This window comes from Vibrio sp. RE86 (assembly GCF_013114545.1).
Classification (GTDB): Bacteria; Pseudomonadota; Gammaproteobacteria; order Enterobacterales; family Vibrionaceae; genus Vibrio.
This window is the reverse complement of the sequence record NZ_VTXI01000016.1, coordinates 1-57,671: the sequence shown is the minus strand read 5'-3', so window position 1 is coordinate 57,671 and position 57,671 is coordinate 1. Positions and strand designations below refer to the sequence as shown.

Here is a 57,671-nt window from a genome sequence, read left to right as displayed (position 1 = left end):
ATGACCAGACCTTCAAACATATCTGTTGCGATAGGGCCATCCGCTGATCCTGGATTAACGAATGTCGGATCCATTGATGACGGTTCTGCGCCGTTACCACGGACAAAGTGCTGATCTTTAGCAAGAGTTGTATCGGTTGGTACTTGAGCGGCAATGGCAGAAGCACTGAGTACGCTAGAGATAATAAGCGCGAGTGAAGCTTGTTTCATTCTTGTATTTCCTATACGACGATGACCATACCTTGGTCAAAAATAGAATCCCCGACACTGTACGGGGATTTCTATAATAATCGTTAATTTAATCAGAATGCAATCAGCTAAGTTTAAGCACCTTCATTTTTTAACTCTTTTGTTTCGCCTCTAGCTGTTCAATCACATAGCTCGGTGCAATTTTCCCTAGTTCCTCTAAGCATTGCTGAGATTTAGGATGATCATAGCGAACATAGATATCGCAAACGGCGTAGAGTTGTTCTGGTGCGCCTGAGATCAAATACGCTTTTTCAAACGATTGAGTCGATTTATCGATATCCAATGACTCTTGAAGTACACCGTTTAAGTACCAGTAGTAGCTGTTGTTTTGCGCCATATTCGCTGCTGTTTCGATTTCATTCGCCGCAACTTTATGTTTCTCTAATCGCACCAAGGCTAATGATTTTGAATAGTGGAGCTCTGCGCTGTTTGGGATTTGTTCAATCGCTTCATCCAGTGTCTCAATCGCTTTAGCATCCATGTTTTGAGCACGATAGTTATCGGCTAAGCTCAACCAAGCCACGTCATTATTAGGCTCATTGGTTAACACGTCTTGATACAGCGTGTCCGCTTTGCCCCACTCTTTATGCCAACGGTAGACATCCGCAAGCAACAGCTTGGAATCGCTGTCCTGCTTTTCCTTTAAATGCGCTTTTAGTTCGGCAACCGGCGCTTCAAGTTGTTCTTTCTGCTCTTGACTGACATTGCCGTAATCACGCACCAAGTTAGTCGCGGCAGTAATACGAACCATGGCATCGCTGTCAGACAACAACGGTGACACCATACGCCAACGGTGTTCAATCCCATAAGGCTCAGCGCCTACCGCGGCGGCTTGTCGTATAATGGGATCACTATCTTGTAGTCCCCTTGCTACCGCTACCAATGCGTTCTGACTTGGGTAGTGTGACAACGCCTTTAACGCGGCTGCACGTTCCTCTACTGGCAACCGAACGTCCTGAGCGTGATAAGCCAATTGGTTGGGCTGTATGTTGGGAGCGTGTGTCTCAGTAGAGGCAATTTGCTCAGGCTTGAGCTGCTGATCTGGCTGAATTTCTGCGGTTGCGATATTTGGTACACTCAGTAATGTTCCAAGCACCAAAGTTAAAGTTGTACGATTTAGGTGTTTCATGTTGTCCCCTATTGATTCGTCATAGAGCGTTGTTTAACCAAATCCAATGCGATTCGATCGCTAAATCGTCCATGAGCGACAGGGTTTCTTGTAGCGCGCAAAATGTAAGCAATACTCTTATCCACATGAGAGAAGAACTTCTTCCACCCTGCACAAAGGTAGTTCAAGCCCGGCTCACCTTGTTGAGTCCGAATAAATCGGTTTTTAGGGCACTCACCAAAGCAAGCGAATTTGTATTCACACTCTTGGCACTGCGCAGTCAGACTTTTCGACTTCGCGAATCCAAACTTTTGTTGCTCACTGCCGTAGGCCATATCATCCAGTTTTTGATGGTGAATATTGCCAATTTTGTATTCTGGATAGACATAATGGTCACAGGTAAAGACGTCACCATTGGGTTCCATCGCCAAGCCTTTCCCACACACCTCGCCAAGGGTACATAATGGGTTTTTACGCCCCATCCAAGCCTCAACGCTTGCTTCAAAATATTGAACAAATACACGGCCGAGGTCATGCTTAATCCACTCATCAAACACGGCTATTAGGAAGTTGCCCCAAGCTTGATCGGACACGCACCAAGACTCCATAATCGAATCTTTATGGCCGGGGATCAGTCTTTTATCACCTTGTTTTAATTGCTCGGTAGGCTGCCAAGTTTGAGGCGCTGTTTCGCGAAACGTCTTTTGCTCCACAATCGGAATGAATTGCATTTGTGGCGACTTAACGACATCTCTTAAAAATCGGTAGACCTCTAACGGGTTCTGGCTGGTCAAATTATTCACACAAGTTAAAGTCGCGAACTTCACTTGATGCTTATGAAGAAGATCCACCGCATTCATCACTTGTTTAAAGGTGCCTCGACCGGCGCGATTTGTACGATAAGCGTTATGGAGTAACTCTGGGCCGTCGATACTCAGCCCAACTAAGAAATTGTTTTGATTTAAAAACTGACACCACTCATCATTCAATAGCGTGCCGTTTGTCTGCAGGTCGTTAGAGATGGTGACGTTTTTAGGTTGATATTTCTTTTGGAACTCGACGACTTTCTGAAAGTATTCAAGCCCAAGCATAGTCGGCTCACCGCCCTGCCAAGAAAAAATAATTTCTGGGGTATTCTGCCCCTCAATGTACTGTTTGATATACGTCTCTAACGTCTGTTCATCCATTTTCGGAGAGCAGCCTTTTTTGTACTCAAGCAAGTCCTGTTTGCTCAGATAGTAGCAATATTTGCAGTCTATATTGCATACCGCACCAATTGGTTTCGCCATTACATGCAAACGCTTAGACGCTTTACCTTGAAACTGAGGACCTTGAGTAATAAGCATGATTCACCTTGAGGTTTATTCGACCCACTCAGTTTACTCATGCCTAAACGCTGGTTCATGTTATACCCGTTATAACCAATTTTCATGCGCTTAATTGCTACATTTATAGCTCCTAAATTGAGCGAGTCTATCCCTATGTCTATGCCGATCAAACCACTCTCTATATCTCTATTAAGCGCTGCTGTATTAATGGGCTGCACAGCGACGCCTCCTCACCCTTTAGCGGAAAAGATTAACCAAGATATGGTATGGGTTGATGGTGGTACTTTCACCATGGGTTCGGATGCGCTCTCTGCAAAAAAAGCAGAACAACCAGCACGTGAAGTGACTGTCGATGGGTTTTATATCTCTAAGTTTGAAGTAACCCAAGAGATCTTTGAGCAAGTTATGGGAAGCTCGATGAGCTACTTCAAAGGTGACCAAATTCCAGTCAACAACCTCAGTTGGCAGCAAGCAAACTACTTTATAGAACAGCTCAATGAAATGACCGGTGAAGAGTATCGTTTACCGACAGAAGCTGAATGGGAGTTTGCTGCAAAAGGCGGTAACCAGAGCCAAGGCTTTACTTATGCTGGTTCTAACAACATTGAAGATGTCGCTTGGTATGCAGGCAATGCCAACAACAAAGCGCAGCCTGTCGGCTTAAAACTACCCAATGAACTTGGCCTTTACGATATGACGGGTAACGTCGGTGAGTTTGTTATTGATGCATTTGATGACACCTACTATCGCTACGGAGAACGCAGCAACCCCAACAATGCGCAAGAGACAGATATCGGCCTAGCGCATAAATCAGTACGCGGTGGCAGCTTTGCCTATGCCGCTGAAGAGTCAGAGAATTTCCGTCGTGATTTTGCAAGCCAATCTATAATTATGTCTGATATGGGGCTTCGCTTAGTCAAAGACTAATTCAGGCTTGAATCACCACTCAATACAATAATAAGGATCACTATGAAGTCAGTATGGTTAATGGGCGCAGCTGCGCTCTTGGTTTCTACCTCTCAAGGCGTTTATGCCCAGCAGACACCACCTAAACTCGTACTGCAGTTGACCGTTGATGGGTTACGTGCAGACCTTCTTCAGCGCTATAAGCATAATTTTGGTGACGGTGGATTCCGTTATCTTATGGATGAGGGTAGCAACTTCACCAACGCTCATTATCAACACGGCAACACCGAAACGATTGTAGGCCATGTGTCACTTGCTACCGGCGCACCTCCCGCTGTTCATGGTATGGTCGGAAACGTATGGTATGACCGTACATTAGAGCGCCTCGTCTACAATGTTGAAGACGCCGATTATCATATGCTTTCTTCTGGCGCCGGTGTCGATAAATCAACCGAAATCGATCCTACACAGAAAACTGCCCAGCAAGATGGCCGCTCTCCATCCCCTATTCTCTCAACCACTTTTAGTGATGAACTGGCTGTCGCTTCAAACGGCGCGTCAAAGATCTTTTCGGTTTCAGTGAAAGATCGAGGTGCTATTTCTCTAGCAGGCCACTCAGGAAAGGCGTTCTGGTTTTCAAAAGCACAAGGCGAGTTCACCACCAGCAATTATTACTATGATGAGTTCCCTAATTGGGTGATGCGCTGGAATGAGAAAAAGCTCACAGAGAATTATTCGGGCAAGCGCTGGGAGTTATCCCTTCCACGTGAAGAGTACACGTTGAAAGAACTGGACGATAAACACAAAGTCGATTTGGCAGGCTTCGCACGGACTTTCCCTCACCCTTACGGTCCGTCAAGCTTCAAATATTTTTCAACCATGTTAACGCTCAGCCCCGCAGGTGACGAGCTAACGGGTGATTTTGCCAAAACCTTAATGCTGCAAGAAAAACTTGGGACCAGCGACTTTACTGACTACCTAGCTGTCAGCTTTTCCTCCAATGATTATGTCGTCCACATGTACGGCCCAGACAGCCTAGAAACTGAAGATAACTTGATCCGATTAGACAGAACCATCGCTAAACTACTTGAAAGCGTCGACCAAAATGTTGGACTTGAAAACACGCTAATCGTCCTGTCGGCGGACCATGGGGTACCAGAGGCCTCACCCATTGCTAACCGCCTCGGCTTAAGAAGCGCCAACTACTTCAACGTCGATAAATTACTTTCCGACAAAGTGTTAGAACGCTTAAATAAAGAGTTCGGATTGGGCAAAGAAGCGGTGCGACTCTACGCGCAACCCTACTTGTATCTCGACCACGATGTGATTGCGAAAGCTGGCGTGAAGTTAAGTGCTGTACAGAGTGTATTGGCAGATGAAGTATCAAAAATAAAAGGCGTAGCGTACGCAGTGACAAGCGACGATGTTAAAAACAACCGCCTTCCAGATACTCGCGTTATGGAGTTAGTTAAGAACAACTATCACCCTCAACGCTCTGGCGATATTTATCTGGTCTTTACACCGCGTTCGTACGTTAATGACATGGATGGACTGACGATTGCCTCCACACATGGGTCTCCATGGCGTTACGACACGCATGTCCCAGTCATTTTTGCTGGACACACTATCGAGAGCAACACCATTAGCCGTGAGATCACCCCTTACGATATTGCCCCAACGCTATCTAATCTGTTGGGCATAACTCAACCAAGTGGTGCCACCGGACAAGTCCTTGCTGAAGTGACCAATCCTTCATAGATTGCAGCTAGCTAGTTGACCTACCTACAAAATCTATAACGAAGCTATTAGCGATTTTAGCAAGCAAGAATGACCAGATATTTATTTAGGTTGGTATTACAATCACCGAAAGTTAATTTAAATTGAGCGCTTTAATGGCCGTATTAAACTGCTTTCTAAGCCATTTATGTCCACTTTCATTGGTACGGCTAGGGTGCCAGATTGCGGCAAGATGATGAATTTCATCCGCAAATGGCAGCGGAATCCCTTTGATGTTGTACATTTTAGAGAAGTTACGAATCGTTGAATCAGGGAGCATACCGATAAACTCGCTGTCATTGATCACTGGCAGCATTTCCATCGCCCCTGACGCTCGATACACTATCTGTCTTTTCTCTAGTTCTGAAATATCCTCTGAGCTCAATAGACTCGCACGACTTTGCCAACGAGAGACCACAACATGTTTTTCACTGGTGAACTGTTCAACGGTTATCTCATCTTTTATACGAGGGTGATTTGCACTCAGTACAACCATCAGCTTTTCCGAGTACAAACGTTCAAATTTCAGCGTTGTACGCGCCTTTGGCTCCATATCGACAATCAGATCATAGCGTTGTAAACGTAAGTCACTTTCATAGTCCTCGGTAAACAGTGGATGAACTTCGAGGGCAATGTTTGGTGCTTGCTGAGCGATGATTTCCATCACTTTCGGCAACAGTTCATAACTCGCGACTGACACGCAGGCGATAGAGAAAATTCGATTTGAGACTTTAGGATCAAACTCGCGTGATGCGGTTAACGTTGAGGTGTAATTTTTTAATGCCGCCGCGAGCGCTGGGTAAATATCCATTGCAAAGCTGGTCGGTTCTACGCCTGATGGAGTTCGATGAAACAGTGGCTCATCATAAATATCACGCAGACGCGCTAACGCTTTACTCACCGCAGGTTGGCTAATATCTAACCTCGCCGCCGCTTTAGAGAGGTTTTGCTCTTCATAAATCGCCACAAAAATAGGGATCAGATTGAGCTCAGTACTTTTCATAAGACTCCAAACAAAAAAGTTAGCCGTGATGTTTCGCGCAGGCACTCTTACATCTTAGCTAACTCTTTCTTTTATTGAGCAAATTTTCGGTAAAATCTGAAGCAGATCACCCACTCAACTTCGTTTAGAGCGTGATTTAAACTTCTCTAGGTCTGGTAATGCTTTAAGTAATCGAATTCGCTGTCTTTGCTCGCCAAGATTTCTCAATCGCTTAAATAGTCTCAGGCTAATTGAAACCTTTTCTTTCCCCATCTGAACTGATTCGCTATCTCGCTGCCAACTCTTGCTGTCAGACACCTTGCTCAGTTCAAGCTGCTCAGTTCGCATTCGTAATTGCTTATACAGACTTAAACGTACATGGTTCCACTCACCTGCTTTAATATGCTGACGCAATAACCACCACTCTGGTTTCGGATGTGTTTGATAGTATCGTCTCAAATACAGAGCTAAACCAATCGCGATGACAAGCGTTGCAACAACGAATAGGATCCATTGCAAATATGCGTTTAAAAACGAACTGAATGTATGCTTCACATGGTAGGTTTTGCCTTCTAACGTCATGGTAACCAGTTTATTGTTTTCACTGTCCCACCAATACACATCAACGGGCGGGAATGAGATGTCTCCCCCTTGTTGCAGCACATACACGCTCTCTTCTATTCGAGTAGATTGGTAGTTCCCTCTGCTTTGTGTATCACTAAGTCGATTTGGGTGTGGGTAGCTTTGATATACAACTGTGGATTCATCACTGATCAAATCAGGTAGCAAAACAGATAGGCTATCTTGCGCCGTTAATGTCACTTTGCGTGTAATCGCATCGCCGACTCTAAGCTCCTTGTTTGATGCAGACCAGTCTTGCTTCAACGTCGCATCACTTGCCGCAAACCACGCGATTTCATCCGTTATCTTTCCAGACGGCAACCTTGCGGAAAACTTTAAGGCATCGGTATATAGATTACCCGAGACCTTGGAGCCGTCCGGTGCCGACACCTCTACAGCAACAGAGATGGGTGGAATCACATATTGACCTGATGCTTGCGGATACAAAGTAATTTCCCAGCGTTGCTTAGACCATGTCACCCCGTTTATTCTTTCGGTGTAGTTGGTCGCAAGCTGATTACGCTGCTTGGCAATCAAGTTGGGTACTTCTATTGCGCCGATACGTGTGCCACCTGTAAACCATCGAGGCGTTGATACCTCAATGTATAAGATCACCTGTTCATTGACGCTAAACGGTTTTTGCTTCTGTTGCTCACCCTCTTGTTTGTGCTCAATCCAAGCGGTTAGAGCAACGTCTTTACTCCTTTCAAGCTCAGTGATGGTCGCTGAAAACGAGCAGGACGATATAGATAATAGGATTAAGCCCAGCACCAGTTGAACTCTGTAGAGCAGCTTCTTATTCATGGTTGCTCCTTAGCCGAAGTTTGGCTTTGCTCTCGCAGTTGAATTTGGAACTTGGCCCGTAAGAAGTATTTAGGGTCAGCCTCGACACGTCGTAACCATTTGTCGGCCAGTTCTTCACTGCCGAGTATCTCGTTGGCATTAAGCTTCTCTTTCAACATTAATCCAGCCACAGTTTCTTCTTCGGCACCATCCGCTGTTCTTGGTTTATCCTCATCAAGCTCGAACGACTCTTCTGGGCCGTCTGTTGTACCTGCTTGGCTTTCACTCACGCGGTTAATCTCATCAACAATACCTGTTAATACCTTTAAGTTATGTTCAACGTCTGCTCTTAGCTCTTGATCTAAATTTGGCTCTTCCAACAGAGAAGCAAGCAAATCACGAGCAGCAAGGTATTCTCTCTGGCGTGCTAAAGCGCTGGCAGCGTTATAGAGCCCGTAAGAATTCTCCATTTGTAAAAAGGCACCGTGAGCCAACTTATACTCTGTCGCATAGTAGTAGGCGGTTCCTTTTCTTAAAGGATCTTGAAAATGCTTGGCTGCTTTCAAGTACTCTTGCTGATTAAACCAACGCTGACCTTGCTGGTCAGGTGTTAACCATAAGTCCCACCACCACTGTGCTGCGGTATCTTGCCAAGTCACTTCTTCTGCCACTTGCTCAGTTGCCGCTTTTGAATAGACGGGCTCTGCTATTGCACTGTTTGGGGTAAGCGTACCTAACCCAACCACCAAAATGACTGACCATTGAACTAACCAACCTTTTCGGAACCAGAGCATCATGATGATCGCAATGGGAAACAGCAGCGCATACCCCATATCTTTCCAGGGCATCGAAGACTCCCCATTCAACTGCATGTTCCGTTCAACCAAATTGCTCAGCTTAACGACGTCACCATTATCGACACTGACTTCAACTAAACGCCCTCCCGTTTTACTCGCCAGCTCTTTCAGTGATGCGATACCAACAGGGTTATTACTTTTCACATCACTATTGCCTGCGGCAAGGATCAACAACTGATAAGGGCTTTGAGAGAAGAATGCACCATATTGTTCTATCGTGTTGGGCGTAACACCATCTGTCACTAGTAACACCGTGGCGCCAAGCTGATCTCCTAACTGGTTTTCGATGAGCGGCAGCGCAGTTTGAGCCGACTTGCCCTCAACAGGCATTATTTCTGGGGTAATCGCAGCTAAAAATGGATTGAAAACCTCATTGTCCTGCGTAACGGGCATTGCGATGTGCGCGGATCCAGCGAACACAATCAAGCCTGTTTTCCCATCTTTACGTAGCGCCAAGAGATCTCTTATTTTTTGCTTTGATCGTTCTAGCCGGCTTGGGGGCAAATCGGTCTGTAGCATAGAGTTACTATTGTCTAATACCACGAGCATCATCGCTTTATCTTCACCAAATGGCGAGGCTTGTCGCTGCCAAGTCGGCCCAGCACAGATGATGATTGCGATAAACACGATCACCATAAGAAGCTTAAGTGGCAACTGCTTCTTCCAGCCTTTCTCACCAATGGTTAACGCCTTCCTAAGGTGCTTGGGGAGTACATCTTTCCATTCTGGGCGGCTGTCGTGTCTGAATCGTAACCACAGTAAGAGCCCCATGGGCAATAATGCGAGTAACCATAACGGTCTAATAAAGTGAAACTGGCTCACGATCTGCTGTAAGTTAAGTGAATCAAACATCATTCACCTCTCTTTTTGATTGCTGTCTGCGTCGCTCCATACGAGTCAGCGTCGCCAAGCTAAATGCGGTCAAATAGATGATGACCACAAGAGCCATAAAGTAGTGATGGATAGATTGTTTAGGGCGATAGATAGAACTTTCATAGAGCTGAGGTTCAAGTTCACCAATCTGCTCATACGCAGCCTCTAGTTCTGCACGGTTAAGCGCTTCAAAAGACTCGCCACCCGATTCGCTTGCAATGCGATCAATCGTTGCCATATCTAACGCAACTTCTCCGACTGTTTTAGGGTCACCCATGGCAATGACGTGGATTCTAACGCCCTTCGCTTTCGCGACTTTCGCGGCATCAATTGGCTCAACAAAGCTGCCAGTGTCGTTCCCATCGGTAAGAACAATCGCTACTTTCTCTCGAGTCTCGTTAGTCGATGTGTTAGCCACACTTTGATCAAACACCTTGATAGCAAGTCCCATTGCATCGCCTAAATGGGTGCTTTGTCCCGCCATCGCCACATCTGTTTGGTTGAGCAGTTCAAGCCACACATTCTGGTCAGCAGTAAACGGGGTTTGCACAAAAGCGGCATCACCAAAAAGAATCAATCCTAGACGGTCACCTTTACGAGTCTTTACGAATTCGCCCAATACCTCTTTCGCCGCATCCAGTCGACTAATCTTAGTGCCAGTCGATGATGTAAAATCTTGTTCTGCCATTGATCCAGAGAGATCAACCATAACCATAACGTCTCGCCCGAGGCTTTCTCTCACTTGAGGTTCACCCAACATGGTCGGTTTTGCGAGTGCACAAACAACGAGAAACCAAGCAATGACGAGACACGCTCTCTGCCACCAGCTTGGCGACAACTGACTTGCGCCATGCGAAGGCTCTTCACCCAACGATTCTACGATTTGCTTAAAAAAAGGCACTTTAATCGCAATCTGTTTAGTGCGATATGCGGGCAAGACGAAATAGAGAATCAGTGGCACTGGTATTAACAGAAACCATAGTGGCTGTTCAAACTCAAAACTCGCAGCAAGAAACTCAACCATGGCGATTATCCTCACAACTAGAATGGGTCTTAAGCCAAGTCACCGCCCGCTCACAAATGACTTCTCGTTCTTCGCGTTTAAACTGAACCGCCGGATTAATCAAAGAGTCTATCCAACGCGATGAAACGTCATCGTTAAACAAAGGCCTTTCGAGGTGATTATCCAGAGCGACGATAACATTCTGCCCAAAGAGATTAGCGTTACCCGAATCGAGGTGAATCAACACCACTTTTAATACGGCGAACACATCATGGGGCAAGGAATCGCTCCCGTTATCAAGCTCATCAATGGCTTTAATCGCTTCTTGACGGTAACGATTATCCCACCAATTTCTGCAATAACGATATACAAGGTAGCCAACGAGAATAAGTAACAAGCCGCCAAAAATTTTCCAGCCGATTGTTTGTGGCATCCAACTGACACTGTCTGGCACAGTGACGTCATGCAACTCACGTAGAATATAGGTACTGGGTGGGGTATGTTCGACAGCCATTATCTCCCCCCTACTTGGCGTTGGAATTTTCCGATGTGACTGCCATCTGTTGAGAGCTCGATCGTCGGTAGCCCCTTCATCGACATCAGTTTCGCCAAAGACTGGCGTTTAGAGTCTTGTTTCTGTGCGAGGCCATCACTTGCGACTGAGAGCTTATGCGCACTGTCCAAATTCATCTGGTATGTACCATCACCAACAACCCAATTAGAGTTTGCAATCTCTGCCGGTAAAGTATGTTCAAAAGGGTCACTGACCATAACAGCCATTACATCGTTATGCTGTTGGAGCTGTTTTAATTGGTCAAGGTGATGCTCTGCGCAATCGTGCCAGTCGCTAATAAACACGAACGTCGCTTGCTTTAGCTTCATTCTTTTGATGAGTCCAAACCATTTATCAAACCCAACCTCGTCGGTATCTTGGCTTGAGACATTCAGTTTTTGATTCTCTGACGCTAGCCTTCTCAATTGGGCTAACAACAGGTTTTGGGAACGTTGTGGTTTACTGAACGACAGTTGACGCTGACCTGCGATGATAAATCCCACGCGATCGCCATCTTTCAATACCCGCCACGCACACATTGAAGCAATATCAGCCGCGACGACCGATTTCATCGTGCTGTCTGACGCAAAGAACATGCTACTACGCTGATCTACACAGATGATGACGTTTCGATCTTTCTCTTCGGTGTAGCTTCGAACATGAGGCTTGCCCGTGCGCATGGTCACTTTCCAATCCAGGTTTCGGATATCATCCCCTAGTTGATAGTGACGAAGCTCCTCGAAGTTAAGACCTCGTCCCCGAAACAGTGAGTTGTGCCGACCAGACAACACACTGCCTGCCCTTATGTGGGGTAACAGTGAGAAGGCTTCAGCTTGAGCTTGCAATCGAACGAGACGACTATAATCGCAATACAAACGATCATCGATAACTTGAGTTTTAGGCGCTAATGTTGGCTTAGCCATGTGAAAGCCTCCACTAACCGATTGGAACAAAGTCTAGTAGCTCTTCGACCACTCGTTGATGATTGACACCATCGGCAAGAGCATCGTAAGAAAGTGAAAATCTATGCCCTAAAACAGAAGGAAGCATGGCTCGTACATCATCAGGGGTTACATAGTCTCGGCCTTGCAGCCAAGCATAAGCGCGAGCGCACTTATCTAGGGAAATCGACGCTCTTGGGCTTGATCCGACTTCGATCCATTTAGAAAGATTAGACTCTGAATAACGCTCCGGCTTTCTTGTCGCCATGACCAGCGCAACAATATAATCCTCAACTAATTCAGATACATTCACCGTTGGGAGTTGTCTACGAGCCTCCAGTACTAGGTCTACTTCGATATGATCCGGTGTAATTTGCTCGCTTGACGTCTCACTGCCCAGCTCTTCACTTCGAACGAGTCTAATAATATCGCGTTCTGCATCATCTTCAGGGTAATCAACCGTCACCTTCATGATAAAGCGGTCCATTTGGGCCTCTGGCAATGGGTAAGTACCTTCCTGCTCGACAGGGTTTTGTGTCGCTAACACCATGAATAGATCAGGTAACACATGGGTTTTATCTCCGACCGTGATGGTGCCTTCAGCCATCGCCTCTAGCAAGGCGGCTTGCACTTTCGCAGGTGCTCGGTTGACCTCATCCGCCAGCACAATGCTGTTGAAGATTGGGCCTGGTTGAAAATTGAGTTGAGGTTTGCCTTCTAATTCCTGATATACCTCTGTACCTGTGACATCGGAAGGGAGGAGATCTGGAGTAAACTGGATTCGACCAAATGAGGTGTTTAATAAATTGGCGAGTGATTTTACCGAGCGAGTTTTTGCCGTTCCCGGAAGTCCTTCCAACAAGACATGTCCATTGGTCAGTAATCCGATAACTAACGCTCTGACAACATGACTTTGGCCGATGACACTTTGTTCAGTTTGCTCGATCAATCGGTTGATCGCTTGTTGTGCCTGATTCATAGGTAACCCTCAAATTCAATTTTGCTGCGTACATCCTACTCACAAGCTTCATAACTATTGGTTATACAAACAATAAGCTAACTCTTAATTAACGCCCTCAACTGCTTAATCACGTCTTGAGGGGCGACTTGGCTTAACTCATTCGTGCATTGCTCAAAAGCGAATGCCACACTCCCCTGATTAGCTTCACCCTGACTATAATTACGCGCTAATATTTCACAGCGAGCATACAAGTGTTGTGGGTTCGAGCTAATTTGGTAAGCTTTATTTAGCGCCTCACTTGCTGCCAATACATTGCTTTGCTCAAGCGATAACCCATAGACGTACCAATAGTGCGCATCGGTCTGTGCAAGCTCTGCGGCTTGTTTTAGATAACCCACCGCTTGTGATTGTTCCTGTATTCTCAACAAGGTTAACCCCGCGCTAAATGGTAATACCGCGGACTTAGGCTGGGCTTTAATCCCACTAAGTAGCGTTTCTAACGCTTTATCTTCGTTACCTTGAGAACGATAGAGATCCGCCAAATTGACATAGCTGTTTTCAAAGTAAGGCTCAATCTCGATAGCCCCTAAATACGCTTTTTCGGCCTTAGTTAACTCGCCTGTTGAGCGGTACACATTACCTAAGTTAGTACGACCAAATCCTCTGTCTGCATTGAAATTTTGTATCTCAATGTACTCGTTGAGCGCAGGAGTTATTTGCTCTCTTTGTAGCGGGTTCATCTCGCCCCAGTACGGTACTAATGCCCCTGCTGTTTCTGTGCGCACGCTTAACACTGAGTCGTTCAACAAAGGTTGAAGAATTTGCCAGCGGTCACCAAACGAGTATCCAGAAGAACCTTGTATTGCGCCTAGGCGAATCATTTCATTCTCATGTTTTACCGCCCGCGCCAAAGCAACAAGGGTATTTTGACCAGTATTGCCTGCCATGCGCTCTAACGCTGAAGCTCGAATGATGTTGCTTAAGCTAGAGTCCTGTGCCGAGTACGCCAACGCATCGGCCGCGCCTCTGTGACCTATATCATCAGCATAAAACGCAACCGAGAAGTGTTGCTGATTTCGGTATTTTGAGTTCGGGAACCATGTCGAGATCTGTTTATCTGCCCACTGGGCTGTTTGGTCTTCATGGCAGCTTGTACACACATTGGGCGTGTTGATGTGTTGACTCAAATCAGGACGAGGGACATGCCAGCTATGATCACGACGAGGATCGACCTGCATATAGGTAGTTTCAGGCATGTGGCAGGTCGTACATTGCGACGCTTCAGTTCCCGCTTTATGGAAAGTGTGCTTTTCTGGCGTGTATTCGGCTGCACTATGGCATTGGCTGCACACCGCCTCTTCGGCAATCTTCAACTCAGCAGTATGAGGATCGTGACAGTTGGTGCACGTGACGCCTTTTTCCGACATTGCAGACTGCAAGAAAGAGCCGTAAACGTAATTCTCGTCGTAAATTTGTCCGTCATGGTGATACAGTTCGGGTGAAACTAAACTCAATCTATATTTATCGAAGAAAGAACCTTTAACATGATCTTCCGTTTCATTGAGTTGAGTACGTCTACTATGGCACTGGGCGCAAGTCTGAAGTTGCTGTGTCGCTTTAATCGATTTAGGTTGCAGCGTAGAGTGCCCTTCTTGATACACCCACTCAGTCACCGCTTTCGATAAATCTCGATCAAAACCTAGATGGATAGGATCGAACCCTTGTTTACTGTTCGCTTGTTTTACGTGTTCACTCGCAGGTCCATGGCACGCTTCACAACCCACATTTATCTCTGACCACGTCGTAGAGTATTGATTCGTTGAGGCATCATAGTTTTTGTTTAGATTGGTCGAGTGGCAATCCGCACACATAAAGTTCCAATTTTGCCCGCTGTTCTGCCAGTAAAATTCATCAGTAGGGGTAAGATCTGGATACAGGTGAAACCACCGCTGTCCACCTTGCGTTTTCGGTCTTGAATCCCAAGCGTAAGGAATCAGCTGCACACGGCCATCTGCAAACTCCACCATGTATTGCTGCAAAGGTTCGAAGCCAAACGTGTAGCTAATCTTAAATTCTTCTAGCTGTCCCTTCGCGTTTTCGATCTCTACCCAAAATTCTTCGCCTTTCCGGAAAAAGCGATTCTCTTTGCCGTTATGAATAATGGTTTGATCATCGAACTTGGCTTGCACAGAATCATTTTCGGCATGCTTCATCGCCATATCATGATGCGAGCCTTTCCAAGCCTGATACGCTTCTTGGTGACAGTCTATGCATGCGTCACTTCCAACATAAGTGGCACTGTTTTCCACCGCCGAATATGACGAAACAGGAAAGAGATAAATACACAATAACAGTACGATTGTGTTTAGAACTTTTACGCCACCAGCCGACCAACTCATACCCACCCTTGTATTAACAATGCTTCCTAGCTCATAAAAAGATAGAGCGATTTTCCCTTTTATGACAAACATTTAGCTTTCAACTTAAGAAAATTGACGCCTAGATCAAATAAAGGGCTCCGAAGAGCCCTTGGTCGTTAAAATTGAATCTATTTATTAGGCGTTTCTTGAAGTTTTTCCATGACTTGATCCAACGAGAAACTCGCCGCTTTCTGCCTTGGTGGGAACTCTTTAAACGTTTCTAAGAATTTGCCCACATAGGCTTGAGCTGGAACAAACATGTATGCCCTGTCTAACATCCAATCGTAATAGGTATTCGATGTGACATCCGCTATTTCATACGGATCCATTCTCAAGTTAAACAACTTAGGTAGGCGCAAAGTAACAAACGGTTCAGCCCATATTTGCATAGTGCCTGTCACACGCTGCTCCATGAATACCGCTTTCCAATTGTTGTAGCGCAATGCGGCTAAGTCACCGTCATCAGTGAAGTAGAAAATCTCTTCACGCGGAGCTTGTTCCACCTCACCTGTTAGGTACGGTAAGAAGTTGTATCCGTCTAGGTGAACTTTGAACGTTTTATCACCCGCTTGGTGGCCTTTAAGCAGCTTCTCTTTGATTTGGTCATCTCCCGCTGCTGCAACAAACGTTGGCATCCAATCCATATGGTGCATGATCTCATTTGAGACGCTACCCGGTTCAATCTTACCTGGCCATCGGACCATAGCCGGAACACGGTAAGCCCCTTCCCAGTTAGTGTTCTTCTCACCACGGAATGGCGTTAAACCCGCGTCAGGCCACGTGTTCATATGTGGACCATTATCGGTTGAGTAGAACACAATGGTGTTGTCTTTGATGCCAAGATCGTCGACTTTCTTCAGCAGCGCACCAACATGGTTATCGTGCTCAACCATCGCATCAGCGTAGTAACTGATCCCCGTTGTGCCAAGCTGCTCACCTTTAACATGAGTGCGGAAGTGCATTCGAGTTGCATTCCACCAAACAAAGAATGGCTTGTCTGCTTTAACCGCCTTATCCATGAAGGCGAGTGCAGCATCAAGAGTCTCTTCGTCAACCGTCTCCATTCGTTTACGAGTTAGAGGCCCAGTATCTTCGATCTTTCCATCGGCATACGATTTAATCACGCCACGTGGACCGAACTTCTTACGAAACTCAGGATCTTGTGGATAGTCGATATTTTCAGGCTCTTCTTCGGCGTTCAGGTGATAAAGGTTTCCGAAGAACTCATCAAAACCGTGGGCGGTTGGCAGATGTTCATCCTTATCGCCTAAATGGTTTTTACCAAATTGCCCCGTTGCATAACCCATTGGTTTCAGCAGCTCTGCTATTGTGGCATCTTCTGCTTGAAGGCCAAGCTCAGCGCCGGGTAGACCTACCTTACTCAAACCCGTACGCAGAACACTTTGCCCTGTAATAAAGGTCGAACGGCCAGCCGTACATGACTGCTCACCGTAATAGTCGGTAAACATCATGCCCTCTTTTGCAATGCTATCGATGTTTGGTGTTTTATAACCTACTAGACCGAAGGTATAAGCACTGACGTTGGTCTGTCCTATGTCATCACCCCAGATAACTAGGATGTTGGGTTTTTCTGCTGCGATACTGCTACTTGTCGCGCCAACCATAGCTGCGGCAAGAATCGCTAACCGACGTTTTACGCCATATTTCGCTATCATATAAACCTCTTGAATGTTGATGTCCTTTTCACAAGCACTTATACGATAGTTCACGAAATTAGTTTGCGCATAATAGAACCATCTATTAATACATTAATCATCAATGGTTTATAACATTCTCATTTTTGCATCAATTACGGTTACATCCTCGTGATTTTGATCACGGTAAGCCCTCCTCCCCACAAACGTATTCTCCACAAATTTCCAAATATTTTCAGACACTTACTTCACCTTAATAACAATCGGTTATAACCACTATAAAAAGACGTAGCGTAAATAACGCTTTAAGGTATAGCCAACCGAGTGTGGTCAAGCACTTGTAATTTCAAACAACTATTGGAGTCGTTATGGCTAACCGTATAAGTAAATTGGCAGTCGGCGTCGGCATGCTAGCAAGCTCCGGAGCCGCGTTGGCAGCAGACCAACCAAATATCTTAGCTATCTTTGGTGATGATGTGGGCTACTGGAACATCAGCGCATACAACCAAGGCATGATGGGTTACGAAACACCAAACATCGATAGAATCGCGAATGAAGGTGCCCTCTTTACTGACCACTATGGACAACAATCTTGTACTGCAGGACGCGCTTCATTCATCACGGGGCAAGAACCATTTCGTACTGGCTTGCTAACGATTGGTATGCCCGGCTCCACTCACGGTATTCCAGACTGGGCACCAACAACGGCTGACCTGCTAAAAGAACAAGGCTATGTGACGGCTCAGTTTGGTAAGAACCACTTGGGTGACCAAGACCAACACTTACCAACGGCACACGGCTTCGACGAGTTCTTTGGTAACCTTTATCACTTAAATGCAGAAGAAGAGCCTGAAACCTACTACTACCCTAAAGACCCAGAGTTTCGTAAGAACTACGGCCCACGCGGTGTAATCAAATCATACGCTGACGGAAAAATCGAAGACACGGGTCCAATGACTCGTAAGCGTATGGAAACCGCAGACGAAGAATTCCTAGACGCTTCTCTCGCGTTTATGGAAAAAGCAGTAAAAGACGACAAACCGTTCTTTATCTGGCACAACACCACTCGTATGCACGTTTGGACACGTCTACAAGAGAAGTATCAAGGTAAGTCTGGCATCAGTATTTACGCTGACGGTATGTTAGAGCACGATGATCACGTTGGTATTCTACTCGACAAGCTTGATGACTTGGGTATCGCTGATAACACCATCGTTATCTACTCAACGGATAACGGCGCTGAAACAGTGTCTTGGCCAGATGGTGGTGCAACACCATTCCACGGTGAAAAAGGCACAACTTGGGAAGGCGGTATGCGCGTACCACAACTTGTTCGTTGGCCGGGAACAATTGATCCTGGCACTAAGATCAACGACATGATGGCACACCAAGACTGGCTACCAACACTATTGGCAGCTGCGGGTGTACCTGATGTGAAAGAGAAGCTTGCTGAAGGTTACAAAGCGAACGGTAAGGATTGGAAAGTTCATATCGACGGTTACAACTTCAAGCCATTCTTCGAAGGTAAGGAAGACAAAGGACCTCGTGAGTCTCTACTTTACTTCAGTGCGAACGGTGAGCTAAACGCGGTACGTTGGAATGACTGGAAACTTCACTTCGCTGTACTGGAAGGTAACATTACTGATGCGGTTCGTTTAGAGTCAAACTGGCCTCAAATCATTCACCTACGTGCTGACCCATTTGAGAAAGCACCGCACGAGTCAGGTATGTACCTACGCTGGATGGCAGATAACATGTGGCTATTCGTTCCTATCCAAGACGTACTAGGTGAGTTCTTTAAGACTCTGCCTGATTACCCAATGCAGCAAGGTCAAATCATGAACCCAGCAGCGATTAACTATCAGTCGCTTGGTCTTCAAGGCAAGATGCAGCAACTCGATCAACTGCAGAAACAGGTTCAGAATAAGCTGGCTCAATAGCCGAAAAGCACAAAAGACCAACTAATAGGTTAGAAAAACGAAGCCCTAGTTCATGACTAGGGCTTTCTTTTTATTTCGAGATTTACTTAGAGAGTTGCAGCAAGTCCCACTTAGTGCCGTAAAGATCTTTGAATACGACAACTGTGCCGTAGCTCTCTTCACGAGGCTCCTCACAAAACGCCACACCTTTCTCTTTCATGAGATTGTAATCTCGCCAGAAGTCGTCAGTTTGTAAGAATAAGAAAACGCGGCCACCTGTTTGATTACCAATAGCATCCACTTGCTCAGGTGTCGTTGCACGCGCGAGCAGTAAGTTAGTTCCATTTGAGTTTGGTGGCGAAACTTGCACCCAACGTTTTCCTTCGCCTAAATCGGTGTCTTCAACCAGTGTAAAACCCAGCTTTTCCGTGTAGAAAGCAACGGCTTCATCGTACTCTTTAACCACCAATGCAACGTTGCCAATCATCTGCTTTGTCATGTGTAATACCAATCGGGATAAATAAGTGATCATACAATTGTGCAGGAAAAATTGCTTAGAGCAAGGCATAGATTGCAGCTAGCTAGTTGACCTACCTACAAAATCTATAACGAAGCTATCAGCAATTTTAACCAGCAAGAATGACCAGATATTTATTTTGATTGGTATCTTCTCCAAATAAAAAAAATCCCCTCGCCGATTGGCTAAGGGGATTGTCGCATTAAATAGGTCTATTCGTCATCAAGCGGTATCAGCTTGGTATTTCCGCCATGTGCTTTCTCACGTCGACGCTGAACAAACGCATAGAAACCAGGGATGAGGAAGGTACCTGCTAATAGTACGCAGAGTAGACCACCAATCAGTGAAATACCGAGGGAGTTCTGGCTAACGTGCCCTGCTCCCGCTGCGAAGATTAATGGGAAGATACCCAGAATAAACGACCACGATGTCATGTTTACCGCGCGGAAACGTAACGTACCACCCTTAACCGCTGCGTCATCAATAGGGGCATCTTTATCTTCACGCTCAACTTTAGCGAATTCAACAATCAAGATTGCGTTCTTCGCGGCGAGCGCTATGAGCAGAACCAAACCGATTTGCGCATACAAGTTAAGCGGAGTGCCAGTGAGGTTTAGCGCAAGGAACGAACCCAACGTTGCCACCGGAACCACCAATATGATCGCGATAGGGATTGTCCAACTCTCGTACTGAGCAACCATGAACAAATAAATGAAGATCAATGCGAGTGCGAAAGCAAAGATCGCTTGGTTACCTGCCAATACTTCTTGGTAAGCCATGCCTGTCCATTCATACTGATATCCTTGCGGTAGAACCTCTGCGGCAACACGCTCCATGGCAGCAATTGCGTCACCACTTGAATAACCTGGTGCTGGCTGACCTTGAATCACCGCACTGCGGTACATGTTGTAACGCCACGCGACATCTGGTTCAAAGATCTGTTCGTGAGTCACCAATGTACTCAGTGGAATCATTTCACCGCTCGATGAACGAACATGGAAGCGTTGCAGATCATCCATGTTGCTTCGGTGCTCACTATCCGCTTGCATCGTTACGCGGAAGTTTTTACCAAACATCGTGAAATCATTCACGTACAAAGAACCTAAGTTACCTTGCAGTGTTTGGAAGATTTCAGACAGTGGAATACCCAGTTGCTGCGCTTTTTCACGATCAATGTCGACGTAGTAATGCGGTACATTGGCGCGGAACGTACTGAAAGTACGAGAAATTTCAGGCTGCTGGTTTGCTTTCTGAATCACATCATCCATGACCATTGCAAGGTCGCTACGACTGCGGCCTAACGTATCTTCGAGTACAAATTCGAAGCCAGACGCAGCGCCCATACCCGGTACAGCTGGTGGACCCATCGCAAACACAACCGCTTGTGGCAATTCCACCGCAGCACGGCCATTAATACGACGTGAAATATCTGATGCGGAATGATCGCCGTCTAACGCGTTACGCATATCCCAGTCGTGCAGTTTGATAAACAGTGACGCGCCGTTAGACGCTGATGCCCCTGTCATGAAGGCATAACCATTCACCAAAGTCACACCATCGACACCAGGTTCTTGCTCTACCATTTCAAGTAGCTGCTCTGCTACCTCTTCAGTACGAGACAAAGATGCTGCGTCTGGTAGCTGAACGTTAACTAACAAGATGCCTTTATCTTCTTGAGGTACAAACGCCGTCGACGTTGTCTTCGAGAAATAAGTAACGGCTGCCAAAGCGACAAAGAAGAAAGCGAAGAGTAGAACGCCCTTTTTCACAAGGAAGCTTGCTACTTGGCCGTACTTTGCAGTGACGCGATCTAAGCCACGGTTAAACGCTTGATACCAACGAGCGGTATTGCCCCCCCCCTGCTTCAAAACGAGAGAACAGAGAGCTGGTGATAGCGTCAGTGCGTTGATCGATGAAATCACAACCGCGATACAGATAGTCAGGGCGAACTGGCGATACATGATCCCCGTGATACCCGGAAGCATCGCTACAGGAATGAATACCGCTAACAGAACCAAGGTCGACGTGATGATTGGCCCAGTTACCTCTTTCATCGCAATCAGTGTCGCTTTACGAGGTGAGATGGTTGGGTCTTTCGCCATCGTGGTATCGACGTTCTCAATAACCAATATGGCATCATCCACCACGATACCGATCGCGAGAATCAAACCAAACAAGGTCACGGTATTGATCGTAAAGCCTGTCATCTGCATAACAGCAAACGTGCCGATCAAAGACACTGGAATAGCTACAACTGGAATCAATGTAGCGCGAGCACTACCCAAGAATAGATAGGTTACCGCGATAACAAGCAGTATCGCTTCAATCAGCGTCTTCACTACCCCTTTGATGGATTCGGCAACGAACACCGTTGTGTCGTAACTGGTTTCGTAAGCAACGCCTTCAGGGAAGTTATGGCTCAGCTTCTCAAGCATCGCCATGACCGCTTTACCACTCTCAAGCGCGTTAGCATCAGATTGAAGTGACAGCGTCACGATAGACGCATCTTGACCACGGTATTTACCGTTACCATCATAGAACTTTTTACCCAGTTCAACACGAGCAACGTCTTTTAGATACACCGTTGAACCATCTTGGCTAGCGCGCAGTACAACATTCTCAAATTCGTCAGCTGTTTCTAAGCGGCCTTTTGTCACCAAGTTAAACTGAACTTCTTGAGGATTGCTGTATGGCGCAGCACCAATTCGACCCGCAGCAACCTGAACGTTTTGCTCTGCTAAAGCTGCATAAACGTCAGTTGTCGTTAGGTTTAGGTTCGCCATTTTCTCTGGGTCTAACCAGACACGCATCGCGTACTCACCACCACCCAATACGTTAACTTCACTGATCCCGCTAACACGAGCCAGTTGGTCTTTAATATTGAGGTTTACATAGTTGATGAGGAACTGGTCATCATACTTACCGTTTGGTGAGTAGAAGTTGAGTACCATCAGTAAGTCAGGTGAACGTTTTTTCACCGTTACACCGACCATTCTCACTTCCTGAGGGAGCTTTGACTCAATCTGCGCAACACGGTTTTGGACGTTAACCTGTGCCATATCTGGATCGGTACCCACATCAAACGTCACGTTTAAGTTGTACGAACCATCATTTGCACTCTTTGAAGACATGTAGATCATATCTTCAACGCCATTAACTGAGGTCTCTATGGGGTCAGCGATTGCCTGTTCAACAACTTCAGCACTGGCACCCGTGTAGAATGCAGAAACGCTGACTGAAGGCGGGCTGATTTTTGGGTACTCTGCCACTGGCAAAATCGCAAGTGAAATTGCACCTGCCAGTGTCAGTATGATCGAAATAACCAGCGCAAACTTAGGACGCTGGATAAAGAAACGACTTAACATTTACACCTCTTTATTGAGCATCTGCTGATTGTTCAAAACGCACTGGCACACCATTACGAATACGCTGTAAGCCTTGAGTGATGACTTGTTCGTCCGCTTTTAAACCGCTTCTAACAATCACGCCGTTATCCAGTTGACGCCCAAGTTCAACATTACGTCTTTCCGCAACATTGCCTTCAGCTACGATCATCACAAAGTTACCTTCAAGATCGGTTTGAACAGCGCGACGCGGAATCACAATCACGTCTTGCGCTTGTTTTTCACGCAGTTCAACACGAATATGCTGACCAGGCAGTAATCGATACTCTGGGTTGTCTACGACAGCGCGCATCGCGATCGTACCGGTGTTCAAATCAATACGGTTACCAAGGAAGTCGAGCTTACCGATGTGATCGAACGCCTGACCATTTTCGAGCACTACTTGCACTTCTACCGCATCGGCTGAGCCTTCACCACCCACGCGATCCATACCAAGCTCTAAACGTTCTCGTTCACTGATACTAAAGCTGGTATGAACTGGGTCTAAGCTGACTAAGGTTGTCAAAATGCCTGACTGAGGAGAAACCAAATCACCCGTACTCACCTTGCTTTGAGCAATACGACCTGAGAATGGCGCCTTGATTTGGGTATAAGAGAGGTTTACTTCTGCTAAATGCGTTTGTGCTTTACCCGCTTCAACCTGAGCTTGAGCACCAAGCAATGCGGCGTTGAGGTTATCAAATTCAGACTGCGAAATACTGCCTTTAGGAAGGAGGTTTTTGCCACGTTCGAAGTCAAGTTGTGCTTTTTTTAGTTCTGCTTTTGCCTGTGCTAAAGAGGCTTTGGCACTTGCTAATTGCGCTTCGAACGACGAGGGTTCAATCGAGTATAACAGTTGGCCTTTCTCAACCATCTCGCCTTCTTCAAAATGGCGAGACTGCAGATAACCTGTTACTTGAGCGGTGATATTCGTATCTTCTACCGCTTCAACACGGCCAATATAGGATTTGCTTTGTTGGTGTGGTGTGAATTGAGCCTGTTCAGCAACGACGAGCTGGGCCGGCATCTGTGTCTGTCCCTGGGTGTTGTCGCCGCATCCTACGAGAAAAAGAGCACTACTAAGTGCCGTGAAGAGTAACGTTTTTTTCATGAATAGACCGTTAGATAAATAAAAAATGGGCTTATCTAAAGCTACCTAACGGTCTACAAGCAAATGTCCGAGGATTATCAGAACATATGCATTAAGTGTTTCAAGCTGTTACAAGTTCTGACTTTAAATGAGATTCCACTGATTGCAGTAAATCATCAGCCGATTTCCAAGTGTACACCAGCTCTGGCACCTGATTACCACACGGCGCATTCCAAAGGCGCTCTAGCGTACATTCACCACCTAAATGGTTGTAGAACTCGACTGCCTGCTTGTTCTCTTTCATCACTTCCAAATAAACGCCATTGTCCGGGAAGTATTGAGAAATCCACTTCGACATTTCGGACAACAGTTGCGCGCCAATACCGCGTCCACGATAGCTAGGGTCAACATGCAAAGCATCGATGATCGTCCCCTTTTCAAAGTCATGGTTGCCAAAAGCGCAGATAAAGCCGCACAGCAAACCGCCTTCTTCTATAAGGAGAACGTGTTGGTTGAAAGGAGGGTTGATCAGTCGAGTTTGCCAAATCGCAGAACGTTCATCGGTCACCTCGTTTTCTAAAAAATCTTTACCCAAGATTCCGTAATAAAACTTTTGCCAGCTCTGGGCATGCAATGAGGCGATACGCTCGTAGTCGCTATATTCAGCTACTTTTAATTCCATTTATAGTTCCTTATTACTTCCTGTAAGGATTGCTCACCCCTTCATACTATAAAACAATCAACTAAAAGCCAAACATTCTAGGGCAATAGTTGCACCATCTTTGTGCTTAGTTGCCTTACTTACCAATCTATTTATAATGCTTATACGCCATTCCATAAAATCAAGCGAAGCGATATGTCGATTTCTGAACAATATCTTTTGAAAGCCTTGCGCGAAACAATGAAGCAGCAAGATCTCAATTTCTCTCAGTTATCCCAGCGTTGCGGAGTACCCGTGAGCAGCTTGAAGCGTCAATTTCATAATCCGAGTTTGGGAATCGACAAAATTACGTTTTACGCCAATTTCCTAAACACTGACATTGTCGAAATTGCCCTACTTGCTAAGCGATTCCAGCATCAAGATGTGCGTAACATTTCTACTGAAAATAATGAAATCTTCAGCCAGCACCCCTATATTTTCGACTTTGCTTACATGCTGATTTCACTCAAAATGTCAGTAAGCGAGATTCAGAATAAACATGGATTGAGTGACGCTTCTATAACAATCTATCTTCGCGTACTTGAAATGATGGGATATATAGAGGTTATCGATCACCATGACATTAAAAAACTTCGCCATTCACGTTTCTATATTAAAGAAGGCTCTGCGCTAGACAAGTTGTTCGTTAAACGATTCAAAGAACACCAAGAGGCCTCACGCCCTAGGCCGAATATGTACCTTTCTCGCTATCGTTTGACCAATCAGCAAGTCGAGCAAGTTGAAACAAACCTGTATGATCAGATTAATACTCTGCACACTCAAAACATCGAAAATCAGCTAGCACCTGAACGCAACATCATGATGTCTGTTGCGGAAGGTAAAGTGATTACACTAGCTGATGAACTCCCAGAGATTGACGGAACACTGCTCCGCGAGGTTTCTGTTTTATCTAAATAGAAGGTCGCAGGTTAAGCGCGCCCCCTAAAATACTGACTATTGATTTAGGGCATCTGCTAATAGAAAGTAATACTAAAATCATGATCGCAATGACATTGATCGAGCCACCGTTACCGTTCAAACCAGTGGTCACTTGGGCTTGTTTTTGGATTCGATCATCAACCCCATCGTTGTTGAAATCACCGTTCTCATGTTGATCCAAGATACCGTCATTGTCTGAGTCAAGATCACGGCTATCGGGTATGCCATCGCCATCCGTATCAATGTCGCCTTCAACAGCATCAGGCACCTTGTCTCCGTCATCATCTGGGTCGGTAATATCTGGGTCCAAGTCACCATCAAGATCCGCTAACACATCGATGTATACGGCAGCCGTATTTGAATTCAATTGACCATCAAATGCCGAGAATGTGAAGAGATCTTGTCCGTGGAAATTTGCATTGGGCGTATACTTAAACGTCGAACCATCCCCCTCCAAAATGCCATATGTTGGCATAGCTTCAATGCTGTAGATCAAGCCATCACCATCCAGATCGACTGCATGTATAACGATGGTATTTCCATCACTGTCTTCAACAACTTTTACGCTTATGTCTGACGCAACGGGGGCACGATTATCAGATAAAACAGACACGGTAATATTTTGCTGTGAACTTCTATCTAAGCTATCCGTTACCGTCACGACTATTTGATAGTGGTTGTCTCCATCATTGTCTTGCGGGCTTGAGTAGCCTGGTGCGGTAACAAATGCTAGTTCACCAGAAGGGGTCAACAAAAATAGCGAGGCATCAATCCCCTCTATTCCATAGCGATAACTTGGCACGCCACCAGTTGCGTTAATCGTAGTAACAGCAGTGTTATCCTCGATCACCTCAACAGTTCGTTCAAAACCCTCTGTAAACGAAGGAGCTGTCGTATCGATAAGTTGACCGGCGATCTGTGCTGAGACTTTTTCTCCGATCACATAGGTATCGATGTATGCATTGTTGCCCAAGCTGTCATCAGAAAAGTCCCCCCATGTGTGGCGGTGGGGGCCGTCTTCCTCTGTAGAAAGTACCCCATTTGGTAGCGTCGAACTTCCACCAAGAAAGGTCGCATCATCCCAATACACTTGAGCACCTTGAACCGTGTCTGCGTCAACGGCTTTTAGAATGGTCAACCCGTTGCCAGAACCGCCACCACTTGTCTCAACATCACGTGCGACAAAGTGGTATTCACCAATTCTCAGCTCTACTTCAATATTGTACTGCCCTTGTGATAGATGATTACCTAGTGAATCTGTCCCGTCCCACTCTGCTCGAACTTCCGTATTTGCCGTCATGTCACCGGAAATGTACATATCATTGTCTGCGAAAAGACCATCACGGTTGGTGTCGATTTTGATTGCATAAGTGCCCGAGATATTTGGTCTAAAGGTGATCTCTCCCCTCTCTCCAAGCTCTGGATGAAAGCCAATTTGACCGTCAGTACCAACAAAAGTTGGCTCTCCACCAACCACAAACGAAGGAGGTTCGGTCGGTGTTGGATTTATGTCTGCTTCTATTGGATAGCTAAGATATACAGGGTACTCAGGAATAGGTACTCCTGTTCCTGATAGCTCTTTACTAAGCCCGGAGTCAGGCGAAGGCAACCCTACACTGTTGGCGACGATGTCATAGATATGACCGGAGAATTCGTTCAAGTCTAGGACCCAAACATAATTGGTATTTACGAACCCACCTGGTGCAACGGCATATAGACGTGTGGTCGTCGCCTGATCTTGTGTTGTTCCTTCTGTTACAAACGCCCAAGTATAAGAGAAAAGATTGCCACTGTTTCTGGTTGGATCAATGGAATCATGAGGGCTACTATTTACCGATATGTCCCAACGTTCAAATGTTCTGTTCCCAGCGACATCAACAAATCGAACCACATAGACACCGTCAGATGCGGCGGTATATTGCAATGCCGTTGGCGCCAACGAAGCCGTCATATCTGAGGCACAATCCACTGTTGCAACCGAAGAAGATAACGACGTCAACTTGTTCCACTGCGCATACATGCCATTAGAAGCGAGATAGGTGTCGAAGACCTCCACTTCCAAGTTAGCAACCTCAGCGTCACACGCATTGATGTGTATTGTCTCGCCAGATTTAGCATGTACATACAACACCGTATTTTGGTGCAAAGGTTGCCCAACCCCAGCCGCTGATATCCCCATCTGGTGACTACCCTCAGCAGATACCGAAAATGGTGTTACTAAAAGCAAGGTATTGGCTAAAAGCCCAATCAATCGTTTCATTTCAAATACTCTAATAAACCCTCTATTAGGCATTAATAACAGAAACGATACGCCGTACCGAGGATTGCAATACAAGAGCGCAAAAAGTGATACTCAAGGAATCAACTAATGGAAATGGTCGTTTTACGTGGTTTGGTCACTCAAAAAAGCAATTCTTATACCTTGTTACTAAAAAGGTCATTGAGGTCTCATAAATTGAGAGGAATCAGTTTGACTTACACGTGTGCGCTGATATTCTAGCGCACAATTGTTAGCTGAAAGGAATTCACCATGTCGAGTTCTAAGAAACCACCTTTGATCTGGTTAAATGTATTTATCTTTTTATCTTCATTCTTGATCGCGGCTATTCTCGTACCTTGGTATGGAATGACATCAGGATATGGCGCTGAGCATCTGATTTGGTTCTTAGTCGCATTTTCATTCTGTAACTTGTCGATTACCGCAGGTTACCACCGCCTATGGTCTCATAAAACTTATGAAGCGCACCCTGTACTTAGATTCATCTTCGCAATTGGTGGCGCGTTTGCTTTACAAAACAGTGCGCTTCACTGGAGTTCGGATCACCGTATTCACCACAAGCACGTAGACAACAACGATAAAGATCCATACTCAGCAAAACGCGGATTTTGGTTCTCTCACATTGGCTGGATGTTGCGTGAGTACAATGCCAACACCTACGATGACTACGCCAACTGTCGCGATCTACAAAAAGACAAAACCGTGATGTGGCAGCACAAATACTATGTACCACTCGCGCTTGCGACTAACTTTGGTATCCCTATTCTATTGGGCGTTATTCACGGTGATATCCTTGGTATGATTTTGGTCGTTGGTGCACTTCGTCTTGTACTAAGCCACCACTCGACGTTCTTTATTAATTCTCTTGCTCATATCTGGGGTTCTCAACCTTATACCGATAAAAACACGGCGCGCGATAACGCTGTGCTAGCAGTATTTACTTTTGGCGAGGGTTACCACAATTACCACCACATTTTTGAGAATGATTACCGTAATGGCATCTACTGGTGGCAATACGATCCGACTAAATGGTTGATTAAATCGTGCTCATGGCTTGGTTTAACACGCAAACTTCGAGTTACACCAAAGCTCAAAATTGAAAAAGCGATAGCGAAACAATCATTAGCAAAAGCTTCTCAAAAGGTCAGTGGCCTGCCAAACGCCAAACTGCTTAATGAGACGTTAAATAAAGAGTTTGATGCATTAGTTGGCAAGATGTCTGACTACTACGACCTGAAAAAACAACTTTTAGAGTCGAAGAAGGCGGATTTGGCACAGAAATATGAGCAATCTCTGCTTAAAGTGCGCTACCAACAAATGAAGCAAGAGTTGGCGGTTCAACGTAAAAGTTGGGATATGCTAGTCGCTCAATACGCATAAGCACGTAACTCGCCACCGCAATAATAAAGCCCTCACAATTGAGGGCTTTATTGATCTATTAGGTACGTAAACTCAATACAATCGATCGGCTTACCGTGAAGCTCCGCATAGTGCTCAACAAGTCTTACTTTGGTGAAACCATTGGCTGTTAATACCTTCTGAGAGGCACAGTTCCCTACTTCCGCATAAGCAAACAGTCGGCGAATTCCTTGAGATTTCAGAATCGACATCCCTCTCGCCAATGCGCGTTGTGCCACACCTTTTGACGTTGAAAGCTTGCCAACACGATAACCGACGTGCGCAGTCTTCTTGTTAAAATCTAGGTTAGTGAAGTTGAGCCTACCAATAATCACACTCTGATCATTTTTAATCAGCAACGGTAAAAGTTGACGGCACTTATAATCGAGAAGAAACTCTTGGATATGAGAGACAACACCTTCACTTGAGTAGAAGTTGTCGTCTCTTGGGGGAATAAATTGTTCAAACCAATCCCGGTTCTGTTGTTCAAAATCTAAAAGCTGCTGAGAATCTTTCAAGTCCAGCAGCTCCAGTTTGATATCAGTTAAATCCTTTTGACTGACCATCTGTTTACTCGTTAGCGCTTTTTACCGCGGTTAGCATGAATCTTCAGTTTAGCTTTCATTTTGCGTTTGTCTGAATTTCTGCCGCCACGCTTCGAAGTTCGCTCAGGGTCAATCTCTTCAATTAAGCTTGGTTCAAAGCCTTCAAGCCATTCTTGAGGGAGCTTGCTATCAAGGAGGCGCTCGATCGCTTCCAATAGGTACTCTTCATCACGGCTCATTAAAGAAACAGCAAAGCCCTCTTTACCCGCTCGACCTGTACGACCAATACGGTGTACATAATCTTCCGCTTTGTACGGCATATCAAAGTTAACAACTTGCTCAAGCTCTTGAATGTCTAGGCCACGCGCGGCAACATCGGTTGCAATAAGCGCACGAACTTTACCCGACTTAAAGTCATCCAACGCTTTTTGGCGTGCACCTTGGCTCTTATCACCATTAATTGAAGCGGCTTTGATGCCATCAAGTTTTAGCTCTTTTGCTAATGCGTCACTGCCCTGCTTAGTTTTGGTAAACACTAACACTTGTTGCCAGTTACGTGAGCCAATCAGGTACGCCAATAATTCTGCTTTGCGCTTCTTATCAACTGGATAAACCATCTGTTTAACCGTATCAGCCGTGCTGTTTGAAGGCGTTACTTGCACTTCTACCGGCTCTTCAAGCATTTTGTAAGCGATGTTTTTAATGCGCTTGTCGAACGTCGCTGAGAAGAATAGCGTCTGTCGCTCTTCGCTCATGCGTTTCAGAATACGTTTAATATCAGGCATAAAACCCATATCCAACATACGATCCGCTTCATCAAGCACTAGGAATTGCGTCTTGAGTAGATTGATGTTCTTACAAAATAGGTGGTCAAGTAGACGACCAGGGGTAGCAATCAAAATATCACAGCCTTGGTGAAGGTTGCGGGTTTGCACGTTCATGCTCGTACCACCGTAGGCTGTCACCACCTTTACTTCGGTGTCTTGCGCGTATTGCGACATGTTGTCAAACACCTGCTGCGCAAGCTCTCGTGTCGGTACAAGAACCAAGGCAAGAACATCATTGCTTTGAGGATCTCGGCTCGCGCCAGATTCAATCAGCTTGTGCAAAATCGGCAAACCAAAAGCGGCAGTTTTACCTGTACCAGTTTGCGCGCCTGCGAGAACGTCTTGTCCATCAAGAACATGTGGAATCGCCTGCTGTTGAACCTCAGTAGGATTGATCAGTCCTAACTTCGCGATAGACGATACTAGCGCCGTATTAAGACCAAGAGATGAAAATTCAACAGACATAGATATTCCCCAATAAAATTGAGCGGCGATTCTATCAGACGCAGATGGAGTGTTTAAGCTTTTGCTAACGCGCGATAGTGATTTTTCTTCTCAATGTACATTCTTTGGTCGGCTTGCATAAACAACTCGGACATTGGAGTATCGCTTGAACTTGCATAACCAACCGAGAAAGATACGTTCATATCGTATCCTTCCACTTTTCGATGAGCCTGTTCTCGTATAGCGTTCATGAGCTTGTCTGTTAGCTCACTCGCATCGGATTCAGTGAAACCGTAGCTCAAAACAGCAAACTCATCACCACCAATACGGTATAAAAACGACTGGCGACCCAATTGATGTTTGATAACCTCTGCACCCGCAACAATCAGGGCATCCCCCGCATCGTGGCCCAAATTATCATTGATCGGTTTAAGGCCATTCAAGTCAATAATATGGACAGATATTGCCTCAAGTTGATTCTTCTTGAGCTTAACTTGCATTACCAAGAAGTCTTCATCAAAGGCATGGCGATTTAGACATTGCGTTTGACTGTCTGTACGTAGACCCACTCTACTTTGAATCCATGACGCCAGTTGGCGGATGTATATATCAAAGATTATCGAATCCTCTCCTGAAAAGGTCGTTCCTTTGCGCAATGACACATAGCCGTATATGTCATTTTCAGAGTTTCTAACCATAATTGAAGCAGCCATCTCTTCTGACGACAAAGTAAAAGTGGGGAGAGTATGAGGAAACAAATTGGCAAGCTGGTCATTGATGACCGTCGACGCATCAAGAAACGATCCTTCATATTTTGTCGAGAAGAAATCCAGTACTTTAAGCAACTGTTGTTGTTGCTGCTCTTCTTTCAATAATGCACTTTGGAGGCGGAGAGTCTTCTCTTCGACTTGCTGTTCTAACGAGTTGTTAAGCTGTTCGAGCTTTTGATTCGCGACGCTGATTTGCTTGTTTGCGCTGCTTAGCTCTTGGTTTTTCTGGTTCAACTCTTCGGTGTGATGGTGAATGCTCTTCCATAGCGCTGACAACAGGTTGGCAATCCGATTGAATTCGCTAAAAACATGTCGGTTTTCTATTGGCGTCTGGTTTCGAAGATAGGCATCCATCGTGGACTCAATTTTCATTACCTGCTTCGAAAATAGTGAATGGAACCCAATAACAAGCACAAGAGTGACCAGTAAAGCAACGAGCAAAAATCGCAATAACGTGCTCTTCGATTCTTGAACTTCTTTCAACCTTTCATAGTTGGAGATCTCCTGCTTAAACCACAAGTTCATATCGGAGAATAGAAGCTCATCTGAGATAGTCAGTAACCTAACGATACCTTGGGTCGTTAGGTGCGTCGGCGCAGCACCATAAACAAAATCAACACTCTCACTTTCAAGCAAAAGTGGTTTCACCAATTTACTCAGCGAATCAAAGCTCACCAACACTAGCGCATAACCTTTCGGCGTGTAATCCGAACCTTCTAGCAGTTTATAAGGCAAGATAGGCGTAACAATCGCGATCCCTTGTTGCCCACCATCAGATAAGTGAGGCTCAAAGTACGCGGTATGAACAGATTGCCCCATCTGATAAGCCACTTTGTGCCGCTTGATCTCAGTGAGTAATAGGCTGTTTTCGAGGTGGTAAATGCTGCCGTTTGTTTCATAAAGCGGTTGCCAGTTTTCATCAATCAGATAGATCGACGACACAACCTCTGAAAGATTATTAAACTGGTCCATCATGTCCCAGACCACAGTAGAAAAGTAGATGTTACCTACTGCGCGCGTAATTGATCGATTTGAAGCGTACCAACGGCTTAGGTGTGTGATAAATGAAAGCTGTTGAGTTACTTGAGTTGCAATGGCTTCTGTCGTTGCGTCAATGGCTCTCTGTTGTTGCTCTATCTGGTTGGTCGAATGCTTATCAATCATCAGGGAACCAACGATATAAGCCGGCATTAAGCTGACAAAGATCAGCACAATAGTAATGGTACGCTTCAAGGAAATGTTCATTCAAATCCTCGCTCAATTCTGGTTTGATGTGTGTCTACAAACGACTCATAGAACTTGGCTAATTCTTCATCTGGCATACCTGAACGATAACGACTTTGCGCGCGCCCTAAGGCTTCCCAAACAACATTCATCTTGATGGTACTTGGCATCATAGTTGATTGTGTAAATGCGCGGTACAACGTTGAAAAGTCACTTGGCCCCGTCGCTAATAATCTTTGGTTTACGTTTTGGTAAGGCGAGATATACAACCCTTCTTGGCGCTGCTCGTTGTACTGCATAATGCCATCAACGATCGCCTTTAGTAGCTTCATTTTACCTTCAGACTTGGTTGCCTTCGGAGTGATGGCAAACACTTTCGCCCCACTAAACGATGTCATTACTTTCGATTGATACGTTGGTAGTGACTGAATCCCCAACGTACTACCCAACGCTAAAGATAATTCTTTGTATGCCCAGTCCCCATCAATTAAATAATCGACCTCACCATTAATAAACTTGTTCCTCGCACAAGCAATGCCACAGTTAGCAGGGATGGTATGCGTGCGTTCTAGCTCTTCGATAAAACGACTGATTTTTACCACCACTTCACCTGATAGATTGAGGTCATTCATACTGCTGTAATCAAACAAGGTATAAAATGCGGTAGAGAGATAAACGTTGTCGCTCGCGAAACTGATACTTGGTTTGCCTCTTTGTTTTGCGAGATCGATGAGCGCTTCCCAAGTCGGCGGCTCACTGCCATTGGAAGTGCGATGGTAAAGTACAAGATGGTTGCCGATGGCAAAAGGTATCGCTTTGACTTGGTTTTCTATCGTTACGGCCTCAAGCGCTAAAGGCTCAAACTGATGTTCACCATACCAAGTCTTAGGAATCGTATGAAAATTGACGTGCGGATTTAAACTCAAAAAATCAGAAGGCACCCAGATCGCATCGGGATAGTAAGAATCGGTTACATCCGCCACCAGCAACTCTGCACGCAGCGCATGAATATCGAAAGATCGAACTTCGATTCTATGGTGGGTCTTCGCTTCCACTTTTGCTTTTAAAGATAAAGCTAACTCATGCTCTAGCCCTGACCATATCTCTAACGTCGTAGAAAGAGAAAAGCCCGAGAAGCAAATCGAGCATATTGTGATGAACTTTACGAGAATAGTATGCATAACGTCCGTGGTAGGCAAAGGAGAGCTTAGTCGCCCTCCTTTCGATCGAATTAACTTATCAATATTTGAACTTTTGAACTTGAGTAACTAATTGATTGCCGAGCTGTAAAAGGTGGCTCGTCTCTCGGTCGAGAATCTCATTGTTCTTAGTAAGCTGAGTAGAACCCGATGAGAGCTTGTCCATATCGTCTCTGACCATTGAAGATATGGTCGACTGCTCTTCACACGCACTGGAAATCGTTACGATCATATCGTTCATTGCATCGATCTCTGAGTTAATCTGCTCAAGTGCATTACCTGTTTCAGCTGCAGAATCGATCGTTTGAGCAACCATCGCTTTACTCTCTTGCGTCGCACGGTAAGACGCTTCTGCCTGCATTTGTAGCTTCTGAATAATGTTCTCGATCTCTTCCGTAGAAGCATGTGTTTTACTTGCAAGCGCACGCACTTCATCGGCTACAACGGCAAAACCACGACCTGAATCACCCGCACGCGCTGCTTCAATAGCCGCATTGAGCGCCAGTAAATTAGTTTGCTCAGCAATCCCTTTGATCACATCCAGCACACTACCGATATTATCGCTGGCTTGTTTAAGGCTCGACACCTCGCTAGCAGTATGCTCTAGGTTACCCACCAAAGTCTCAATGCTACCGATGTTCGCGTTAACCGCTTGGTGGCTTTGTGACGCGACAAGACGAACATGCTCCGCTTTATGCACGGCGGATTCTGTGCTGCCTGCTATTTCCTGAGTCGCACGATCCAATTCTTGCATGCTGTGCACTGAATTATCAGTTAACTCAATTTGAGCTGACGTGTTTTGAATGGTTTGATCTTTGATCGATTGTACATTCCCAGACACCGTTTTAAGCTGATTTGCTGCGCCCGCCATATCTTGAACAATATCTTGCACTGTAGCGATAAAGGAATTGAAGCTTGTACCCAGTTGGCCGATTTCATCGCTGCTTTTCACATTGATTCGCGCCGTCAGATCGCCGCCGCCGCCCGCAATATCAGCCAGTGTAGAATTCACTTCACTCAGTGGCTTTAAAACCAGCTTTTGCAAAATAAAAAACACCGCCGCGGAAATTAGCACAACGAACAGAGCGATTGAGGAGATAGCCTGTCTCGTTGCTTGAGCAAGTTGCTGGTTACTTTCTGAATGTGAAAGCTCAATGATCACTTTACCAATCGCTTTTCCTTCCCACTCAATATCAACAGTCAATGACTCATCACTCTGTTGAGATTTGCTCATCTCAGCCAACTTTTTATTACGCTGATCAACCACAGTAATCGACGTAATATTTTTATCATCAGAAAATGAGTTAATGATCGCTTGGCTGACATCGGCATCGTAAACATACAGAGGCTCTTGCAGAATAACCGACATTTGCTTATTTAGGTTCGACTTGTACGCCAAAAAACCTGCTTCAACAGAGTTTTGCTTAGTCATGTAAAGAACTGTCGAGACTGTCGCACCAATCAGCAACATAATGACAATCAATACTCCGAGCGTTTTACTAGTAATACTTTTCATTAGTGAGTCTCTTGCGTGGTATCGAACCAATAGGTAGATGGGATGTTGTTTGTTGCTTCAGAAAGCTCTGGATTTCTCAAATCAAAGATCGTTCTTTTTTCAACTTTCGCTTGGCGCATTGCATCTGCAATTTCAGGCTCTGCGAAAAACAGAGATTGGAATGAGCCGTCTTGATACATGTCAGCAAAGACTTGAGTCATTTCTCTCGCCAGTTCTGGCTTGTTCTTCGCTGTAAAGAAAAACAGCGGCATGCGATAGCGTAAAATGACATGCTCATCGACCGTCAAGTTTAAATGGCTATAGGTTTGAACTTCTGGGTAGGGTTCGAAGAATCCACGCGGAAAGTAATCACAACGATCGCCTTCTAGCATGTAAAACAGGTTCGGGTATTTCAGGCTTTTCGCGACGTTAATGCCATTCGCTTCTAGAATCAGCGTATCTGACCAGGTTTTTCCTTGGCATGCAGTAAAGCGCTGCATTTCAGACAGGCTATCTACGTGATTGAAAATATCAGCTTTGTCGCGTTCAACGATCGGTAAGCGCATCCCTAGCAAGCCGCGATAGATAGGCACGTAGACTGGGCTTAATGACGTTTCAAGCTCTTTGGTTGTCCCCATCCAAACAACATCTAGGCTGCCTAACTCGACATCTGCCATCATTTTACTTTGTGCAGGGTCACCAGACGTACCATAAATGTGGTGTACTTGATCATAGTTGTCGCTTCGCTTTACAAATTCCTTTAACAAAGTGACGGTAAACTTGTCTTCCCCTACTTTTCCGGGAATGTTTAATGTTTGCGCGAACCCGCTTACGCTGACAACAGCAAGCGCAATAGCACCAATCAGCTTTCTCATTATTTAATCCATCAATAACAGCAAAACAAAACGCACATCATGCCATATGATGAAGGGATTTCAACTAATCTACGGTTCGCGAATTTCTATTAACCGAGAAAATATCATTTGGGCGGGCAATTTAGTTATCTTGTTCCAGTCAATTAATTGGATTAACGAAGGGGAAAATGGTTTTTTCAGAATGAAATGCTACTTTATAGACTTTGTGACTTTTTAGCAGACTCTAGTAATACTTTCGGGTAAAACTGCCCAAACAAGTCTTTAAGTTGTAAATAGTGCGTGTCGAGCGTTGTGAAACAAGATGCGAGAGGTGCCATTCTAGCGGAACGAAGAGCAATCCTTTCAAGAGCAAATTCAATATTGTCCATGTGTTGATAGGACACCAGCCACCCATCACGCCACATACTAGCCGAGACACGTTGATAGCGTTCTGGCAACTCGCCCCTATATTCATCCTGAGTAACTCGTGCCATATGACGAGAGAAACCATCCAAACTATCAGAATGGTACTGTTGCCAATTGACTGCTAAGCAGTGATCCCAAAACATATCTAACGCAATACCTGAGTATCTTCGAGTCTCTTTGGGAAATAGTGGTTTAATTTCAGCCATGATCTCATGACTATCAGTAAACGAGTCAACAAATCGATGCAGTTTGATACCATCTGAAATCGGTTTGGGATATTGAGAAGCCGGATCGCCTTTGACAAAGTCTCCAAGAAGGTTACCTAGCGGGCTAGATTGACAATGCTCAGCAATGTGAAGGTGGGCAAGATAGTTCAATAGATTGACCGTGTTAAATGCTCTCTGTCTATAAAAGCACAAAGCCAGCGCGTTTGCACTGGCTCTTTCTGGTCGCTACGCTTCAAGGTAGCCTTCTTTTATGAAGATTATTTAAAGATTTCTTCTGCGAGTTCTTCGATTGACTGTTCGTAGTCTGAAAGTTCGAAGCCAATTTCCATCGCGTCTAGAAGCTCTAGGCATTCTTCATTGATTATTTGGTCACTCATTCTGACCTCCTTTTTAAAAACAATATCAAGACCACACGGGTCTTACCCATACTATGTGGTTCTTGCCTTCCTTTTTAAACCACTTATATGACAGTTTTTTGAAAGCGCAAAGTAAAATCTGGCCGCGTTTTGAATTACATCTCATGTAATCGATTACTTACGCAAACCCATCGCGAGCATGTAAATATTACATTACACTAGTGGTAAATAATTCGTACATTTAGCTTGATCGGCAAGAGATAATGCTGAATAATCATCGAAAAAGCAGGTTAATACGCTAGGTATTCATAAATATTCTAGTTTTAAGGCCTAAACAGAACAATTAAACGTAAAGAATAATGTACAATGACTAAATCAAAGGTATTGGGTAGTACTTTGATCATAGCTGGCACAACCATTGGTGCAGGTATGTTAGCGCTACCACTCGCTTCCGCTGGTATTGGATTTACCACCTCTCTTATCATTATGGTCGCACTTTGGGCACTGATGGCGTATACCGCCCTGCTCATGGTCGAGATCCATCAACACGCTGAGCAAGACGCGACCTTGCATACGTTAGCCAAACAGTTTCTCGGTACAAAAGGGAAATGGCTCGCGAGCTTTGCAATGATGTTTCTATTCTACGCACTATGCGCAGCGTACATTGCTGGTGGCAGCGCGCAGTTTGCTGAACGTATCTCGGGCTTTACCGGATTAGAAGTTTCAGGCACAACGGCGACTCTGCTGTTTACCTTGATCGTTGCCTCCGTGGTGACAATTGGTACATCGACAGTTGATAAAGTTAACCGAGTTCTATTCTTGGTAAAGATTGTCGCTATGGCATTGGTACTCACCTTCTTAGCGCCTAACGTCACAGAGTCTTACCTATTGAGCATGCCTGTCGAGCAAGGACTTGTGATTGCCGCTATCCCTGTCATTTTTACCTCTTTCGGTTTTCACGGCAGTATTCCAGCCATTGTTAACTACCTAGATGGTGACACTCCATCACTACGCAAAGCGATACTCATCGGCTCTGCAATTCCGCTCGTTATCTATGTTTTTTGGCAGGTCGTTACTTTAGGGGTGGTTGAGCAATCGACACTACTCGACAACCAAGGACTAAGCGCATTAATTGGTACACTTGCTACCACTGTGCACAAAACAAGTTTGGGCCAAACCATCGGTGTGTTCGCCGATCTAGCACTTCTGACATCCTTTTTAGGTGTTAGCCTAGGATTGTTTGAGTTCTTAGGTGACACGTTGAAAAAACAGGGTAAGCAACATTCTCGTGCGCTCGTTGGTTTAGTCACCTTCTTACCGCCGATGGGCTTTGCTCTGTTCTACCCTCAAGGCTTCATCATGGCTCTTGGTTACGCAGCGATTGCGCTTGTCGTTCTCGCTATTTTCTTACCAATTATGATGGTTAAAAAAGCGAGACTAGAGGCAACGACGCCGCATTACCAAGTATTGGGTGGTAACCCTGCACTTATCGCCAGCAGCGTAATTGGCGTACTGATTGTCGGTGCGCAAATTCTTATCACAATCGGTATATTGCCGTCGCTAGGCTAAGGCTTAACTCAAACAACAAAACGGCGTCCATGCGACGCCGTTTTTGATCCTTTCTCCATACAAATGAATAAAAACTTAAAACGCTTTGCAATTTTTCCGAAGGTCATCCGTTCCTATTATTCAACAACGATAAACAATCGATGAGGTTGATATGAAAACGAAGTTTAAGTTTGCCTTCACTGCTATTGCAGCTCTTGCCGCACTTGCCTCTTTTGTTGGCAATGCAGATAGCGATATGAAAAAACACACAACTTCAAATGGATATGAAGTTGCAACACTGGCTGGTGGTTGCTTCTGGTGTACAGAATCCGATCTTGAGAAATTTCACGGAGTGATCGATGTCGTTTCTGGCTACTCAGGTGGTGACGTTGAAAACCCAACCTATAAGCAAGTTTCTTCAGGCAAAACAGGACACATCGAAGTCATTGAAGTGAAATACGATCCTAAAGCCGTCAGCTATGAGCAGATTCTCGATCAGTTTTTCCGTCACATTGACCCAACCGACGATCAAGGTTCGTTTGTTGACCGCGGTCGCCATTACCGCCCTGCTATTTTCTACCATAATGCGGAACAAAAGCAGGTTGCTGAGCAGTTCATCGCCGAAATTGATGATTTGGGTATCTTTAAGAAGCCACTTAAAACCGAGTTGATCGAGTTTGATACGTTTTGGGTTGCCGAAGATTATCACCAAGACTACTACAAACGAAATAAGGTTCGTTACAACTACTATCGTTATGCGTCTGGCCGTGACAAATACCTCGATAACATCTTCGGTGAGGACCGAGAGGAAAACCCAGTCACTCTTCGTCAGCTAATTGATGAGAAAAAAGCGGTTTCAAATATCAAAGCTTACGACAAACCATCTGATAAACAGATCAAAGCTAAACTATCTGACATTCAATATTATGTAACCCAAGAGGAAGGAACAGAGCGCGCATTTAACAACGAATACTGGGATAACAAACAAGAAGGTATTTATGTGGATATCGTTTCTGGCGAACCTTTGTTCTCGTCAACCGACAAATACAAATCAGGGACTGGTTGGCCAAGCTTTACCAAACCGATTAATGAAGGTTACATCGTCACAAAAACTGATTATCACTTGCTCTACCCTCGTACTGAAGTGAGAAGCCGTTTTGCTGATTCGCACCTAGGCCATGTATTTAAAGATGGTCCAGCGCCTACTGGTCTACGCTACTGCATGAACTCCGCAGCGATGCGATTCATTCCCGCAGAGGAATTAGAAAAAGAGGGTTACGGAGAATACCTACATCTGTTCGACAGTTAATCCATCCAAACGTCGATAGAAAAAAGGGCAATCCCACACAGGGTTGCCCTTTCTTTTTTAATCTCAGGAAACCAATTATCACGCCTTCTGAAGCTCTTCACTCTTGACTTCGTCTCCGAGTTTAAAATAGATCTTAGAAACAGTGATTTCTGCAACTAAAATGGTAAACACTACCGCAAAGAAGGCTACGACACCGTTCAAAGGGCCGCTAAAGTCGATATCGCTACCAAAGGCTAAGTTGATTGCTTCAAGCATAACGAACTTCGAACCGACAAGAATGACATAAGAAGACAGACCGCGCATGATCTTCGGAGCAAGACCTTCTTTCGCTTTAAAGTATTCAGCCAGCTTGTGCTCTGCTTTGATAGACAGTTTTAGCAGCAACTGAAGAAGAATCGCAGCAGCCAATGAGATACTGAACGAACTGATAGTGACGTAGCCCCAAAACTCGTTGTATAGATTCAACACCGTTAAATCGACAAGAACGGCCAATGTGTAACCAACAAACAAACGCTGTGGAGTATTAAAACCATATACTTTCTCTGAAGTGCTCATATTTTTACCCTTATAAACGCCGATTGTTTAGGCTGCGAATCATCAACAAGGGTTATATTAGGAGCATATCTGGTCCAATAATTGCCATTTCACGCCAATTTATAGAGTTCCTTTAAATAACCCGAGTCACTTCATATCACGTTGCGGTTTAATGTTGAGCCAACAAAACGGTAATTTGAATGAAACATTAAAGTCCGAAACCTTTTATACAATAATTTGCCTTGGCGTAAGAGCATAAGTGCTTATACTAATAACCACTTAATAAAATCAACCTACTACACACAAACATGGCTAAAGCGACCGCTCAAGAAGCAGCTCTAACTCGTCAGAAAATCATCGATACCGCTTTGTTAATTACTCTGGAACAAGGCTTCGATAAAGTCACATTGGGTAACATCGCGAAAGCTATCCCTATGTCTCGCTCTGGTATTAACACTCACTTTGCTAAGAAAGACGATATCGCTCGGGAGTTAGAGCCTATTTTGACCAAGATCCTTTATCAAACACTCGATTTTAATTCTTGCGAGGCGTTTTATCACTCCTGGATAAAAGCCTTGCACAATTCCGCAGAGTTTCGCTCTTCTATCAGCGTTCTTGGCCCAATCATTCCACCAGACAAAGGGTTTACTGGACTAATGGCGCTCATACAAGGAGAAGATAAACAAATGATCGAAGCGACGATCTATCGAGCGATTGGATATGCGGTTGTAAACCTGCCTCAATACATGGCTCAAGACTAGGGTCACGTACAAGGTTCAAATTCAAGCACGAACTCTTCGTTGACTGTTGGCGGTGTATATTCAATGTAACAATTGTCACGAGTGATAAAATTCGCTTCATCGACGTAGTCTGAGAATGTGAAAAATAAGTGATGGGCAACACCATTTCGGTTGCCCGCAATGACAAAATCATCCCCTATTCCCACCCCGTCCATTAGGTATCTAAACGTCGTTGGCATATTTGCAGGGTAACCATAGCTAAACAAACATAGGTCACACCATTGCTGAATTTCAGGGTGAGAGAAAGACCACACTGACGGTTCAGACTCTAGGTTTTCAATAGCCAGTTTGGTATGGCTGATGTCTAGCGCAGACACGACCGATGCTTCTAATCCACGTAAAGAGGCATTTCTAGCATCGTTGGATAGGTTCAAAAAACGTGGCACGGCCGTAATCGCAAGGATCGCCAATACAACCACCACAAGCGTTAGTTCGATAAGAGTAAAGCCTTTTTGATTCACAGTAACTCCTCAATCAGCGCTCCATTCTGCTCAAAACCATCCATGAGAATAATTAATTTATAAAGTACTTGGTGTTTTCATTATTGATAGATTACACTCCCAGCCACTTAAAGTGCAATGCCCTTTAAGTGGCTTTATGAAATTAATCCATCAGAGTAAGAAATCCATGACCAATTATGACCATCAAGATATCAGTGCTGATGCTATATCTGATCAAATCAAAATCGAGTTGTTAATGCATGGATTCGCATGGGCTCTGGGCGCTGCGACGCTTTTCTACGTGACCATCTCTTATTATTTACTAGAGGGTTCAGCCGAACCCAATAGGGTGCAACATTGGGCGATAGGACTCTCACTCATAGTAACCTCGGTATATGCTTTTGGTTACAGTTACACATCACCATCGACAAAAAGTTATTGGTTATTACCTGCTATTCTCATTACGTTGAGCTTTAACCACACCGCGTTTGTCATCTATGACGCGTATCAGGCTCCTGATCACGCCCAGAAGCTGCTACTCATTGCTTTCCTCGTTCTATTAATGAGTTGGCATGCTAGTCGCGCAGTGCTTTTTATTGGCATTCTGCCAACAGTTTGTTTTTACGTAGTTTTGACCAGTTTTGAGCCGAACATTCGCAACATAGATATTGTCGTCAGTTTTGCGAAATTCCCTCTGCTATTAATCATATTTCAGGCAACTGTAAGACGTTACTTTCGAACCTCTGAACTGATTTTCATCGACAAACTAAAAACAATCCACCGCTTAAAGATCGATTCAAGCCACGACGCTCTAACCAAAACTAAGAATCGCCGAGGCTTTAATCATGACTTAGTGCGCGCGATCGAAATCGCTAATCGCACATCGACAGAACTATCCATCGCAATTATTGATATCGATTTCTTCAAACAGTACAACGATGCCTTAGGGCACCCTAAAGGCGACATATGTTTGGAAAAAGTGTCGCAGATTCTTAAACAGCATTGCCAACGTGCATCAGATACCGTTGCTCGCATTGGAGGCGAAGAATTTGCCCTCATCATGCCAGCAACTTCTAGCATCAACGGAATGACCATTGCCAATCGCATTCTAAATGCACTTGAAGTTAAAGCGATTCCTCACCCCAACTCTCAAATCTCTCATTCAGTTACGGTGAGCATTGGCGTTGCCAACTTGGAAGAAAATGATGACTTCCATTCTTTATATGAACGAGCCGACAAAGCCATGTACCGAGCGAAAGCTACAGGAAGAAATCGCGCAATAGCCTGCCAAAAAGATTGCCAAATTTGTTTTAAGGCACCCTTTACGTTCTATGAATAAGATACTCACTTGCCTAACTATCTTGATGACGGCCTATGCTTCTACCGTTAACGCACAAACGTTAGAAGTAGGCTTAATCGACCACGATCGTTACCCCTATTTCTATGCAAACCTCACCGACGGTAAACTCACCGGCTTATATATCGATATTCTCGATTTTATCAGTGTGGAAAGCGGCATTGAGTTTCACTACCAACGCTTGCCTCAAAAGCGACTAAGAGAATATATGAAAGTCGGTTTGCTCGATGTTGAACCGGGCATTGACGTAGATTGGCGCCAGCACCCTATGGAAATTGATAGCAGCGTCTATACAGATGTGCTGTTTAAATCAGAAGAAGTCATCGTCTTTAACCCTGATGTTTTCTCTAGAGACGCCTCCGTCGAAGAAATTATGGCCACTGACTCTTGCAGTGTGATCGGCTTCAACCCACCAGCAGATCCTCAGAAGCACCCCACTGTCGAGTTATATAGTGAGCCGCAAATTCTAGAGCTTTTGAAACTCAAGCGATGCTTTTGGGCTCAGATTCCATTGTACGTGTTAAAGAGTGACTACCGAGGACGAGTCTTAGCACATACAAGCCCCGTTGTTCGTTATCTTCTTAGAATTCGTCTTATAAAGAGTCAACAACATACCTTGCCTTCGCTCAATCGAGCGATCGAAAAACTGCACGCATCGGGGCGACTCGACGAACTCATTTACTTTTATACTGGGAGCGAATGATGCCATTCAAGCTTCGCCTCTTTTCTTGGTTAGTTTTAACATTGTTCTTTAGCGGTTCAATCCATGCAGAAGAAGACGCTAACCATACTAATGAGCTCACCAAAGAGATTTCTATGTTGGTGAGTACCTCTGTCTATAACCTAGACACTAAGCAAATACACCAGATCCTGACTGCCAAGATGGAGGTTCACCCTGAAATACGATTCATCACAGTCGAAGACTCCGCATTGAAACGACCTTTGGCCTTACTGGGTCGCAACAAACATAATCAAGTCGTGAGTGTAGAACGTATAGATGCACCTCAAACTGCTCATTTATCTGCATCCATTTATTATGACGATAAATCTATTGGAACCCTCTCTGTTTATACCTCGCCAGACGTGAATCAAAATGACTCCCGTGATTCACTTAATTACTTAGCTATTAGCGTTATGTTGGTCATCTTCGTTGGTTTACTGATTGGTATCTATCGAATGGTAACAACGTCACACAGTCGTCTTGGCAATTTAGCTTTTGGTACCAAACGTTTTGCCCAGCTCGTCATATGTGGACTTGTTATCTTTGTAACATTAACTGTCAGCGCAACGTATATGTTGCTGGCATACAATAAACAGTCCATCTTAGATTCCGGTCGTGACACCTTGCTACAGTACGTCACATCTTATAGTTCAACTTTGCGAAATGTGAGTGAGATTCGTAGTGCTACATTTGCACACATCTTTGCAAAGAACGAGTTCCAACGTTGTCTGTTTAAATTGCTCTCCGCCATCGAAAACGCTAATGATGAGCAAATAGAAAACTACAGCGACAAGATGACTAACTTGTGGTTTCGTTATCGTGAACTTGGCTACAGTCCGTCAAAAACGATCATTTCACCTAATGGCCAGTTCCTTTATCAACATGGACAGCCAATCGATATTGAACGCTTATTGACAGCCAACCCAGAGTTCTTAAAGATTACGTTAAGTGGTCAATCACAACTGATTCCGATAGTGTCGAAACATGCGGCCAAATTGATTTTTGCGACGCCGATCCATGACAATGCTTTAGATCAGATCGTCGCCATCGCGTTGATAGAGATGGAACTCGACAATTCTGAGTTAGATGACCTTTCACGTTTTTATTTCGGTTTAACAGGTGAAATCAGCGCCTTTACAAGCGAGGGTCTTCGAATAAGTAAGAGCCAACATTTACCTAATCATTCAAAGTCAGATAGCCAAAACCTAAATACCTTATCAACTCACATTCGTGATTCTGGTACACACTCCTCAACAGAGCTACGAGAGTTATATGACGCTCAAGGCAACAAGGTTTATGCCGTGTTATTTTCTGAACCGTCGGTTAATGCAGTGCTGGTGGCTAAAGTGGGTAAAGCTGAGTTACTCGAAGACTACTATCGCTTTAGAAATGGCTTACTCAGCATCGTAATTGCGATGCTTATATTTACAGTTCCTTCACTGCTATTTACGCTTTACGCTGGCAACCTATCTAACGCTTCATTAAAAGCGTCAAGAAAGGAGATCATTTCTAAACTTGGTCATGCCGCAGAGTTTAAAGACAATGAAACGGCCCTTCACATCGTCAGAATGAGTCGTTATACCGAAATTTTAGCCCGCAACTCTGGGCAGCCAGATAGCTGGGTTGAGTTGATTGGAACGGCTGCACCTATGCATGATATTGGCAAAATAGGTGTCCCAGATGCGATCCTCAAAAAGCCAGGCAAGCTTGATGCAGATGAATGGAAAGTGATGCAACAACACCCTTGTTTCGGCGCAGAAATTCTTGGTAATACTGAAGGCTCAGAGTTACTCAGTGTTGCAAAAGAAATTGCCCTCTTTCACCATGAAAAATGGGATGGCTCAGGCTATCCTTTCGGCTTAAAGAGTACCGATATTCCTTATTCGGCTAGAATTGTTGCCATCGCAGATGTTTTCGATGCTTTGACCAGCGAACGCCCTTACAAAAAAGCTTGGCCATTTGATCAAGCTGTATCACACATAGTCGGCCAGTCCGAAATACATTTTGACCCCGACCTGATCCGAACTTTTGTCGATTCTCTTACTGAGTTTAAGCTTGTAATGCTCAAGTTTTCAGACGAGCCGTCCGAGGCTAATTGATCAGTCGAAATGATTTGAAAGATTTATACCGCTGCTTGGTTCTTCTAATCGTAGGATAAGGAGAATCACAATGAATAAGTATCTGTATGCAATCGCATTGATTCTGCCGTGGTCGACGACAGCGTTTGCAGAAGACAAGTATTACGATTTCGGTTTCGTTGGCGCGAGCGCAACGTATGGACAAAGCGTATTTACTGATGGAAATAAGGCGCAAGCCTCTTTAGAACCGAATCTCTTTTATAACGGAAAGTATGGATTCGTAGATGGTAGTTTAGTGAACATCTCTATCCTTCCTTATGTGGGTTTTTCAGGTAATTGGCGTTTTTCAGAAGTATCGAACGATTTTGACGACTTGCCCGATGGAATCAACGACAGAGATGGTAACGGAGAATTGGGACTGACTATTGGTACAGTGGGTGCGCGAGTCACTTTTCTTCATGATGTCACTGACCAGCATGATGGATATGAAGTACAACTCCATTTAGGTCATACACTCGACCTGCCTTTCGAGCAGCTTACTTTCACGCCTTATATTGAGATTGATTATCGAGATAGCAAGCTTTCACGCCACCTCTATTCCATCTCAGCTCAAGAGGCCACCCAATCTCACTTTGATTCATTTGAGGCCGATGAAACTTGGGTTTATCAAGCTGGACTCATCAGCATTTATGACATCACTCAAGATTGGTTAGGGCTTGCTAAATTGGAAGTCCAACACCATGATTCAAATAGTCCGATTATTCAACGCGACCTCGGTTGGAACATCAGTTTAGGTATCGTTTACAAATTTACGGACTGACAAAAATAAACCCCAGGAGATTACTCGACTGGGGTTTGTCATTAAATGTGTTCGGCTAAGGTTACTTCATCACTCGCGCTTTGAAGTTACGCCCTTTCATTTTGCCTGTTTGAAGCTGCTTCAATGCTGGCTTAACGATGTCATGTTCAAGAGCAACGTAAGAGACCATCGCAAGAATGTTGATCTTACCAATCTTCTTGCCGTCTAACCCTGCTTGTTTCGTCAGTGCGCCGAGAATGTCACCCGCGCGTACCTTTTGCTTTTTACCACCTAGAATCTGGATGGTTTGCATCTTAGGATAGAAAGCGCGTTCAACCGGCTTCTCAGGCAACTCTGAAGGTGAAATAGCGATGTCCATGTACTCGTCAATACGTGCCACACGGTACTCTTCTTTCTCACTGTAGAAACTAAATGCAACACCTTTCGAACCTGCACGGCCAGTACGACCAATACGGTGAACATGCACTTCAGGGTCACGCGATAACTCAAAGTTGAATACCGCATCGAGGTTATCAACATCGAGACCACGGGCTGCAACGTCTGTCGCCACAAGGATAGAGATACTCTTGTTAGCAAACATTGTCAGCGCCTGTTCGCGTTCACGCTGCTCCATGTCGCCGTGCAGTTCAACGACACTAAAGCCACGGTGGCTCAGCTCATCTGTTACGTTTTGCACCTCTTTCTTGGTGTTACAGAACACAACTGAAGATTCAGGCTTATGAGTAAGCAGCAGTGCTTCTAGTGCGTCATCGCGCTCTTCGGTGGTATTAAGCTTGAAGAAACGTTGTTCGATGGTGCTCTTTTGGTGCGTTGACTCAACTTTAACCATCTCTGGGTCAACCATCACTTTGGCTGCCAATGAATGGATATTGTCCGGGAAGGTTGCACTGAACAGTAAAGTTTGACGTTTACTTGGCGCAGCTTCAATGATGGTATCGATCGCATCTTCAAAACCCATGTCTAACATTCTGTCTGCTTCATCAAGAACCAAAGTATTCAGTTCATCAAGGCTAATACGCCCTTTTGACATGTGGTCAAGAATACGGCCTGGTGTACCAACAAGAATATGAGCACCATGCTCAAGCGAGCCAATTTGCGGGCCCATAGGCATACCGCCACACAGCGTTAGCACTTTAATGTTGTGAATACCGCGAGCCAGTGTGCGGATCTCTTTAGCGACTTGGTCCGCAAGCTCACGTGTGGGACATAGCACCAAGGTTTGAACACGGAAACGTTTTACGTTCAAATTGCTCAACAGGCCTAATGAGAATGTCGCGGTTTTACCCGAACCCGTCTTACCTTGGCCAATTACGTCTTTGCCTTCTAATACCATAGGCAGTGCTTGCTGCTGGATTGGCGTCATTTCGTTATAGCCTAGGCTATCGAGTGTTTCTAGTAGCTCAGGGCGCAGGCCAAGTGTTTTGAATGATGTTGTCACAATAGTATCCTTTAAGGATGAATAAGCCGATACATCGACTTAATTTAAAAACAAAAACCGCCTCGATAATGAAGCGGTTTGAAATGGGTTAATTCGTCAGCCTAGCCTTATCGAATTCCGTGAAGGAACTCATGTCTTGTCGCAGGGTTTGACTTAAAGATACCACCCAATGCCGTTGTGGTGGTCTCGCTCGTGGCATCCATGACTCCACGAGATTTTACGCAGTAGTGCGTAGCATCAATAGTGACCGCAACATCGTCAGACTCTAGCAATGTTTGCAATGCCACCAGAATTTGTTGTGTCATGCGCTCTTGCACTTGAGGGCGCTGAGCAAAGAATCGAACAATACGATTGATCTTTGATAGACCAATAATTTTACCGCGTGGAATATAAGCAACAGCAGCGCGACCATCGATGGTCACCAAGTGGTGCTCACAGGTGCTTGTCACAGTAATGTCTTTAACGCGAACCATCTCGCTCACGTTCATTTTGTTCTCAATAACCGTGATTTTAGGGAAGCTTGCGTAGTCTAGACCAGAGAAGATTTCATCGACGTACATTTTAGCGATACGACGTGGTGTTTCTTCTAAACTATCATCGGTAAGGTCAAGTTCTAATAGAGAGAGAATTTCATGCATATGATGCTGAATTTTTTCCTTTTTCTCTTCTCGACTGTACTGATTAGGCACCATTGGTGTCTCTAATCCACGGCTTTCTAGCGCATCTTTTACCAACTTTGCGGATTCGCTAAGACCTGACATTCCACTACCTCTTACTTTACCCCTTTCGGATGGCAGACAAGGATACTCGGATTTTTGAATAATTACACCCATATTTTATCGAAGGTCATTATTGCACAAGGCTTTCTGTGCTAAAGTGATTCGATTATCTGACAATAATAAAAGATTAGGATTTTTTGATATGGGCTGCTGTGATGCTCCGGGCTTGATGCCAATCGAAGACGCGATGGAAAAAATGCTATCGCCTATTAAACCTATCCAAACGACGTTAAAACTTCCTCTTGCTGATGCCATCGGCTATGTTTTGGCCGAAGACATCCTCTCCCCTATTTTTGTACCGCCATTCGATAACTCAGCAATGGATGGTTACGCGATCCGATTAGCCGATTTAGCGCAAAACAACGTGATGCCGCTGGCAGGTAAGTCGTTTGCTGGCCAACCTTTCGAAGGTGAATGGCCTCAAGGTCACTGCGTACGAATTATGACTGGCGCAAAAATCCCAGAAGGCTGTGATGCGGTCATCATGCAAGAAAACACTCAAATGACCGATGCCGGCATTCAATTCAATCAAACCGATGTTAAGCCGCAAAACAATATTCGCCCGATGGGTGATGACATCACTCAAGGCGCGACCGTTTTGGCTAAAGGTGCACGTCTAACCGCTCGCGATATTCCGATGATTGCGACGCTAGGTATTAGTCATGTCACGGTCGTTCGTAAACCTCGCGTTGCGTTCTTCTCGACAGGTGATGAGTTAAAGCCGCTTGGTGAAACACTACAAGACGGTCAAATCTATGACAGTAACCGTTACGGTATTAAACCACTGATTGAAAACTTCGGCTGCGAAGCGATTGACTTAGGTATTATTCCTGACTGCCCTGAAACGCTTAAAGCGACTTTTGAACAAGCTCAAACACTGGCTGATGTTGTTGTCACTTCTGGCGGCGTCAGCGTAGGCGAAGCCGATTACACTAAAGATATTCTTGAAGAGTTAGGTGAAATTGGTTTCTGGAAGCTGGCGATTAAACCGGGCAAACCTTTTGCCTTTGGTAAGCTGTCTACGGCTTGGTTCTGCGGTCTTCCGGGTAACCCTGTATCAGCCGTATTAACCATGTATGTTCTTGTTCAACCACTGCTTGCAAAACTAGCAGGTCACAGTGAGTGGAAAGCGCCAGAATCTATCCCAGCAATTACACGTAGCGCGTTTAAAAAAGCCCCTGGTCGTACAGACTACCAACGTGGCATCTACTCTATTGAAAATGGTCAGTTCGTTGTTGAAACGACGGGAAATCAAAGCTCTGGAGCATTCCGTTCGATGAGCCTTGCTAATTGCTTCGTGGTACTAGAACGCGAACGCGGTCGTGTTGAGGCTGGTGAAACGGTCAACATTCAACTGTTTAATTCAACATTATACTAGGGGCATTCTTTGGAGATTTTATCTGACCAAGAGATGCTGCGTTACAACCGCCAGATCATCCTTAAACAGTTTGACTTTGAAGGGCAAGAGGCGCTCAAACAGAGTTCAATCCTGATTTTGGGCGCTGGCGGCTTGGGTTGTGCTTCAAGTCAGTATCTAGCAACAGCAGGTGTGGGAAAGCTAACCTTAATTGACGACGATGTTGTCGAGCTTTCTAACTTGCAACGTCAAGTGCTACACCATGACTCAGACATCGGCGTAAAAAAGGTTGAATCGGCAGCAAGTTCATTACAGCAGCTAAACCCTCACCTTGTTGTAGAGACTATTGATAAACGCTTAAGCGACATTGAGCTACGATCTCTGATTGAGCGACATACACTAGTATTGGATGCGTCTGACAATGTCGAGACTCGCAACCAGCTCAACAAACTGTGCTTTGAACTAAAAACGCCATTGGTGTCTGGCGCAGCAATCCGAATGGAAGGCCAAGTCAGCGTGTTCACCTATCAAGATGAGACACAACCTTGTTACCAATGTCTAAGTGCTCTCTTCGGTAATGCGGCGTTAAGCTGTGTTGAAGCGGGAGTAATGGCGCCAGTCGTCGGAATTATTGGTGCCGTTCAAGCAATGGAAGCCATTAAAGTGATCGCTAATTACGGCACGCCGAAGCAAGGCAAAATCTTAATGCTGGATGCCATGAGCATGTCTTGGCGCGAAATGAACCTTATGAAGATGCCTAACTGTCCAGTTTGCGGTTAGATCGCATTATAAGACAAAGCCAGCATTTACGCTGGCTTTACCATTTAGGCTAGTTTATCCATAGTTCTTTGATAAACTACACCTTTTATGCTTTCAGGCCTAACCGGAACTGAATGGAAAAAACCTTGTTGATGATGCCCACCAATTTTCTCCAACGCTTTACACATTTCGTCATTTTCGACACCTTCAAACAAAACTCTAGCATTTTTAACAGAAGCGAGCTTATTCGCTTCCTCAATCACTTGCTTGTAATCTGTGTTGTGTTCAAAGCTCCACGTTATTGACTTATCAATTTTAATTTCATTAACAGGTAGCTTCATGACACGTTCGATGTTGGAGGACTCAATTCCAAAATCGTCAATCGACAGCTCAAACCCTTGCAAACGTAATTTTAAACAACTCGCTAGCAATTCACGTTCAATCGAAGAGACTAACCCTTGTTCCGTTATTTCGATCACGATTGTGTGCTCAACGCCTTGTTCATAAATAGCCACAAGTTGATCAACAATGGATTGATCCACTAGCAAATTCGGGTCAATGTTCAGAGAAAAGCGAACAGATTGATCTAATTGTCCAAAGTAATTTTTGTAGTCTTGGACAAATTTGCTGATCACAATTTCTGTAAATCGCTTCTGTTTTCCTAAGTTCTCGACCATCGGCAGAAAATAGCTTGGTGGTAAAAGTGAACCATTTTCATCAGACCAACGTGACAAAACTTCAAATCCACACACTACATCAATATCCGAAATAACTTGCGATTGATAGACGAGTTCAATTGGGAAGTCATCGCCGTCAAGTGGCGCCATTGTGGGTATGCTTGGTTTAGGTACATTGGTTTCTTGTTGTAAGATTGATTCGACTAACTGGGACATCTGCTCTGTCCAAATTGGCTTTTCTAGCGATGCGACGATATTCAAATCATATAACTTACCCAACATGCTTACCGAACTAACTATCGACTTATCTAACCCAGAAGTAATAACAATCTTCGCTTGAGATTCATTTTTTGAAAGCATACTCAACAATTCGAAACCGTCTCCATCAGGCATCATGATGTCCATAATAATGAGATCAAAACTCTGATTCTTCATTTTGCTCATTGCTTCATAGGCATTTTCAGCGAAGACAATCGAAAGCTTCATATCAATAGACGAAACGGCATTACTTAGGATTTCACGTGATAATTCAACATCATCAACAATGAGTACTGATTTATTCATTTTCTTCACCTTTATATTGAGCAATAAGGTTCATCCATGAACGTTGAGACTTTATTTTCTTAGATTCAATTGACATTAACTTGCTAGATTTTTCAGCTATTCTTAGCGTTTTGTATTCGAATCCCAATGAGAACAACAGATCGAACATCTTTTTATCATTTTGTAGAATACACATCTTTCTTTCGGGGTTTAGACTGTGAATATATTTGTAGGCTTCACGACCTAACGTATCCTTAACTACGACTGGGCTGATGCAATTGAATGACGCAACTAAGTGAATGTCTTCTTCCAACTCTATCTCAGCCGTTAAGTGTTCTTGCAGCGCTGACTTATTGACGGTAAGCACATGCCCGATTAACTGCCCATAAAACGTCACTAAGTTTAACTCGCCGTTATGCTGATCGATTAAATTTTCCATGATTGCCAGGCGAGTCATTCCTTTTTGAAGCATTTCAGAAAACAACACATTTGATTCAAATTCAAACACCAACTCAATCAGCTCTTTATGGCGTCTCAGTTCGTACATATTGGTGGCATTAATAATAAGGACAGTTGAGCTTAACGTATCTAACACATCGATATACCCGCTTCGTTTTAGCTTTTTATAGTAAGAAGGCAAAGATTTCACATTCCCCTCTTTGTCCCAAACGGTAAAAATATCGACACCAATTAAATCCAACAACTCATTTTGACGCGTCAAATGCGGTTTGGTCACCCCCCTTTCCCAACGGCTTAGCGTCACGACATCTAAATTATTAAAGTCATCGTTGCTGCGTTGAACAGCATCAACGAATTCCGTTTGAGACAACCCATTTTTTGTTCTGAACTCTTTAATTATTTCCCCAAACATATTTTTCTTTCTTTCGCTTATCGTGATTTAGCTTATTTTTGTTTAAATCAGTGAAAAAGCTAAGGGCAGATCGAGATTTCAAAAAAAAGAAATGCTCTAATTTTTCTTGTGTCTTGCTCGAAGTATTTAACCCGAAACGCAAAAAGCCCTGGTACATAAGAGATCGTAGCCAGGGCAAAGAGAGTGGAGCGTTATTTTTTATTCATAAACGCCATTTGCAAACAGTCTTTTAAATCCTGTTCTGCAATAGGTTTCGTTAGATAACTATCAAAATAACTGTTCATATCCGCTTGTTCCGTCAGTGTCGCTCTTGCGGTTACTGCAACAATCGGAAGTAAGGGGTTACAACTGGCTAACTCTTTGGCCAGTCCAATACCATCCATTACTGGCATTGATATATCAGTTAGAACAACATCAACCTCTTGCTCACTGACCACCTTCAAGGCTTGTAGCCCGTCTTCAGCAAACAGGCAATCAAACCCAAGCTCAGACAAGTGATAAGCCAGTATTTCTCGATTGAACTCGACGTCATCAACAACCAGTGCTTTTACACCGCTGTATAACTGAGACACAGGCGAGCTAAGTTCTAATAAAGGAACTGATACCTCCCCTAACGGCTTAAAACTGGCCTTAGAGAGCGGAAGGCGCAGTGAGAATGTACTCCCTGAGCCAACCTCACTGCTTACTTTGATCGTACCGCCCATCAGTTCAATGATGGTTTTGGTAATCGCTAGCCCCAACCCGAACCCAAACTGCTGGTCTTCATCGTTTACCTGCTCGAAGTCATTGAATACTTTATCAAGCTTCTCGGGCGGTATTCCAACACCGGTATCAATCACGTCGATGTGAAGTTGCTCTTGCTTCAGGTAACAACAAACCGTGACCTTACCCTCACCAGTGAACTTAATCGCATTTGAAACGACATTACTGATGCACTGCTTTAGCCTTAGCTCGTCAACATAGAGCACAAACCCTTGCTCGACACAGTTATCCATGTTTAGCGTTAAGCCCTTACCTTGAGCTAAAGGGAAGAAAGTGTGTTCTATGGCGCCAAGCACCTCTTTGAACTCTACTTCTTTTGGGTTAAGCGTGTAGCTCGACGCTTGCAGGCGTTCGAAATCCAAAAGGTCATTCACTATCCCTAGTATTGTGTTGCTTGCACTCGAGATCCCATTCAGTTGATGATTAAACTGCATGAGATTGACTTCTTTGCTTAACATATGGGTATAGCCAATGATCGCATTCAGTGGTGTACGTATTTCATGTGATACGTTGGAGAGTAACGTTGATTTCTCTGCATTGGCATCACTCGCTTGCTTTGCTGCTAACTCATATTGAGCCGTTCGAAGCGTAACGTCCTCTTCTAACCCTGAGATCAAAGTGCTGATTTGAACTCCCGCCTCGCTATACGCTTTAGAGAGTTGTTCAATTTCTTCACCGTTGCCCTTGAGCGTTATGGTCGCCCTAGCAAAATCGCCTTGCTTTAGCGCCTTTGCTTGCGCGGTTAGTATACCAATGGGTGCAATCAAACGTTTAACCACCATCGCGTTGATCGCTAAAAAGAGTAGCAATAGCATGCCCGTTGCGAGTGTGAATTTCTCAATCAACAAACTATCGGACAGCAACAAAGCTTGTTTTGTCGTTGCGTAACTCGACCTAACCACTGATTCTGGAGTAACAAGTATTAAGCGCCACCCAGTTACTTCGTTGCGTACGAACGTTATGTTAAAAATCCCGTGAATCGCGTTCACTACCATACTGCCAAAGTTGTTTGACGTTATTTGCGCAGCAACACTTTTCGAATTCGAGCTACTGTCTGTCATATATCGAAGCAATGTCAGTGGATCTTGTTTCAGATTGGAAGCAACTAAGTTGCCATCTTCATCGACTAAAAAATAACGATATTGTAATTTTTCAATCATGCTCTTGAAGGCCAATGAATTTGAAAAGTAGTCCAAGTTCACATCAAACTTTAACATCCCACTCGGCCAGTGTTCTGGAAAGACATAAACATTAAAGTGCGTAACCACATTTCCTGATGTTTTCTTTTCAATGAACATCGATTTATAACGACCAAAGTCCGACACGGATGCTTTATGGTCGCTTTGTTCAACTTGGCCATCATGAATACGAATTTCTTGACGTGTTTTAGTATCAATAAACGTCACTTCATTGATGAAAGTTTTAAGGTTTCGATTTATGTGTGCTAGTTCAGCATCACGCAGTTGAGTGGTCTTATCTGCTTGCACATAGTCATGAGCAAAGTCACCCGACATATGCTCAATATCTTCAACGATCAGCTCAATCTCTTTGTTAAGACTGACACTTTGCGCCTTGACGAACGTCAAGAGCAAATCACGGTTATGACCCATGATATTTTCTTTTATCTCGTTAAACTGGCCAATCGATGTTCGCTGAACAATGTTCATGGCAGCGTATGCGAGAAAGGCAGCAAAAAGAACAACGATCAAGGCGTTCGCAGTGATTATTCTATTTTTAAATGACATTTAGCTGCCTCGACCAAAGCAAAGATTAATCAAAGACTCAATGATATGCTGCAAGGTATTTTGACGCGCGACTGGACTGACAATGTCGCCATAAGATTCTAGCTTTTGACAAACATGGGCCGCATCAGCAGCACCACACATTAATGCAATCCCCTTTACTTTATGAGCATGTGAACAGTTAGTTGGTGTGTCAGCAACTACCTCCGCCATCACTTTTTTCAAACTTTTAATCGCAATGGCACGAAAAGAGAGCCCTTTCTCTGAGTAATATTCAGCGCCAGTAGACTTCATAAAAAGATCATGATTAATAGAATACATATTGACTCCGAGCTTGGTAATAGACTCTATTATTGTCACAAACCAGAGGGGGTAGGCAAATTGGCATATTGAAAAATTGCAAATCAAAGATGCTCATTGGCATTTAACATTTCCCTTATATAAATCTGCCGCATCTTAAAAATATTAATCTGGCAAAATCCTTTGTTTTTAAACCACAGAGCAAAGGTAATGAATACACTATTTCGTCGGGCTTTTACGCATTTGGAACCACTCGGAAACGTTAGGGTAAAATACCTGTTCGGCGTAAACACGCTTTCAGTAGATGGTATTTTGTTGTTGATATTTAAGGGTGGTCGATTCTACTTACGAAGTACAAAAGACCAAGATGACTATTTTCAACGCAAGGGTTACGAGCAGTTTGATGCACTTTCTTTGGGTGTCATCCTCCCGAGTAACTTCTTTCAGCTAAATATTCCCCCTTGGAAAGATACGCTCTTTCTATGCGAAGCGTCTGTCGTTATTGACAGCATTAAGGCCAATCGAAGCAGCTATGCAACCAACCCAGCACGTTTGAGGGACCTACCAAACATACAATCAACAACTGAACGTCTTTTGAATAAAGCAGGAATAGATTCGGTTGATCAGCTAAAAAACATGGGCACTTTAAAGGCAGTCGAAGCTATTTCACGCCAAACACATTATCGACCAACAATAGAACTTTTTTGGACACTAGAAGGTGCGATTCAAGGCGTTCATCGTTCACTTCTTCCTCCACCAATAAAAGACACATTACGGAACGCTGCTCTTCACTTTATTTGCTAGCTTTTGATTTTATTCGTTAAAGTTAACCACCAGCTACTTCCAAATACCAAATGAGTGCCTAAATCAGTACAGATTAGGCACTTCGGTCCTATTTTGCATTCGACTGCCATTACCCATTGAGTCATTCTCACGTTATAGTAACTTCATTTAACGTTGAAACTACATGCACATTCATCTAATTAAAGGCCCACTTACGCTGGTTATCAGACACGAAGATAATCAGGATCTCACCTCTACACATACTATTCATTTAACCTTAACTGAGTATCAAGTGCTCGAACAGTTGCTCAAACACCAAGGACAACACATATCTAAACGAGACCTCATAAAGTCAGGTTGGCCAAATTCTATCGTGTGCGACAATGCGTTAAACATGGTAATCATGTCACTACGTAAAAAGCTATTTATTTTCAAAGAGATAGAAAT

The 57,671-nt window shown here is 44.5% G+C and carries 48 protein-coding genes (1 of these 48 running past the window's edge); 16 read left to right on the top strand and 32 right to left on the bottom strand.

Features of this window, described 5'->3' with window-relative positions; all coding sequences use genetic code 11:
• The 3 genes from F0231_RS14965 to F0231_RS14955 all read right to left on the bottom strand — a co-directional run.
• Nucleotides 1-209, bottom strand: the 5' end (the start) of a protein-coding gene (locus F0231_RS14965) for a peptide ABC transporter substrate-binding protein (protein WP_171760504.1). The gene continues 1,402 nt to the left of window position 1, outside the view; only the first 209 of its 1,611 coding nucleotides appear in the window; it begins with the start codon at nucleotides 207-209; the stop codon falls past the left edge of the window.
• 130 nt (nucleotides 210-339) lie between these two features.
• Nucleotides 340-1,377 carry a tetratricopeptide repeat protein gene (locus tag F0231_RS14960; protein WP_171760503.1) on the bottom strand — a complete coding sequence of 346 codons (1,038 nt, stop codon included), beginning with the start codon at nucleotides 1,375-1,377 and terminating at the stop codon, nucleotides 340-342.
• Nucleotides 1,378-1,385: 8 nt separating this feature from the next.
• Nucleotides 1,386-2,702 (bottom strand): anaerobic sulfatase maturase, encoded by a 1,317-nt coding sequence (locus F0231_RS14955; protein ID WP_171760502.1) that lies wholly within the window; start codon nucleotides 2,700-2,702, stop codon nucleotides 1,386-1,388.
• A gap of 135 nt (nucleotides 2,703-2,837) precedes the next feature.
• Here F0231_RS14955 and F0231_RS14950 point away from each other — a divergent pair, with 135 nt between their 5' ends.
• Nucleotides 2,838-3,611, top strand: coding sequence for an SUMF1/EgtB/PvdO family nonheme iron enzyme (locus F0231_RS14950; RefSeq protein ID WP_171760501.1), 774 nt, complete (start codon nucleotides 2,838-2,840; stop codon nucleotides 3,609-3,611).
• A 60-nt stretch (nucleotides 3,612-3,671) separates the two neighbouring features.
• Complete coding sequence (locus tag F0231_RS14945) at nucleotides 3,672-5,348, top strand: alkaline phosphatase family protein (protein WP_253825811.1); 1,677 nt, start codon at nucleotides 3,672-3,674, stop codon at nucleotides 5,346-5,348.
• Nucleotides 5,349-5,460: 112 nt separating this feature from the next.
• Here the strand turns inward: F0231_RS14945 and F0231_RS14940 are convergent, their stop codons facing one another.
• From F0231_RS14940 to F0231_RS14900, 9 genes are all read right to left on the bottom strand, one after another.
• Nucleotides 5,461-6,369 carry a LysR family transcriptional regulator gene (locus F0231_RS14940; protein ID WP_171760499.1) on the bottom strand — a complete coding sequence of 303 codons (909 nt, stop codon included), beginning with the start codon at nucleotides 6,367-6,369 and terminating at the stop codon, nucleotides 5,461-5,463.
• A gap of 114 nt (nucleotides 6,370-6,483) precedes the next feature.
• A complete protein-coding gene (locus tag F0231_RS14935; RefSeq protein ID WP_171760498.1) occupies nucleotides 6,484-7,773 on the bottom strand; it encodes a BatD family protein in 1,290 nt (429 codons plus the stop codon).
• The gene (locus F0231_RS14930; protein ID WP_171760584.1) at nucleotides 7,770-9,461 is read right to left on the bottom strand and encodes a VWA domain-containing protein; all 1,692 of its coding nucleotides are present in this window, start codon (nucleotides 9,459-9,461) and stop codon (nucleotides 7,770-7,772) included. Before F0231_RS14930 ends, F0231_RS14935 begins: the two co-directional genes overlap by 4 nt.
• On the bottom strand, nucleotides 9,454-10,506 hold the full coding sequence (locus tag F0231_RS14925) for a VWA domain-containing protein (RefSeq protein WP_171760497.1): 1,053 nt from the start codon (nucleotides 10,504-10,506) through the stop codon (nucleotides 9,454-9,456). The genes F0231_RS14930 and F0231_RS14925 overlap by 8 nt, the downstream gene beginning before the upstream one ends.
• On the bottom strand, nucleotides 10,499-10,999 hold the full coding sequence (locus F0231_RS14920) for a DUF4381 domain-containing protein (protein ID WP_171760496.1): 501 nt from the start codon (nucleotides 10,997-10,999) through the stop codon (nucleotides 10,499-10,501). Before F0231_RS14920 ends, F0231_RS14925 begins: the two co-directional genes overlap by 8 nt.
• Nucleotides 10,999-11,961: a DUF58 domain-containing protein gene (locus F0231_RS14915; protein WP_171760495.1), complete on the bottom strand. Its 963-nt coding sequence runs from the start codon at nucleotides 11,959-11,961 to the stop codon at nucleotides 10,999-11,001. Before F0231_RS14915 ends, F0231_RS14920 begins: the two co-directional genes overlap by 1 nt.
• Before the next feature lie 13 nt (nucleotides 11,962-11,974).
• Nucleotides 11,975-12,958, bottom strand: a complete 984-nt coding sequence (locus tag F0231_RS14910; RefSeq protein ID WP_171760494.1) for a MoxR family ATPase — start codon at nucleotides 12,956-12,958, stop codon at nucleotides 11,975-11,977.
• Nucleotides 12,959-13,035: 77 nt separating this feature from the next.
• Nucleotides 13,036-15,339: a multiheme c-type cytochrome gene (locus F0231_RS14905; RefSeq protein WP_171760493.1), complete on the bottom strand. Its 2,304-nt coding sequence runs from the start codon at nucleotides 15,337-15,339 to the stop codon at nucleotides 13,036-13,038.
• Nucleotides 15,340-15,488: 149 nt separating this feature from the next.
• The gene (locus F0231_RS14900; RefSeq protein ID WP_171760492.1) at nucleotides 15,489-17,036 is read right to left on the bottom strand and encodes an arylsulfatase; all 1,548 of its coding nucleotides are present in this window, start codon (nucleotides 17,034-17,036) and stop codon (nucleotides 15,489-15,491) included.
• 347 nt (nucleotides 17,037-17,383) lie between these two features.
• Here F0231_RS14900 and F0231_RS14895 point away from each other — a divergent pair, with 347 nt between their 5' ends.
• Nucleotides 17,384-18,955: an arylsulfatase gene (locus tag F0231_RS14895; RefSeq protein WP_171760491.1), complete on the top strand. Its 1,572-nt coding sequence runs from the start codon at nucleotides 17,384-17,386 to the stop codon at nucleotides 18,953-18,955.
• 82 nt (nucleotides 18,956-19,037) lie between these two features.
• Here the strand turns inward: F0231_RS14895 and F0231_RS14890 are convergent, their stop codons facing one another.
• The 4 genes from F0231_RS14890 to F0231_RS14875 form a co-directional block, all read right to left on the bottom strand.
• Entirely contained in the window at nucleotides 19,038-19,433 is a 396-nt protein-coding gene (locus F0231_RS14890; RefSeq protein WP_171760490.1) for a VOC family protein, read from the bottom strand.
• Nucleotides 19,434-19,663: 230 nt separating this feature from the next.
• Complete coding sequence (locus tag F0231_RS14885; RefSeq protein ID WP_171760489.1) at nucleotides 19,664-22,816, bottom strand: efflux RND transporter permease subunit; 3,153 nt, start codon at nucleotides 22,814-22,816, stop codon at nucleotides 19,664-19,666.
• 10 nt (nucleotides 22,817-22,826) lie between these two features.
• Entirely contained in the window at nucleotides 22,827-23,945 is a 1,119-nt protein-coding gene (locus tag F0231_RS14880; RefSeq protein WP_171760488.1) for an efflux RND transporter periplasmic adaptor subunit, read from the bottom strand.
• A 100-nt stretch (nucleotides 23,946-24,045) separates the two neighbouring features.
• Nucleotides 24,046-24,606, bottom strand: coding sequence for a GNAT family N-acetyltransferase (locus F0231_RS14875; protein WP_171760487.1), 561 nt, complete (start codon nucleotides 24,604-24,606; stop codon nucleotides 24,046-24,048).
• 174 nt (nucleotides 24,607-24,780) lie between these two features.
• Here F0231_RS14875 and F0231_RS14870 point away from each other — a divergent pair, with 174 nt between their 5' ends.
• Nucleotides 24,781-25,542 carry a transcriptional regulator gene (locus tag F0231_RS14870; protein ID WP_171760486.1) on the top strand — a complete coding sequence of 254 codons (762 nt, stop codon included), beginning with the start codon at nucleotides 24,781-24,783 and terminating at the stop codon, nucleotides 25,540-25,542.
• On the opposite strand, the gene F0231_RS14865 is transcribed toward F0231_RS14870, so the two are convergent.
• Nucleotides 25,535-27,823, bottom strand: a complete 2,289-nt coding sequence (locus tag F0231_RS14865) for an Ig-like domain-containing protein (protein ID WP_171760485.1) — start codon at nucleotides 27,821-27,823, stop codon at nucleotides 25,535-25,537. The genes F0231_RS14870 and F0231_RS14865 overlap by 8 nt on opposite strands.
• Nucleotides 27,824-28,093: 270 nt before the next feature.
• Here F0231_RS14865 and F0231_RS14860 point away from each other — a divergent pair, with 270 nt between their 5' ends.
• Nucleotides 28,094-29,221, top strand: a complete 1,128-nt coding sequence (locus F0231_RS14860) for a fatty acid desaturase (RefSeq protein ID WP_171760484.1) — start codon at nucleotides 28,094-28,096, stop codon at nucleotides 29,219-29,221.
• Nucleotides 29,222-29,268: 47 nt separating this feature from the next.
• Here F0231_RS14860 and F0231_RS14855 read toward each other — a convergent pair whose 3' ends face one another.
• From F0231_RS14855 to F0231_RS14825, 7 genes are all read right to left on the bottom strand, one after another.
• Nucleotides 29,269-29,805 (bottom strand): GNAT family N-acetyltransferase, encoded by a 537-nt coding sequence (locus F0231_RS14855; RefSeq protein ID WP_171760483.1) that lies wholly within the window; start codon nucleotides 29,803-29,805, stop codon nucleotides 29,269-29,271.
• Nucleotides 29,806-29,816: 11 nt separating this feature from the next.
• Nucleotides 29,817-31,076, bottom strand: a complete 1,260-nt coding sequence (locus F0231_RS14850) for a DEAD/DEAH box helicase (protein ID WP_171760482.1) — start codon at nucleotides 31,074-31,076, stop codon at nucleotides 29,817-29,819.
• 53 nt (nucleotides 31,077-31,129) lie between these two features.
• Nucleotides 31,130-33,070 carry a GGDEF domain-containing protein gene (locus F0231_RS14845; protein WP_171760481.1) on the bottom strand — a complete coding sequence of 647 codons (1,941 nt, stop codon included), beginning with the start codon at nucleotides 33,068-33,070 and terminating at the stop codon, nucleotides 31,130-31,132.
• The gene (locus F0231_RS14840) at nucleotides 33,067-34,230 is read right to left on the bottom strand and encodes an extracellular solute-binding protein (protein WP_171760480.1); all 1,164 of its coding nucleotides are present in this window, start codon (nucleotides 34,228-34,230) and stop codon (nucleotides 33,067-33,069) included. Before F0231_RS14840 ends, F0231_RS14845 begins: the two co-directional genes overlap by 4 nt.
• Before the next feature lie 58 nt (nucleotides 34,231-34,288).
• Nucleotides 34,289-35,764, bottom strand: a complete 1,476-nt coding sequence (locus F0231_RS14835) for a methyl-accepting chemotaxis protein (RefSeq protein ID WP_171760479.1) — start codon at nucleotides 35,762-35,764, stop codon at nucleotides 34,289-34,291.
• Nucleotides 35,764-36,618 (bottom strand): ABC transporter substrate-binding protein, encoded by an 855-nt coding sequence (locus F0231_RS14830; RefSeq protein ID WP_171760478.1) that lies wholly within the window; start codon nucleotides 36,616-36,618, stop codon nucleotides 35,764-35,766. The genes F0231_RS14835 and F0231_RS14830 overlap by 1 nt, the downstream gene beginning before the upstream one ends.
• Nucleotides 36,619-36,812: 194 nt before the next feature.
• Nucleotides 36,813-37,400, bottom strand: a complete 588-nt coding sequence (locus F0231_RS14825; protein ID WP_171760477.1) for an ACP phosphodiesterase — start codon at nucleotides 37,398-37,400, stop codon at nucleotides 36,813-36,815.
• Nucleotides 37,401-37,972: 572 nt separating this feature from the next.
• Here F0231_RS14825 and F0231_RS14820 point away from each other — a divergent pair.
• Nucleotides 37,973-39,175, top strand: a complete 1,203-nt coding sequence (locus tag F0231_RS14820; protein ID WP_171760476.1) for an aromatic amino acid transport family protein — start codon at nucleotides 37,973-37,975, stop codon at nucleotides 39,173-39,175.
• Between the two features lie 151 nt (nucleotides 39,176-39,326).
• Nucleotides 39,327-40,463, top strand: a complete 1,137-nt coding sequence (msrB, locus tag F0231_RS14815) for a peptide-methionine (R)-S-oxide reductase MsrB (protein WP_171760475.1) — start codon at nucleotides 39,327-39,329, stop codon at nucleotides 40,461-40,463.
• Between the two features lie 78 nt (nucleotides 40,464-40,541).
• Here the strand turns inward: msrB and F0231_RS14810 are convergent, their stop codons facing one another.
• Entirely contained in the window at nucleotides 40,542-41,018 is a 477-nt protein-coding gene (locus tag F0231_RS14810) for a hypothetical protein (RefSeq protein WP_171760474.1), read from the bottom strand.
• Between the two features lie 287 nt (nucleotides 41,019-41,305).
• Between F0231_RS14810 and F0231_RS14805 the strand changes: the two genes are divergently transcribed.
• Entirely contained in the window at nucleotides 41,306-41,758 is a 453-nt protein-coding gene (locus F0231_RS14805; protein WP_171760473.1) for a TetR family transcriptional regulator, read from the top strand.
• Between the two features lie 2 nt (nucleotides 41,759-41,760).
• Here F0231_RS14805 and F0231_RS21165 read toward each other — a convergent pair whose 3' ends face one another.
• Entirely contained in the window at nucleotides 41,761-42,258 is a 498-nt protein-coding gene (locus F0231_RS21165; RefSeq protein ID WP_171760472.1) for a prepilin-type N-terminal cleavage/methylation domain-containing protein, read from the bottom strand.
• A gap of 136 nt (nucleotides 42,259-42,394) precedes the next feature.
• Between F0231_RS21165 and F0231_RS14795 the strand changes: the two genes are divergently transcribed.
• From F0231_RS14795 to F0231_RS14780, 4 genes are all read left to right on the top strand, one after another.
• Nucleotides 42,395-43,576 carry a GGDEF domain-containing protein gene (locus F0231_RS14795; protein ID WP_171760471.1) on the top strand — a complete coding sequence of 394 codons (1,182 nt, stop codon included), beginning with the start codon at nucleotides 42,395-42,397 and terminating at the stop codon, nucleotides 43,574-43,576.
• Entirely contained in the window at nucleotides 43,569-44,297 is a 729-nt protein-coding gene (locus tag F0231_RS14790; RefSeq protein ID WP_171760470.1) for a hypothetical protein, read from the top strand. Before F0231_RS14795 ends, F0231_RS14790 begins: the two co-directional genes overlap by 8 nt.
• Nucleotides 44,294-46,414 (top strand): HD-GYP domain-containing protein, encoded by a 2,121-nt coding sequence (locus tag F0231_RS21245; RefSeq protein ID WP_367613479.1) that lies wholly within the window; start codon nucleotides 44,294-44,296, stop codon nucleotides 46,412-46,414. Before F0231_RS14790 ends, F0231_RS21245 begins: the two co-directional genes overlap by 4 nt.
• Nucleotides 46,415-46,484: 70 nt before the next feature.
• Complete coding sequence (locus tag F0231_RS14780; protein ID WP_171760469.1) at nucleotides 46,485-47,213, top strand: MipA/OmpV family protein; 729 nt, start codon at nucleotides 46,485-46,487, stop codon at nucleotides 47,211-47,213.
• 61 nt (nucleotides 47,214-47,274) lie between these two features.
• Here the strand turns inward: F0231_RS14780 and dbpA are convergent, their stop codons facing one another.
• On the bottom strand, nucleotides 47,275-48,654 hold the full coding sequence (gene dbpA, locus F0231_RS14775; protein ID WP_171760582.1) for an ATP-dependent RNA helicase DbpA: 1,380 nt from the start codon (nucleotides 48,652-48,654) through the stop codon (nucleotides 47,275-47,277).
• A 104-nt stretch (nucleotides 48,655-48,758) separates the two neighbouring features.
• Nucleotides 48,759-49,412: a GTP cyclohydrolase I FolE gene (gene folE / locus F0231_RS14770; protein WP_171760468.1), complete on the bottom strand. Its 654-nt coding sequence runs from the start codon at nucleotides 49,410-49,412 to the stop codon at nucleotides 48,759-48,761.
• Between the two features lie 160 nt (nucleotides 49,413-49,572).
• On the opposite strand from folE, the gene moeA reads away from it, so the two are divergent.
• Complete coding sequence (gene moeA, locus F0231_RS14765) at nucleotides 49,573-50,808, top strand: molybdopterin molybdotransferase MoeA (RefSeq protein WP_171760467.1); 1,236 nt, start codon at nucleotides 49,573-49,575, stop codon at nucleotides 50,806-50,808.
• 9 nt (nucleotides 50,809-50,817) lie between these two features.
• Entirely contained in the window at nucleotides 50,818-51,567 is a 750-nt protein-coding gene (moeB, locus tag F0231_RS14760) for a molybdopterin-synthase adenylyltransferase MoeB (RefSeq protein ID WP_171760466.1), read from the top strand.
• Nucleotides 51,568-51,611: 44 nt separating this feature from the next.
• On the opposite strand, the gene F0231_RS14755 is transcribed toward moeB, so the two are convergent.
• From F0231_RS14755 to F0231_RS14740, 4 genes are all read right to left on the bottom strand, one after another.
• Nucleotides 51,612-52,787: an EAL domain-containing protein gene (locus F0231_RS14755; RefSeq protein ID WP_171760465.1), complete on the bottom strand. Its 1,176-nt coding sequence runs from the start codon at nucleotides 52,785-52,787 to the stop codon at nucleotides 51,612-51,614.
• Nucleotides 52,780-53,637 (bottom strand): helix-turn-helix domain-containing protein, encoded by an 858-nt coding sequence (locus F0231_RS14750; protein ID WP_171760464.1) that lies wholly within the window; start codon nucleotides 53,635-53,637, stop codon nucleotides 52,780-52,782. The genes F0231_RS14755 and F0231_RS14750 overlap by 8 nt, the downstream gene beginning before the upstream one ends.
• A gap of 191 nt (nucleotides 53,638-53,828) precedes the next feature.
• A complete protein-coding gene (locus F0231_RS14745; protein ID WP_171760463.1) occupies nucleotides 53,829-56,144 on the bottom strand; it encodes an ATP-binding protein in 2,316 nt (771 codons plus the stop codon).
• Complete coding sequence (locus tag F0231_RS14740) at nucleotides 56,145-56,462, bottom strand: Hpt domain-containing protein (RefSeq protein WP_171760462.1); 318 nt, start codon at nucleotides 56,460-56,462, stop codon at nucleotides 56,145-56,147.
• Between the two features lie 189 nt (nucleotides 56,463-56,651).
• Between F0231_RS14740 and F0231_RS14735 the strand changes: the two genes are divergently transcribed.
• Nucleotides 56,652-57,245, top strand: a complete 594-nt coding sequence (locus tag F0231_RS14735) for a TfoX/Sxy family DNA transformation protein (RefSeq protein ID WP_171760461.1) — start codon at nucleotides 56,652-56,654, stop codon at nucleotides 57,243-57,245.
• A gap of 163 nt (nucleotides 57,246-57,408) precedes the next feature.
• Nucleotides 57,409-57,671: helix-turn-helix domain-containing protein (locus F0231_RS14730; protein ID WP_171760460.1), on the top strand; the 263-nt coding region annotated here is incomplete at its 3' end.

What these genes read in the sequence shown, in the direction of transcription:
- F0231_RS14795 (WP_171760471.1), top strand. Translation starts at nt 42,395, where the DNA reads ATGAAATTAATCCATCAGAGTAAGAAATCCATGACCAATTATGACCAT.
- F0231_RS14940 (WP_171760499.1), bottom strand. Translation starts at nt 6,369, where the DNA reads ATGAAAAGTACTGAGCTCAATCTGATCCCTATTTTTGTGGCGATTTAT.
- F0231_RS14820 (WP_171760476.1), top strand. Translation starts at nt 37,973, where the DNA reads ATGACTAAATCAAAGGTATTGGGTAGTACTTTGATCATAGCTGGCACA.
- F0231_RS14805 (WP_171760473.1), top strand. Translation starts at nt 41,306, where the DNA reads ATGGCTAAAGCGACCGCTCAAGAAGCAGCTCTAACTCGTCAGAAAATC.
- F0231_RS14910 (WP_171760494.1), bottom strand. Translation starts at nt 12,958, where the DNA reads ATGAATCAGGCACAACAAGCGATCAACCGATTGATCGAGCAAACTGAA.
- F0231_RS21245 (WP_367613479.1), top strand. Translation starts at nt 44,294, where the DNA reads ATGATGCCATTCAAGCTTCGCCTCTTTTCTTGGTTAGTTTTAACATTG.
- F0231_RS14890 (WP_171760490.1), bottom strand. Translation starts at nt 19,433, where the DNA reads ATGACAAAGCAGATGATTGGCAACGTTGCATTGGTGGTTAAAGAGTAC.
- folE (WP_171760468.1), bottom strand. Translation starts at nt 49,412, where the DNA reads ATGTCAGGTCTTAGCGAATCCGCAAAGTTGGTAAAAGATGCGCTAGAA.
- F0231_RS14740 (WP_171760462.1), bottom strand. Translation starts at nt 56,462, where the DNA reads ATGTATTCTATTAATCATGATCTTTTTATGAAGTCTACTGGCGCTGAA.
- F0231_RS14885 (WP_171760489.1), bottom strand. Translation starts at nt 22,816, where the DNA reads ATGTTAAGTCGTTTCTTTATCCAGCGTCCTAAGTTTGCGCTGGTTATT.
- F0231_RS14955 (WP_171760502.1), bottom strand. Translation starts at nt 2,702, where the DNA reads ATGCTTATTACTCAAGGTCCTCAGTTTCAAGGTAAAGCGTCTAAGCGT.
- F0231_RS14835 (WP_171760479.1), bottom strand. Translation starts at nt 35,764, where the DNA reads ATGAAAAGTATTACTAGTAAAACGCTCGGAGTATTGATTGTCATTATG.
- F0231_RS14830 (WP_171760478.1), bottom strand. Translation starts at nt 36,618, where the DNA reads ATGAGAAAGCTGATTGGTGCTATTGCGCTTGCTGTTGTCAGCGTAAGC.
- F0231_RS14930 (WP_171760584.1), bottom strand. Translation starts at nt 9,461, where the DNA reads ATGTTTGATTCACTTAACTTACAGCAGATCGTGAGCCAGTTTCACTTT.
- F0231_RS14790 (WP_171760470.1), top strand. Translation starts at nt 43,569, where the DNA reads ATGAATAAGATACTCACTTGCCTAACTATCTTGATGACGGCCTATGCT.
- F0231_RS14915 (WP_171760495.1), bottom strand. Translation starts at nt 11,961, where the DNA reads ATGGCTAAGCCAACATTAGCGCCTAAAACTCAAGTTATCGATGATCGT.
- F0231_RS14875 (WP_171760487.1), bottom strand. Translation starts at nt 24,606, where the DNA reads ATGGAATTAAAAGTAGCTGAATATAGCGACTACGAGCGTATCGCCTCA.
- F0231_RS14920 (WP_171760496.1), bottom strand. Translation starts at nt 10,999, where the DNA reads ATGGCTGTCGAACATACCCCACCCAGTACCTATATTCTACGTGAGTTG.
- F0231_RS14735 (WP_171760461.1), top strand. Translation starts at nt 56,652, where the DNA reads ATGAATACACTATTTCGTCGGGCTTTTACGCATTTGGAACCACTCGGA.
- F0231_RS14945 (WP_253825811.1), top strand. Translation starts at nt 3,672, where the DNA reads ATGGGCGCAGCTGCGCTCTTGGTTTCTACCTCTCAAGGCGTTTATGCC.
- F0231_RS14935 (WP_171760498.1), bottom strand. Translation starts at nt 7,773, where the DNA reads ATGAATAAGAAGCTGCTCTACAGAGTTCAACTGGTGCTGGGCTTAATC.
- F0231_RS14960 (WP_171760503.1), bottom strand. Translation starts at nt 1,377, where the DNA reads ATGAAACACCTAAATCGTACAACTTTAACTTTGGTGCTTGGAACATTA.
- F0231_RS14905 (WP_171760493.1), bottom strand. Translation starts at nt 15,339, where the DNA reads ATGAGTTGGTCGGCTGGTGGCGTAAAAGTTCTAAACACAATCGTACTG.
- F0231_RS14870 (WP_171760486.1), top strand. Translation starts at nt 24,781, where the DNA reads ATGTCGATTTCTGAACAATATCTTTTGAAAGCCTTGCGCGAAACAATG.
- F0231_RS14865 (WP_171760485.1), bottom strand. Translation starts at nt 27,823, where the DNA reads ATGAAACGATTGATTGGGCTTTTAGCCAATACCTTGCTTTTAGTAACA.
- F0231_RS14850 (WP_171760482.1), bottom strand. Translation starts at nt 31,076, where the DNA reads ATGTCTGTTGAATTTTCATCTCTTGGTCTTAATACGGCGCTAGTATCG.
- F0231_RS14950 (WP_171760501.1), top strand. Translation starts at nt 2,838, where the DNA reads ATGTCTATGCCGATCAAACCACTCTCTATATCTCTATTAAGCGCTGCT.
- F0231_RS14880 (WP_171760488.1), bottom strand. Translation starts at nt 23,945, where the DNA reads ATGAAAAAAACGTTACTCTTCACGGCACTTAGTAGTGCTCTTTTTCTC.
- F0231_RS14900 (WP_171760492.1), bottom strand. Translation starts at nt 17,036, where the DNA reads ATGATAGCGAAATATGGCGTAAAACGTCGGTTAGCGATTCTTGCCGCA.
- F0231_RS14840 (WP_171760480.1), bottom strand. Translation starts at nt 34,230, where the DNA reads ATGCATACTATTCTCGTAAAGTTCATCACAATATGCTCGATTTGCTTC.
- F0231_RS14755 (WP_171760465.1), bottom strand. Translation starts at nt 52,787, where the DNA reads ATGAATAAATCAGTACTCATTGTTGATGATGTTGAATTATCACGTGAA.
- F0231_RS14845 (WP_171760481.1), bottom strand. Translation starts at nt 33,070, where the DNA reads ATGAACATTTCCTTGAAGCGTACCATTACTATTGTGCTGATCTTTGTC.
- F0231_RS14750 (WP_171760464.1), bottom strand. Translation starts at nt 53,637, where the DNA reads ATGTTTGGGGAAATAATTAAAGAGTTCAGAACAAAAAATGGGTTGTCT.
- F0231_RS14780 (WP_171760469.1), top strand. Translation starts at nt 46,485, where the DNA reads ATGAATAAGTATCTGTATGCAATCGCATTGATTCTGCCGTGGTCGACG.
- F0231_RS14925 (WP_171760497.1), bottom strand. Translation starts at nt 10,506, where the DNA reads ATGGTTGAGTTTCTTGCTGCGAGTTTTGAGTTTGAACAGCCACTATGG.
- F0231_RS14860 (WP_171760484.1), top strand. Translation starts at nt 28,094, where the DNA reads ATGTCGAGTTCTAAGAAACCACCTTTGATCTGGTTAAATGTATTTATC.
- msrB (WP_171760475.1), top strand. Translation starts at nt 39,327, where the DNA reads ATGAAAACGAAGTTTAAGTTTGCCTTCACTGCTATTGCAGCTCTTGCC.
- F0231_RS14810 (WP_171760474.1), bottom strand. Translation starts at nt 41,018, where the DNA reads ATGAGCACTTCAGAGAAAGTATATGGTTTTAATACTCCACAGCGTTTG.
- F0231_RS14745 (WP_171760463.1), bottom strand. Translation starts at nt 56,144, where the DNA reads ATGTCATTTAAAAATAGAATAATCACTGCGAACGCCTTGATCGTTGTT.
- moeA (WP_171760467.1), top strand. Translation starts at nt 49,573, where the DNA reads ATGGGCTGCTGTGATGCTCCGGGCTTGATGCCAATCGAAGACGCGATG.
- F0231_RS14895 (WP_171760491.1), top strand. Translation starts at nt 17,384, where the DNA reads ATGGCTAACCGTATAAGTAAATTGGCAGTCGGCGTCGGCATGCTAGCA.
- F0231_RS14855 (WP_171760483.1), bottom strand. Translation starts at nt 29,805, where the DNA reads ATGGTCAGTCAAAAGGATTTAACTGATATCAAACTGGAGCTGCTGGAC.